This window comes from Staphylococcus sp. AS1337 (assembly GCF_051408735.1).
Lineage (GTDB): Bacteria > Bacillota > Bacilli > Staphylococcales > Staphylococcaceae > Staphylococcus > Staphylococcus xylosus_B.
The window spans coordinates 230,687-288,357 of record NZ_JBOIHZ010000002.1; the positions used below are offsets into that span (position 1 = coordinate 230,687).

The 57,671-nt window shown below is 31.9% G+C and carries 63 protein-coding genes and 1 riboswitch (2 of these 64 running past the window's edge); of the genes, 59 read left to right on the forward strand and 4 right to left on the reverse strand.

Features of this window, described 5'->3' with window-relative positions; genetic code table 11:
* From rpsU to recO, 10 genes are all read left to right on the forward strand, one after another.
* A protein-coding gene (gene rpsU / locus ACSUE0_RS03820) for a 30S ribosomal protein S21 (protein ID WP_002483157.1) crosses the window boundary here: on the forward strand, positions 1-138 show its 3' portion. The gene continues 39 nt to the left of window position 1, outside the view; only the last 138 of its 177 coding nucleotides appear in the window; its start codon lies beyond the left edge, outside the window; its stop codon occupies positions 136-138.
* A gap of 348 nt (positions 139-486) precedes the next feature.
* Positions 487-1,125, forward strand: a complete 639-nt coding sequence (locus tag ACSUE0_RS03825) for an NfeD family protein (RefSeq protein WP_430459433.1) — start codon at positions 487-489, stop codon at positions 1,123-1,125.
* 12 nt (positions 1,126-1,137) lie between these two features.
* Positions 1,138-2,121 (forward strand): flotillin-like protein FloA, encoded by a 984-nt coding sequence (floA, locus tag ACSUE0_RS03830; RefSeq protein ID WP_017724608.1) that lies wholly within the window; start codon positions 1,138-1,140, stop codon positions 2,119-2,121.
* Positions 2,122-2,137: 16 nt separating this feature from the next.
* Positions 2,138-2,806, forward strand: a complete 669-nt coding sequence (locus ACSUE0_RS03835) for a hypothetical protein (protein ID WP_119615261.1) — start codon at positions 2,138-2,140, stop codon at positions 2,804-2,806.
* A gap of 387 nt (positions 2,807-3,193) precedes the next feature.
* Positions 3,194-4,141 (forward strand): PhoH family protein, encoded by a 948-nt coding sequence (locus tag ACSUE0_RS03840; protein WP_119615130.1) that lies wholly within the window; start codon positions 3,194-3,196, stop codon positions 4,139-4,141.
* Positions 4,142-4,603: an rRNA maturation RNase YbeY gene (ybeY, locus tag ACSUE0_RS03845; protein ID WP_436956171.1), complete on the forward strand. Its 462-nt coding sequence runs from the start codon at positions 4,142-4,144 to the stop codon at positions 4,601-4,603.
* A gap of 8 nt (positions 4,604-4,611) precedes the next feature.
* A complete protein-coding gene (locus ACSUE0_RS03850) occupies positions 4,612-4,950 on the forward strand; it encodes a diacylglycerol kinase family protein (protein ID WP_119615133.1) in 339 nt (112 codons plus the stop codon).
* 100 nt (positions 4,951-5,050) lie between these two features.
* Positions 5,051-5,455: a cytidine deaminase gene (cdd, locus tag ACSUE0_RS03855; RefSeq protein ID WP_017724603.1), complete on the forward strand. Its 405-nt coding sequence runs from the start codon at positions 5,051-5,053 to the stop codon at positions 5,453-5,455.
* Positions 5,455-6,354 carry a GTPase Era gene (gene era / locus ACSUE0_RS03860; protein ID WP_017724602.1) on the forward strand — a complete coding sequence of 300 codons (900 nt, stop codon included), beginning with the start codon at positions 5,455-5,457 and terminating at the stop codon, positions 6,352-6,354. Before cdd ends, era begins: the two co-directional genes overlap by 1 nt.
* A 33-nt stretch (positions 6,355-6,387) precedes the next feature.
* Positions 6,388-7,146, forward strand: a complete 759-nt coding sequence (recO, locus tag ACSUE0_RS03865) for a DNA repair protein RecO (protein WP_436956174.1) — start codon at positions 6,388-6,390, stop codon at positions 7,144-7,146.
* Between the two features lie 622 nt (positions 7,147-7,768).
* Here the strand turns inward: recO and ACSUE0_RS03870 are convergent.
* Positions 7,769-9,160, reverse strand: a complete 1,392-nt coding sequence (locus tag ACSUE0_RS03870) for a glycine--tRNA ligase (RefSeq protein ID WP_119614815.1) — start codon at positions 9,158-9,160, stop codon at positions 7,769-7,771.
* 323 nt (positions 9,161-9,483) lie between these two features.
* Between ACSUE0_RS03870 and ACSUE0_RS03875 the strand changes: the two genes are divergently transcribed.
* The 29 genes from ACSUE0_RS03875 to gcvPB all read left to right on the forward strand — a co-directional run bounded on the left by ACSUE0_RS03875 (position 9,484) and on the right by gcvPB (position 37,109).
* Positions 9,484-10,128: a helix-turn-helix transcriptional regulator gene (locus tag ACSUE0_RS03875; protein ID WP_275540005.1), complete on the forward strand. Its 645-nt coding sequence runs from the start codon at positions 9,484-9,486 to the stop codon at positions 10,126-10,128.
* Between the two features lie 14 nt (positions 10,129-10,142).
* Positions 10,143-10,964, forward strand: a complete 822-nt coding sequence (locus tag ACSUE0_RS03880; RefSeq protein ID WP_119614814.1) for a pyruvate, water dikinase regulatory protein — start codon at positions 10,143-10,145, stop codon at positions 10,962-10,964.
* Positions 10,965-11,010: 46 nt separating this feature from the next.
* On the forward strand, positions 11,011-12,795 hold the full coding sequence (gene dnaG / locus ACSUE0_RS03885; protein ID WP_119614813.1) for a DNA primase: 1,785 nt from the start codon (positions 11,011-11,013) through the stop codon (positions 12,793-12,795).
* A gap of 130 nt (positions 12,796-12,925) precedes the next feature.
* The gene (rpoD, locus tag ACSUE0_RS03890; protein WP_119614812.1) at positions 12,926-14,032 is read left to right on the forward strand and encodes an RNA polymerase sigma factor RpoD; all 1,107 of its coding nucleotides are present in this window, start codon (positions 12,926-12,928) and stop codon (positions 14,030-14,032) included.
* A gap of 208 nt (positions 14,033-14,240) precedes the next feature.
* Positions 14,241-14,918, forward strand: a complete 678-nt coding sequence (locus ACSUE0_RS03895; protein WP_119614811.1) for a tRNA (adenine(22)-N(1))-methyltransferase — start codon at positions 14,241-14,243, stop codon at positions 14,916-14,918.
* Positions 14,919-16,022: a Nif3-like dinuclear metal center hexameric protein gene (locus ACSUE0_RS03900; protein ID WP_436956178.1), complete on the forward strand. Its 1,104-nt coding sequence runs from the start codon at positions 14,919-14,921 to the stop codon at positions 16,020-16,022. It abuts the gene before it with no gap.
* Positions 16,023-16,298: 276 nt separating this feature from the next.
* A complete protein-coding gene (locus ACSUE0_RS03905) occupies positions 16,299-17,639 on the forward strand; it encodes a DEAD/DEAH box helicase (protein ID WP_119614809.1) in 1,341 nt (446 codons plus the stop codon).
* Between the two features lie 9 nt (positions 17,640-17,648).
* Positions 17,649-18,539: a deoxyribonuclease IV gene (locus ACSUE0_RS03910; RefSeq protein WP_119614808.1), complete on the forward strand. Its 891-nt coding sequence runs from the start codon at positions 17,649-17,651 to the stop codon at positions 18,537-18,539.
* Positions 18,540-18,763: 224 nt separating this feature from the next.
* The gene (locus tag ACSUE0_RS03915; protein ID WP_119614993.1) at positions 18,764-19,537 is read left to right on the forward strand and encodes a metal ABC transporter ATP-binding protein; all 774 of its coding nucleotides are present in this window, start codon (positions 18,764-18,766) and stop codon (positions 19,535-19,537) included.
* Positions 19,534-20,394: a metal ABC transporter permease gene (locus tag ACSUE0_RS03920; RefSeq protein ID WP_119614992.1), complete on the forward strand. Its 861-nt coding sequence runs from the start codon at positions 19,534-19,536 to the stop codon at positions 20,392-20,394. The genes ACSUE0_RS03915 and ACSUE0_RS03920 overlap by 4 nt, the downstream gene beginning before the upstream one ends.
* Positions 20,384-20,797, forward strand: a complete 414-nt coding sequence (locus tag ACSUE0_RS03925; RefSeq protein ID WP_119614991.1) for a Fur family transcriptional regulator — start codon at positions 20,384-20,386, stop codon at positions 20,795-20,797. Before ACSUE0_RS03920 ends, ACSUE0_RS03925 begins: the two co-directional genes overlap by 11 nt.
* 258 nt (positions 20,798-21,055) lie before the next feature.
* A complete protein-coding gene (locus ACSUE0_RS03930; RefSeq protein WP_017724588.1) occupies positions 21,056-21,655 on the forward strand; it encodes a superoxide dismutase in 600 nt (199 codons plus the stop codon).
* A gap of 122 nt (positions 21,656-21,777) precedes the next feature.
* Positions 21,778-23,829, forward strand: coding sequence for a peptidoglycan D,D-transpeptidase FtsI family protein (locus tag ACSUE0_RS03935; RefSeq protein WP_017724587.1), 2,052 nt, complete (start codon positions 21,778-21,780; stop codon positions 23,827-23,829).
* A gap of 122 nt (positions 23,830-23,951) precedes the next feature.
* The gene (gene rpmG, locus ACSUE0_RS03940; RefSeq protein ID WP_002483181.1) at positions 23,952-24,101 is read left to right on the forward strand and encodes a 50S ribosomal protein L33; all 150 of its coding nucleotides are present in this window, start codon (positions 23,952-23,954) and stop codon (positions 24,099-24,101) included.
* 130 nt (positions 24,102-24,231) lie between these two features.
* Positions 24,232-24,774, forward strand: a complete 543-nt coding sequence (locus tag ACSUE0_RS03945; protein WP_436956182.1) for a 5-formyltetrahydrofolate cyclo-ligase — start codon at positions 24,232-24,234, stop codon at positions 24,772-24,774.
* A gap of 11 nt (positions 24,775-24,785) precedes the next feature.
* Positions 24,786-26,243 carry a rhomboid family intramembrane serine protease gene (locus tag ACSUE0_RS03950; RefSeq protein ID WP_436956184.1) on the forward strand — a complete coding sequence of 486 codons (1,458 nt, stop codon included), beginning with the start codon at positions 24,786-24,788 and terminating at the stop codon, positions 26,241-26,243.
* On the forward strand, positions 26,227-26,424 hold the full coding sequence (locus tag ACSUE0_RS03955; RefSeq protein WP_026113590.1) for a YqgQ family protein: 198 nt from the start codon (positions 26,227-26,229) through the stop codon (positions 26,422-26,424). The genes ACSUE0_RS03950 and ACSUE0_RS03955 overlap by 17 nt, the downstream gene beginning before the upstream one ends.
* Positions 26,425-26,809: 385 nt before the next feature.
* Positions 26,810-27,796 (forward strand): glucokinase, encoded by a 987-nt coding sequence (locus ACSUE0_RS03960; protein WP_017724583.1) that lies wholly within the window; start codon positions 26,810-26,812, stop codon positions 27,794-27,796.
* Positions 27,796-28,119 carry an MTH1187 family thiamine-binding protein gene (locus ACSUE0_RS03965; protein ID WP_029377188.1) on the forward strand — a complete coding sequence of 108 codons (324 nt, stop codon included), beginning with the start codon at positions 27,796-27,798 and terminating at the stop codon, positions 28,117-28,119. The genes ACSUE0_RS03960 and ACSUE0_RS03965 overlap by 1 nt, the downstream gene beginning before the upstream one ends.
* A 1-nt stretch (position 28,120) precedes the next feature.
* Positions 28,121-28,744: an MBL fold metallo-hydrolase gene (locus ACSUE0_RS03970; protein ID WP_436956186.1), complete on the forward strand. Its 624-nt coding sequence runs from the start codon at positions 28,121-28,123 to the stop codon at positions 28,742-28,744.
* Between the two features lie 97 nt (positions 28,745-28,841).
* Positions 28,842-29,816, forward strand: a complete 975-nt coding sequence (comGA, locus tag ACSUE0_RS03975) for a competence type IV pilus ATPase ComGA (protein ID WP_436956188.1) — start codon at positions 28,842-28,844, stop codon at positions 29,814-29,816.
* The gene (gene comGB, locus ACSUE0_RS03980; RefSeq protein WP_436956190.1) at positions 29,788-30,855 is read left to right on the forward strand and encodes a competence type IV pilus assembly protein ComGB; all 1,068 of its coding nucleotides are present in this window, start codon (positions 29,788-29,790) and stop codon (positions 30,853-30,855) included. Before comGA ends, comGB begins: the two co-directional genes overlap by 29 nt.
* A gap of 19 nt (positions 30,856-30,874) precedes the next feature.
* Positions 30,875-31,192, forward strand: coding sequence for a competence type IV pilus major pilin ComGC (comGC, locus tag ACSUE0_RS03985; protein ID WP_119615121.1), 318 nt, complete (start codon positions 30,875-30,877; stop codon positions 31,190-31,192).
* On the forward strand, positions 31,167-31,616 hold the full coding sequence (comGD, locus tag ACSUE0_RS03990; protein WP_436956191.1) for a competence type IV pilus minor pilin ComGD: 450 nt from the start codon (positions 31,167-31,169) through the stop codon (positions 31,614-31,616). Before comGC ends, comGD begins: the two co-directional genes overlap by 26 nt.
* 269 nt (positions 31,617-31,885) lie before the next feature.
* Positions 31,886-32,317, forward strand: coding sequence for a competence type IV pilus minor pilin ComGF (gene comGF / locus ACSUE0_RS03995; RefSeq protein ID WP_259338095.1), 432 nt, complete (start codon positions 31,886-31,888; stop codon positions 32,315-32,317).
* Between the two features lie 164 nt (positions 32,318-32,481).
* Entirely contained in the window at positions 32,482-32,997 is a 516-nt protein-coding gene (locus ACSUE0_RS04000; protein ID WP_182475178.1) for a shikimate kinase, read from the forward strand.
* A riboswitch (glycine riboswitch) is annotated at positions 32,994-33,100 on the forward strand. It overlaps the preceding gene by 4 nt.
* Before the next feature lie 82 nt (positions 33,101-33,182).
* Positions 33,183-34,274: a glycine cleavage system aminomethyltransferase GcvT gene (gene gcvT, locus ACSUE0_RS04005; RefSeq protein ID WP_119614902.1), complete on the forward strand. Its 1,092-nt coding sequence runs from the start codon at positions 33,183-33,185 to the stop codon at positions 34,272-34,274.
* A 17-nt stretch (positions 34,275-34,291) separates the two neighbouring features.
* Positions 34,292-35,644 carry an aminomethyl-transferring glycine dehydrogenase subunit GcvPA gene (gcvPA, locus tag ACSUE0_RS04010; protein WP_436956194.1) on the forward strand — a complete coding sequence of 451 codons (1,353 nt, stop codon included), beginning with the start codon at positions 34,292-34,294 and terminating at the stop codon, positions 35,642-35,644.
* Positions 35,631-37,109 (forward strand): aminomethyl-transferring glycine dehydrogenase subunit GcvPB, encoded by a 1,479-nt coding sequence (gene gcvPB, locus ACSUE0_RS04015; protein WP_119614904.1) that lies wholly within the window; start codon positions 35,631-35,633, stop codon positions 37,107-37,109. Before gcvPA ends, gcvPB begins: the two co-directional genes overlap by 14 nt.
* A gap of 142 nt (positions 37,110-37,251) precedes the next feature.
* Here gcvPB and ACSUE0_RS04020 read toward each other — a convergent pair whose 3' ends face one another.
* Positions 37,252-37,638 (reverse strand): rhodanese-like domain-containing protein, encoded by a 387-nt coding sequence (locus tag ACSUE0_RS04020; protein ID WP_119614905.1) that lies wholly within the window; start codon positions 37,636-37,638, stop codon positions 37,252-37,254.
* A 172-nt stretch (positions 37,639-37,810) separates the two neighbouring features.
* On the opposite strand from ACSUE0_RS04020, the gene ACSUE0_RS04025 reads away from it, so the two are divergent.
* Positions 37,811-38,641 (forward strand): lipoate--protein ligase family protein, encoded by an 831-nt coding sequence (locus ACSUE0_RS04025; protein WP_119614906.1) that lies wholly within the window; start codon positions 37,811-37,813, stop codon positions 38,639-38,641.
* 143 nt (positions 38,642-38,784) lie between these two features.
* Here ACSUE0_RS04025 and ACSUE0_RS04030 read toward each other — a convergent pair whose 3' ends face one another.
* Both ACSUE0_RS04030 and ACSUE0_RS04035 read right to left on the reverse strand, forming a co-directional pair.
* Complete coding sequence (locus ACSUE0_RS04030; protein ID WP_017724567.1) at positions 38,785-39,006, reverse strand: SA1362 family protein; 222 nt, start codon at positions 39,004-39,006, stop codon at positions 38,785-38,787.
* Positions 39,007-39,028: 22 nt separating this feature from the next.
* Positions 39,029-39,616 carry a hypothetical protein gene (locus tag ACSUE0_RS04035; RefSeq protein WP_107551712.1) on the reverse strand — a complete coding sequence of 196 codons (588 nt, stop codon included), beginning with the start codon at positions 39,614-39,616 and terminating at the stop codon, positions 39,029-39,031.
* A 103-nt stretch (positions 39,617-39,719) separates the two neighbouring features.
* Here ACSUE0_RS04035 and ACSUE0_RS04040 point away from each other — a divergent pair, with 103 nt between their 5' ends.
* From ACSUE0_RS04040 to ACSUE0_RS04130, 19 genes are all read left to right on the forward strand, one after another.
* Positions 39,720-40,778: a M24 family metallopeptidase gene (locus tag ACSUE0_RS04040; RefSeq protein ID WP_119614907.1), complete on the forward strand. Its 1,059-nt coding sequence runs from the start codon at positions 39,720-39,722 to the stop codon at positions 40,776-40,778.
* A gap of 28 nt (positions 40,779-40,806) precedes the next feature.
* Positions 40,807-41,364 carry an elongation factor P gene (efp, locus tag ACSUE0_RS04045; protein ID WP_017724564.1) on the forward strand — a complete coding sequence of 186 codons (558 nt, stop codon included), beginning with the start codon at positions 40,807-40,809 and terminating at the stop codon, positions 41,362-41,364.
* A 560-nt stretch (positions 41,365-41,924) separates the two neighbouring features.
* Positions 41,925-42,416, forward strand: a complete 492-nt coding sequence (gene accB, locus ACSUE0_RS04050; protein ID WP_017724563.1) for an acetyl-CoA carboxylase biotin carboxyl carrier protein — start codon at positions 41,925-41,927, stop codon at positions 42,414-42,416.
* On the forward strand, positions 42,416-43,774 hold the full coding sequence (gene accC, locus ACSUE0_RS04055) for an acetyl-CoA carboxylase biotin carboxylase subunit (RefSeq protein WP_119615063.1): 1,359 nt from the start codon (positions 42,416-42,418) through the stop codon (positions 43,772-43,774). Before accB ends, accC begins: the two co-directional genes overlap by 1 nt.
* 12 nt (positions 43,775-43,786) lie before the next feature.
* Positions 43,787-44,149, forward strand: coding sequence for an Asp23/Gls24 family envelope stress response protein (locus ACSUE0_RS04060; RefSeq protein WP_436956199.1), 363 nt, complete (start codon positions 43,787-43,789; stop codon positions 44,147-44,149).
* A 130-nt stretch (positions 44,150-44,279) separates the two neighbouring features.
* A complete protein-coding gene (gene nusB / locus ACSUE0_RS04065; RefSeq protein ID WP_017724560.1) occupies positions 44,280-44,666 on the forward strand; it encodes a transcription antitermination factor NusB in 387 nt (128 codons plus the stop codon).
* A gap of 14 nt (positions 44,667-44,680) precedes the next feature.
* Positions 44,681-46,018 (forward strand): exodeoxyribonuclease VII large subunit, encoded by a 1,338-nt coding sequence (xseA, locus tag ACSUE0_RS04070; protein ID WP_436956200.1) that lies wholly within the window; start codon positions 44,681-44,683, stop codon positions 46,016-46,018.
* Complete coding sequence (locus ACSUE0_RS04075; protein ID WP_119615066.1) at positions 46,011-46,256, forward strand: exodeoxyribonuclease VII small subunit; 246 nt, start codon at positions 46,011-46,013, stop codon at positions 46,254-46,256. Before xseA ends, ACSUE0_RS04075 begins: the two co-directional genes overlap by 8 nt.
* Entirely contained in the window at positions 46,249-47,133 is an 885-nt protein-coding gene (locus ACSUE0_RS04080; RefSeq protein WP_182475186.1) for a polyprenyl synthetase family protein, read from the forward strand. The genes ACSUE0_RS04075 and ACSUE0_RS04080 overlap by 8 nt, the downstream gene beginning before the upstream one ends.
* Before the next feature lie 363 nt (positions 47,134-47,496).
* The gene (gene ahrC / locus ACSUE0_RS04085; RefSeq protein ID WP_017724556.1) at positions 47,497-47,949 is read left to right on the forward strand and encodes a transcriptional regulator AhrC/ArgR; all 453 of its coding nucleotides are present in this window, start codon (positions 47,497-47,499) and stop codon (positions 47,947-47,949) included.
* A 22-nt stretch (positions 47,950-47,971) separates the two neighbouring features.
* Positions 47,972-49,648, forward strand: coding sequence for a DNA repair protein RecN (recN, locus tag ACSUE0_RS04090; RefSeq protein WP_119613876.1), 1,677 nt, complete (start codon positions 47,972-47,974; stop codon positions 49,646-49,648).
* Positions 49,649-49,727: 79 nt separating this feature from the next.
* On the forward strand, positions 49,728-50,624 hold the full coding sequence (locus tag ACSUE0_RS04095; RefSeq protein ID WP_436956203.1) for a phosphate acyltransferase: 897 nt from the start codon (positions 49,728-49,730) through the stop codon (positions 50,622-50,624).
* A 312-nt stretch (positions 50,625-50,936) separates the two neighbouring features.
* Entirely contained in the window at positions 50,937-51,998 is a 1,062-nt protein-coding gene (gene buk / locus ACSUE0_RS04100; RefSeq protein ID WP_436956205.1) for a butyrate kinase, read from the forward strand.
* Between the two features lie 10 nt (positions 51,999-52,008).
* Positions 52,009-53,430: a dihydrolipoyl dehydrogenase gene (lpdA, locus tag ACSUE0_RS04105; RefSeq protein WP_436956207.1), complete on the forward strand. Its 1,422-nt coding sequence runs from the start codon at positions 52,009-52,011 to the stop codon at positions 53,428-53,430.
* A gap of 16 nt (positions 53,431-53,446) precedes the next feature.
* Complete coding sequence (locus ACSUE0_RS04110; protein ID WP_119613880.1) at positions 53,447-54,445, forward strand: thiamine pyrophosphate-dependent dehydrogenase E1 component subunit alpha; 999 nt, start codon at positions 53,447-53,449, stop codon at positions 54,443-54,445.
* Positions 54,438-55,421 carry an alpha-ketoacid dehydrogenase subunit beta gene (locus ACSUE0_RS04115; protein ID WP_119613881.1) on the forward strand — a complete coding sequence of 328 codons (984 nt, stop codon included), beginning with the start codon at positions 54,438-54,440 and terminating at the stop codon, positions 55,419-55,421. The genes ACSUE0_RS04110 and ACSUE0_RS04115 overlap by 8 nt, the downstream gene beginning before the upstream one ends.
* Positions 55,422-55,433: 12 nt before the next feature.
* Positions 55,434-56,729 (forward strand): dihydrolipoamide acetyltransferase family protein, encoded by a 1,296-nt coding sequence (locus ACSUE0_RS04120; protein WP_119613882.1) that lies wholly within the window; start codon positions 55,434-55,436, stop codon positions 56,727-56,729.
* A 290-nt stretch (positions 56,730-57,019) separates the two neighbouring features.
* Positions 57,020-57,457 (forward strand): bacilliredoxin BrxB, encoded by a 438-nt coding sequence (brxB, locus tag ACSUE0_RS04125; protein WP_017724548.1) that lies wholly within the window; start codon positions 57,020-57,022, stop codon positions 57,455-57,457.
* 12 nt (positions 57,458-57,469) lie between these two features.
* Positions 57,470-57,671 carry the beginning of an aromatic acid exporter family protein gene (locus ACSUE0_RS04130; protein ID WP_119613883.1) on the forward strand. 791 nt of this gene lie beyond the right edge of the window, so only the first 202 of its 993 coding nucleotides appear in the window; its start codon is at positions 57,470-57,472; the stop codon falls past the right edge of the window.

Genomic DNA, 57,671 nt, shown 5'->3' on the forward strand with positions numbered 1-57,671 from the left:
GATGCGTTACGTCGTTTCAAACGTACAGTTTCTAAAAGCGGTACAATTCAAGAAGTACGTAAACGTGAGTTTTACGAAAAACCTAGCGTTAAACGTAAAAAGAAATCAGAAGCTGCACGTAAACGTAAATTCAAATAATTAATTGTTTCGTTGACTCCCTCAACACCAACATTAATTATAAACCAAAATAGCCTTTAGTTGATAATCAACTAAAGGCTATTATTTTTATCTAAACTCTTATATAACGTTAATGATTTATAGTAATTGCCAATACAAATTATTAGCGTTTCTTAATATATCCTTCCAATTAAGAAATTTTTAAAAATTAATTTATTGATTAAGAAATTTTATGCTGTAAACGCTATAATCACGTATTAATTTCATGTATAATTAAATTGAGAGCGAGGTGATAGAGTGATTCCTTCAAGTAGTTTACATACAATATTTTCAGCTAATTTTGTTGAAAGTGGGAACTGGATTGATAATATGGCTAATTTCATTGTAAATCCAATAGTTGCGTTAATTTTAACATGTATTATCTTTTTAGGTTTCTTATACCAATTGTATTCAAATAAAATTAACATAATAGGAATTGTTGCCACATTAACTTTATTGATATTCTTTTTAGGATTTTATATAAAAGGAGATGTCAATTTATATTCTGTGATTTTATTTGGCATAGGCGTTATATTTGTAATAATTGAACTTTTTGTAGTCGGCGCAGTTATCGGTATTATCGGTATGGCACTCATAGTTTTTAGTATTATTACTTTAGGAGATAATTTAGTTTATATGATTGCCAATGTCGTCGTTGCATTAATTCTATCAATTATTGAATGGGTGATACTTGTGAAGATATTCAAACGAAAAATTCCATTTTTAGACAAGGTTGTATTAAAAGATTCTACAAATGCAGAAGCAGGCTACACTTCACACGAAGATCGCTCTCATTTAGTTGGGCAAACTGCAACAACTTCAACTGATTTAAGACCTGCAGGAATTATTACTTATAACAATGAGCGTATTGATGCAGTTTCTGATGGTTCTTTTATTTTAAGAAATAAACAAGTTACCATTTTAGAAGTAGAAGGTACGAGAGTTGTTGTAAGAGAAAACGAATCATAAAGGAGAGAAAGTATGATCGGATTAATTATTATTGTCGCTATAGTAGTAATAGCATTATTGTTATTATTTTCATTTGTACCAGTCGGATTGTGGATTTCAGCAATTGCTGCTGGTGTTAAAGTAGGAATAGGTACATTGGTAGGTATGAGATTACGTAGAGTATCCCCAAGAAAAGTTATTTCACCGCTTATTAAAGCACATAAAGCAGGACTTAACTTAACTACGAATCAACTTGAATCTCATTATTTAGCTGGTGGTAACGTTGACCGTGTAGTTGATGCGAATATCGCAGCACAAAGAGCGGATATTAACTTACCATTTGAACGTGGTGCTGCTATCGACTTAGCTGGTCGTGACGTTTTAGAAGCTGTTCAAATGTCAGTAAATCCTAAAGTTATAGAAACACCATTTATCGCTGGTGTTGCTATGAATGGTATCGAAGTAAAAGCCAAAGCTCGTATTACAGTACGTGCCAACATTGCTCGTTTAGTTGGTGGCGCTGGTGAAGAAACAATCATAGCTCGTGTGGGTGAAGGTATTGTTTCTACTATTGGTTCAAGTGAACACCATACAGAGGTATTAGAAAATCCAGACAATATTTCGAAAACTGTTTTAAGTAAAGGTTTAGATTCTGGTACAGCTTTTGAAATCTTATCAATTGATATTGCTGATGTTGATATTAGTAAAAATATCGGTGCAGACTTGCAAACTGAACAGGCACTTGCAGATAAGAATATTGCACAAGCTAAGGCTGAAGAACGTCGTGCTATGGCCGTAGCGCAAGAACAAGAAATGAAAGCGAAAGTACAAGAAATGCGTTCTAAAGTTGTTGAAGCCGAAGCTGAAGTACCATTAGCAATGGCAGAAGCTTTACGTTCTGGAAATTTAGGCGTAAAAGATTATTACAACTTGAAAAATGTTGAGGCAGATACAGGTATGAGAAATTCTATTAATCAACGTACAAATCAACAAGATGATGAATCACCGGATAAATAACTTTAGGGGTGATTAAATGAATATAGGTATTATTATTTTTGTAATATCTGTGATTGTAACAATAATCGGAGCTATTAATGATAATAGCCATAAAGATAGACAAAATCAAAAGCCACCAGTAAATAAACGACCAAATAGTAATGGTGAGCAACCGAAAAAAGGCGGGTTCTTAGACGAAATAGGTAAAACTTTCAAAGAGATTGAAAAACATATTAATGAAGATCCTACGTCACAAAGAAGAGAACCTGAGCAAATGCCTCAACACGAACGTTCACAATCTTCACCAACGGAAACACGTGCAGAAAAAATGGAATCACCAAGTTCTGAGCGTAAAACAAGAAAAGATAATGAAACTGAAGCAGACAAAGCAAAACGAGCTCAACAGCAACAAGATGATAAATTACAAAAAGAGCTTGAAGCTGATTTAATGGGGCAAATTCAAGATGTTCGAACTGAAATTGATCGTGAAAACGAGAAAAGGCTTCAGAGAACTGAGAAGAAAGCGCGTGCAATCATTGCAGATAAATATTTATCTGAAAGGACAAAAAGAATTCGCTTGAAACAATTGATGAATGCACATGCTATTCAAAGTCCTGCTAATAATGATCAGTTTAGGTTTGCTGATGATGAAGTGGTGAATGGTATTATTTGGTCAGAGGTATTGGAAAGACCTAAAAGGTTATAATTTTATATTTTAACGTCTTATAAAAATCAACGTATGTAGGTTTTTATAGGACGTTATTTTTTTGTTGCAAAACACTGTACAAACAAGAATTTTTTAACTATTATTGAATAATTACTCAATTTACGTATTGCTTAATTTATTCAATTAGATAGAATGTAAATCTTCTGTTAAAATTGTGGAAATCACTTACGATTCAATACTCTTTAAAATAATATCAGTCATTTTCGTGATATAATGAAAGTGTAACTTGAATGGTGAGTTTGAATCATAAAAATTCAACTGAATAAATATCTGAAATGATTTATTGTTTATTAAAAACTTTTTGTAACTTAAAATCTAATAGGATAAAATAAGAAGTAACGAATATATTTGTAAAGGAGTACTTATATGCCTGGAATTATTCAAATAGATGACAATAACGAAGCGCAAGCACTCATTGGTAATAATGATGAACATCTTAAATCAATTGAGGAAGGCTTTGATGTCATTGTGCATGCTCGAGGACAAGAAATCTCTGTAAAAGGTGAGAAAGTTGAGCATGTTGAAAAAGCAGAATCTGTGCTTATAAACTTACTGAAAGTCATTCAACAAGGCGTTTCTATATCTATTAAAGATGTAGAAGCTGCTGTGAAAATGGCTCAAAATGGTACGATTCAATACTTATTAGATTTATATGAAGATGAAATTACTAAAGATGCATATGGTAAAACAATCCGTGCTAAAACAATGGGACAACGTATGTATGTCAATGCAATGCACCATAATGATCTAGTTTTTGGTGTAGGACCAGCTGGTACTGGTAAGACCTTCTTGGCAGTTGTTTATGCAGCGAAACAACTACGTAAAGGTAATGTAAAACGTATTGTACTTACTAGACCTGCCGTTGAAGCTGGAGAATCATTAGGTTTCTTACCTGGTGATTTAAAGGAAAAAGTAGATCCATATTTAAGACCATTATATGATGGTTTGAATACAGTTTTAGGAAGAGAACAAACAGCCAGATTTATAGAAAGAGGCATAATTGAAATTGCTCCGTTAGCCTATATGAGAGGTAGAACTTTAGATGATGCTTTTGTCATATTGGATGAAGCACAAAACACCACTCATGCTCAAATGAAAATGTTTTTAACTAGACTAGGTTTCGGTTCTAAAATGGTAGTAACTGGAGATAAAACACAGATAGACTTACCAAAAGGTGTTAAAAGTGGATTAAAAGAAGCGATTAAAAAGCTAGAAAATGTAAAAGGGCTAAGTATTCATAACCTTGACCAAAGTGATGTTGTACGTCATCCATTAGTAAGTAAAATTATTGATCGTTATGAGGGAGAAGAATAAATGTTTACAATAGATTTTAGTGATCATACAGAGTTAGTACAAAATGAATGGTTAACCCAAATAGATGAATTGCTTACTTTTGCTAAAAAACAAGAAAATATAGAAGAAGAAGCCGAATTGTCTGTGACATTTGTTGATAAAGAAGAAATTCAAGAAATTAATAAAATGTATCGCGATAAAGATAAAGTGACAGATGTTATTTCTTTTGCTTTAGAAGAAGATGAACCAGAAATAACTGGGCTTGATATGCCAAGAGTATTAGGGGATATAATAATTTGTACTGATGTTGCGAAAGAACAGGCTGATAATTATGGTCATAGTTTTGAAAGAGAACTCGGTTTTCTTGCATTACATGGTTTTTTACATTTATTAGGCTACGATCATATGAATGAACAAGATGAAAAAGAGATGTTCGGACGGCAAGAACAAATACTTAATGTCTATGGATTAACAAGAGATTAGAGGCGCATATGAAACGATTTAGTTATGCTTTTCATGGTATGTTAGTACTGATAAAAAAGGATCATAAATTTTTATTACATCTTTTATTAGCTTTAATAGTAATTATTGCGGGTTTTACTTTTAAAATTAACGAAGTAGAATGGCTTTTTATTATTATATCAATCGGCCTAGTACTCGCGTTTGAAGCAATTAATACTGCCGTAGAATATGTAGTGGATTTAGTTACTAGTGACTATCATGTTTTGGCAAAAAAAGCTAAAGATGTTGCTGCTTTTAGTGTTGTACTTGCTTCTCTCGTTGCCTTAGTTATAGGGCTCATTATTTTTTTACCTTATGTATTTAAATAGTAGTGCAATTTTGTGAAATTTGTTTATACTAATAAGACATAACAATTTAAAAAATAAATATATTTGAGGATAACTTATTATTAAATAGGGGAGATAAACTATGGCTTACCAATCACATTATTTTACAGAAGTAAGAAATGCTCAAGCAAATGCATATGCACCATACAGTAATTTTAAGGTTGGTGCGTATTTAAAAACTAAAGATGGAAAAACATATTACGGTGCTAATGTAGAAAATGCTGCTTATCCCATGTCTATATGTGCAGAAAGATCTAGTTTAGTGTCAGCAATTGCGGATGGTTATCGACCAGGAGATTTTGAGTCAATTACTGTTACTGTAGATGCAGATGAACCTTCTTCACCATGTGGTGCTTGTCGACAGGTAATGAAAGAACTATGTGATGATGATATGCCAGTGTATATGACAAATCATCAAGGCGATATGATAGAATCGACAGTAAACGAACTACTACCATTAGGATTTTCAGGAAAGGATTTAAATTAATGACAGAACACAAATCAGGATTTATCTCAATTATAGGTAGACCGAATGTTGGTAAATCAACTTTTGTAAACCGAGTAATTGGACATAAAATTGCAATAATGTCTGATAAGGCACAAACTACTAGAAATAAAATACAAGGTGTTATGACGCAAGAAGATGCTCAGATTATCTTTTTGGATACACCGGGCATTCATAAACCAAAACATAAATTAGGCGATTACATGATGCGTGTCGCTACAAATACACTATCTGAAATTGATGCTATTATGTTTATGGTAAATGTTAATGAAGATATCGGTCGTGGTGACGAGTACATTATGGACATGCTCAAAACTATTAAAACACCAGTATTCTTAGTATTGAATAAAATTGATTTAGTACATCCAGACGAACTGATGCCACGAATTGAAAAATACAAGCAATATTTGGATTTCACTGAAATTGTTCCAATTTCAGCATTAGAAGGTCACAACGTTGACCATTTTATCAACGTATTAAAATCTTACTTACCAGAAGGCCCTAAATATTATCCGGACGATCAAATTTCCGACCATCCAGAACAATTTGTAGTTGGTGAACTTATTCGCGAAAAGATTCTACATTTGACTAGTGAGGAAATACCTCATGCCATCGGGGTTAATGTAGATCGCATGGTTAAAGAAGACGAAGATAGAGTGAGAATTGAAGCTACCATATTCGTAGAAAGAGATTCTCAAAAAGGTATTGTGATTGGAAAAGGTGGTAAAAAGTTAAAAGAAGTAGGTAAACGTGCTCGTCTTGATATAGAACGTCTATTAGGCTCTAAAGTTTATTTGGAACTATGGGTAAAAGTTCAAAAAGATTGGCGTAATAAAGTAAACTTCATAAGACAAATGGGCTATTTAGAAGATCAAGATTAAGGCAAAGAATTTTTCGGAAGTCGGTGAGCTATTGTGTTGATCAAACAAAAAGGTATAATCATTAAAACAGTTGATTATGGCGAATCCGATAAAATTATAACTATTTTGAATGAACATGGTGCAAAAGTACCTTTAATGGTAAGGCGAGCTAAAAAGAGTAAGAGTGGTTTACAAGCCAATACCCAATTATTTGTGTATGGCTTGTTTATTTATTCTAAGTGGAAAGGCATGGGGACATTGAGCTCCGTCGATGTGATTGAACAAAATTATAACCTTCGCTTAGATATTTACGAAAGTAGTTTTGCTAGTTTATGTGCTGAAACAATTGATCGTTCACTTGAAGCAGATGAAGTTTCTAAATATAGCTATGACCTTTTACATTTTGTTTTGGACAAAATTAAAAATGGTGTTTCAGCACAACTGATGTCTGTAGTAGTTTTGTTAAAGTGTATGAACCGTTTCGGATTTAATGCTACATTTGATAAGTGCGCTGTTACTGGCAATGACGATCAGTCCAAATTAATAGCATATAGTTTTAAGCATGATGGTGCTATTTCTGAAGCTGTTAAATATCAAGATCCACATGCTCTAGTTTTATCTAATAAAACGCTTTATTTGCTAGATATCCTTCAAAAATTACCAATTAGTCAAATGAGTTCTCTTAGTATTCATGATGATGTTGTCAATGAGATGTCTGAATTAATGATCCTATTATATAAAGAATATGTGGGAATGTATTTTAAAAGTCAAAAACTAATCAATCAATTACATAGATTAGATAATTTATCTTGAATACGTCGTATAGATATTAGCGCTTATCAGCCTCCATATAAAATCAACTGAATAAACACATGATAAGTTCCCCCCTAACAATAGATATAAAAATCTTATTGTTAGGGGGGTTTTTAGAGTATAGTTCATATAAAAAGGCACAAATAAAAACTTTATAAGCTTTTGCTAAATGGTTATATACCACAAAATACAAGAAAAACATTAGTTTTTAATCAACTATAATTATGTTATGTAACCCTGTACTATAAGTTTAAGAGATTAAAAACATATTATAAGGATTGTTGATATACATAGATAGAAAAACTAACTTTCTGATAATCTACTAGAAAATTTTAGATCTTTAATGATAGTAGAGTTCAAAAATTAAAAAAGTTATATTAATGCTATCGAAGATAACTTCTGTTTTCAATAAAAATACTAAAATGCAAAGTAGCGGTATATACTAAGAAATATAATGTTCAACACAAACAGATTAAACATTTTATGCGCATGGTCATCAATTTAGTGAAAGCATTACACTAAAATTCCTTAGTAGGAATCTTTAAGTATTAAATATAAAAAAATAAACCAAACGTTATATTTAACGTTTGGTTTATTTATAAGTAATGTAACTATAACTGAATTAGAATTTAACTTTTTCAGCTAAGAAAGCATTTAGTTCTGTAATTGGCATACGAATCTGTTCCATAGTGTCACGATCACGTACAGTTACTTTTTCATCTTCTAAAGAATCGAAGTCGAAAGTGATACAATATGGTGTACCGATTTCATCTTGACGACGATAACGTTTACCAATTGATTGTGACTCATCGAAGTCTATAGAGAAGTTAGCACTCAATTCTTCAAATACTTTAATTGCATCACCAGATAGTTTTTTGCTCAATGGTAATACTGCTGCTTTATACGGAGCAAGCGCAGGGTGGAAGTGTAATACAGTTCTAGAATCTTTACTACCTTCAACGCCTTCTTCATCATAAGCGTCACATAAGAATGCTAATGTGACACGGTCAGCACCTAATGATGGTTCGATACAATAAGGGATATATTTTTCGCCTGTTTCTTGATCATGGTAATGGAAATCTTCACCTGAGTGTTCGCTGTGTTGCTTCAAGTCGAAATCAGTACGGCTAGCGATGCCCCATAGTTCACCCCAACCAAATGGGAATCGATACTCAATATCAGTAGTTGCATTTGAATAGTGAGAAAGTTCGTCAGCATCATGATCACGTAAGCGTGTAGCTTCTTCGCTTAAGTTTAAATCTTTTAGCCATTGGCTTGCGAATGTTTTCCAATAATTTTGCCATTCTATTTCTTCACCTGGTTTACAGAAGAATTCTAGTTCCATTTGTTCGAATTCACGTGTTCTGAAAATGAAGTTACCTGGTGTGATTTCATTACGAAATGACTTACCTACTTGACCAATACCAAATGGTAATTTTTTACGCATTGTACGTTGAACATTTTTATAGTTTACAAAAATACCTTGTGCAGTTTCAGGGCGTAAGAAAATTTCATTTGTAGAGTCTTCAGTTACACCTTGGAAAGTTTTGAACATTAAATTGAATTGACGGATATCAGTCCAGTTTGCTGTTCCACTTACGGGACAAACGATACCTTCTTCATCAATAATGCGCTTCATTTCATCAAAGCTTAAACCATCGGCAACGAAATTTTCATCGCCTTTTTCATTTGCCATATAATCTTCGATAATTTTATCAGCACGATAGCGGATTTTACTATCTTTGTTATCAATCATAGGGTCGTTAAAGTTACCAAGGTGACCAGACGCTTCCCATGTTTTTGGATTCATTAAAATTGCAGCATCAATACCCACGTTATATGGAGATTGTGTAATGAATTTTTGCCACCAAGCTTTTTTAATATTATTTTTTAATTCTACTCCTAGTGGACCATAATCCCATGTGTTTGATAAACCACCATAAATATCACTACCAGGGAATACAAATCCTCTATGTTTCGCTAATGAAACAATTGTTTCCATATCTTTTGCCATAAAAAATACACTCCTCTTTAACATAAAAACGTCCCAAGACACAGAAAAAAATAAAACTTTATCCGTGTCTTGGGACGAGTTAATCTTTTTTAATCACATATTCAAAATATGTGTTTGTTTGCAGAATTTTTGTTAACCCGCGGTTCCACCCAAGTTAGTGTGAACACTCGCTTTTACAAATCATTTAGTTGTAGCCATTAAACTTTGTTAAGCTTTCACTATCCTTAACTCGCTTTAAATCTAATTTTAATGTATTGATGGTTTATAAGCAAGTAAATATATGTATTTGTAGCAATTTAAAATTCAATGTATAATTGAGTAAATTGATTAAAGGGGTGAGCGTTATAGAACTGAGTAAAAGGCAACAGCAAATTGTTGAAATTGTGAAGAATAATGGCCCAATTACTGGTGAACATATAGCTGAACGGCTGAATTTAACACGCGCGACTTTAAGACCCGATTTAGCTATTTTAACAATGTCTGGTATTTTAGAAGCTAGACCACGTGTTGGTTATTATTATTCTGGGAAACCAAAAAATAAATTAATAGCCGATGAATTAAAACAATATATAGTTAAAGATTACGCATCTCACCCAGTAGTAGTAAAAAGTGAGATGACTGTTTATGATGCGATATGTACTATATTTTTAGAAGATGTTAGTACGCTGTTTGTAATTAACAATAACGGGGATTTTATGGGAGTTTGTTCACGTAAAGATTTATTAAGAGCTTCAATGATGGGGGAAGATATACATACGATACCCGTGAATATTATCATGACACGCATGCCAAATTTAAGTTTCGTTTTAGAAGACGAAAGAGTGATATTTGCAGCGAATCTCATGATTGAAAAAGAAATTGATTCTTTGCCTATTGTGGTTAAAAAAGAAAATGGGAAGTATGAAGTTAAAGGTCGCATTTCTAAAACGACGATAACTAAAATCTTTGTATCATTATTAAATGAATAGGTGGTATTAAATTAATGGAAAATATTAGAATAATAGTCGCATCCGACTCAGTGGGTGAAACCGCAGAACTAGTAGCAAGAGCCTGTATTTCACAATTTAATCCAAATCAATGTGACAGTGAAATAAGCAGATATCCTTACATTGAAGCTTTAGAAAACGTGGACGAAGTGATTTCTGTCGCAAAAGATACTGAAGCAATTGTAGTTTATACATTAGTAAAACCAGAAATAAGAAAATATATGGAAGCGAAAATCAGTGAATTTAATATTAAATCTGTAGATATCATGGGGCCATTGATGAATATTTTATTGGATAAAATTGATGAACAGCCATATTTTGAACCGGGTCTTGTCCATCAACTAGATGAAGCTTATTTCAAAAAAATTGATGCTATTGAATTTGCTGTAAAATATGATGATGGTAAAGATCCAAAGGGTTTATCAAAAGCAGATATTGTCTTATTAGGAATCTCAAGAACTTCAAAAACGCCATTATCTCAATACCTTGCACATAAAAGTTATAAGGTTATGAACATTCCAATTGTACCAGAGGTTACACCACCAGATGATCTATTTAATATTGATTCATCTAAATGTATTGCTTTAAAAATAAGTGAAGAAAAATTAAATAAAATTCGTAAAGAACGCCTGAAACAACTTGGATTAGGAGACAGTGCTAGATATGCTACAGAACAACGTATTGAAGAAGAACTTAATTATTTCCATGACTTAGTTGAAAGGATCGGCTGTCCGGTAATTGACGTATCAGATAAAGCGATTGAAGAAACTGCAAATGACATTATTAGTATTATAGAGCAAAATAGTTTCAAAAAATAAATAAAACATTTATAATAGTGTAACTAATGTCTAATAGGTGATTATTTTGCGAATCGAACAATCTACAATTAACGAAATAAAAGAAAAAACTGATATACTCGATTTGGTTAGTGAGTATGTGAAGTTAGAGAAAAGGGGACGCAATTATATAGGTTTGTGTCCTTTTCATGATGAAAAGACCCCATCTTTTACCGTGTCAGAAGATAAGCAAATTTGTCATTGTTTCGGTTGTAAAAAAGGGGGCAATGTTTTCCAATTTACACAAGAAATTAAAGACATCTCTTTTACTGACGCTGTTAAAGAATTAGGGGAACGAGTTAATATTAAAGTTGAAACAGAATCGTCTGGTTCAAACCAAGAGGGTTCACATCAAGTTGCATCAGACGATTTAAAAATGATTGAAATGCACGAATTAATGCAAGAATATTATCATTATGCTCTGAAAAAAACAGTAGAAGGTGAATCTGCCCTAAATTATTTGAAAGAACGAGGTTTTACTGATGCGTTAATCGACGCGAGAAAAATTGGCTATGCACCAAACAACTCACATTTTTGTCATGATTTTTTAAAGAAAAAAGGATATGATGTTCAACTGGCATATGAAGCTGGGTTGCTATCTCGAAACGAGGAAAATTTTAGTTACTATGACCGTTTTAGAGATCGTATTATGTTTCCGTTAACCAATGCACAAGGACGGACTGTCGGCTATTCTGGTAGAACATATACAAATCAAGAACCAAAGTATTTAAATAGTCCAGAAACACCAATATTTCAAAAGCGTAGATTACTATATAACGTTGATCACGCTAGAAAATCCATCAGAAAAACTGATGAATTAATTTTATTAGAAGGCTTTATGGATGTTATTAAAGCTGATCAAGCTGGTCTCAAACAAGTTGTTGCTAGTATGGGAACGCAAATATCACAAGAACATATAGCATTTATTAAAAAGTTAACGTCTAATGTAACTTTGATGTTTGATGGGGATTACGCTGGTACAGAAGCTACATTAAAAACTGGACAAATTCTGTTACAACAAGGTTTTAATGTGTTTGTAGTGCAATTACCTAAAGATATGGATCCTGATGAGTATATTGGGAAGCATGGGCCTGAAGCGTTCAATTACTTTGTAGAACATGAGAAAAAGTCGTTCATTATTTATAAAGTTCATACTCACCAAGAAGAAATTGAAAATAATGATTTAGCATATGAACGATATTTAAAAGAAATCACTAACGATATTTCTTATATGAGTTCAACTATCTTGCGGAAAAAGATATTGCAAGAAGTTTCGGAATTGTTTAAAGTTAGCTTGGATAGTCTAAATAATATAGTAGGACAACAACAAGATTATTATCAACCTCAAGACTATCATGTACCGTCTGCGCCACAATTTAATAATTTAAACAAAAATGAGAAGGCAGAACGTGCTTTACTTAAGCATTTTATGAACGATAAAGACACTTTTTTAAATTATCATAAATTACTTCAATTAGAAGACTTTACAAATGAATATTTTAAGCGTATATTTAATATTTTACACGAGTTTTACTCTGAAAATGATACGTTCAATATTAGTGATGTATTACAGTACATTGATTCCAATGAAATTAAAGAAGCATTTATATCATTAGATAACTATTTGATAAATGAAGAACCTTTTGAACATGAAATTGATGACTATATAAATACACTGACAACTAATAGAAGTGAAGAAACTATTGAATCGCTTAATCAGAAGCTACGAGAAGCCTCAAGATTGGGTGATTTAGAACTGCAAAAATATTATTTAGAAAAAATTGTAAATCATAATAAAAGTAGAATGAATTGAAAAATATGTATTTGTATGTATTTTTTAATCACTTAATGTGTATACGATACAATGTTTTGAGTAGATTTTACTAATTTTATCTATAAAATATTTGGATATCAAGTTGATATTATATTCGGGAGGCCTTTTCATGTCTGGAAATAAAGTTAAAGTTAAAAAACAAACCATTGATCCATCTCTAACTTTAGAAGATGTAAAAAAACAATTAATTGAAAAAGGTAAAAAAGAAGGGCACCTAAGCCATGAAGAAGTTGCTGAAAAATTACAAAACTTCGATATGGACTCTGACCAAATGGATGAACTATTTGATCAATTAACAGATAACGATATTAGTTTAGTTAATGAAAAAGATAGTTCTGATAAAGATTCTAAATTGAATCTAAACGATTTAAGTGCACCTCCAGGTGTAAAAATAAATGATCCAGTTCGTATGTATCTAAAAGAAATTGGACGAGTAGATTTATTAAACGCTCAAGAAGAAATTGAATTGGCTAAAAAAATTGAGCAAGGCGACGAAGTTGCCAAATCTCGTTTAGCCGAAGCTAACTTACGTCTTGTTGTTAGTATCGCGAAGAGATATGTAGGTCGTGGCATGTTATTCTTAGACCTTATCCAAGAAGGTAATATGGGATTAATAAAAGCTGTTGAAAAATTTGATTTTAATAAAGGATTTAAATTTTCAACTTATGCAACGTGGTGGATTCGTCAAGCGATTACGCGTGCCATTGCTGACCAAGCACGTACAATACGTATTCCTGTTCACATGGTTGAAACAATCAACAAGTTAATCCGTGTTCAGAGACAATTATTACAAGATTTAGGCCGTGATCCTGCTCCTGAAGAAATCGGAGAAGAAATGGACTTACCTCCTGAGAAAGTAAGAGAAATACTGAAAATTGCTCAGGAACCTGTCTCATTAGAAACGCCAATAGGTGAGGAAGATGACAGTCATTTAGGGGATTTCATTGAAGACCAAGAAGCGCAAAGCCCTTCTGATCATGCAGCTTATGAACTATTAAAAGAACAATTAGAAGATGTATTAGACACATTAACTGATCGTGAAGAAAATGTATTGCGTTTACGTTTTGGATTAGATGATGGTAGAACACGTACACTAGAAGAAGTTGGTAAAGTATTTGGTGTTACAAGAGAACGTATTCGTCAGATAGAAGCAAAAGCACTTAGAAAATTAAGACATCCAAGTAGAAGCAAACGTCTAAAAGATTTTATGGACTAATTTTTAGCGCTTGAGGCATCGACTACACATTAAATGGGTATTGATGTGTCTATATATACACATGTATAATAGCTGACGAAGTGTACAATACGCTATTTAATAGCTTTAAAAACAAGTTAGTGGTACAGGGAGCGGGAATACGAGATCAAATTAAAAATTTTGATTTCTCTTCCGCTCCTTTTTTACATATTAAAAGGGGAGCACTTTTATGATTCCATTAAATCAAAGATTAAAAAGAGTAAGTAATTATATTAAAGGTGAATATTTAGCAGATATTGGTTCGGATCATGCTTATCTACCTATTTTTGCTATAGAAAATAAATTAACAAGAAGAGCAATTGCAGGCGAAGTCATTAAAGGGCCTTTTGATGCTTCTAAACGAAACGTATGCGAACATAAACTCAGTCACTATATCGATGTACGATTAGGTGATGGGTTAACTGTTATACAAGATGGAGATGCTATAACTACAATTACTATATGTGGCATGGGTGGTCCTCTTATAGCTAAAATTATAAGTGATGGCGCCAATAAATTGTGTAATAAACCGAGATTGGTGTTACAAAGTAATATACAGTCAAGTGCCATTAGAAATAAGCTTACTGAATTAAATTATGGCATAATAGCCGAAGAAATTATGGAAGAAAAAGGCCATATCTATGAAATTATTGTTGCTGAGTACTTCGAAAAAATACCACCTATGACTCAAATAGAATTAAAATTCGGACCTGAATTGGTTAAAGATAAAAATGATTTATTTAACAAAAAATGGGAACGTGAAAAAGAAGCATTATTAAAGATAAAGAATAATTTAAACCCTAAAACACATGCCCAACGTTTAGATGAAATTAATGGTGAGTTAGATTTAATTAATGAGGTGTTATAAATGATTATAGATGAATTATTAAAAACTATTAATACACATGTACCTTTTGATACAGCAGAATCATGGGATAACGTAGGTTTATTAATTGGTGATAAAGCTAACAAAGTAACAGGTATATTAACAGCACTCGATTGTACTGAAGAGATTGTTGATGAAACGTTAGATAAAGGCTATAATACAATAATTTGTCATCATCCTCTTATTTTTAAAGAGGTAAAAAATATTACTCAACAAGAGGGATATGGGGTAATCATACGTAAATTAATCAAAAACGACGTTAATCTCATTGCATTACACACTAACTTGGATGTTTATCCAAAAGGTGTGAATGCGATGCTTTCTAATAAATTAGGTTTAGAAAAACAACAGATTTTAAACCCTGAAAATATACCTTATTACAAAGTTCAAGTATTTATTCCTAAAGAAAATTTAAGTGATTTTAAAGATGTATTAAGTGAAGCAGATATAGCTCAAGAGGGGGATTATCAATACTGTTTTTACGAAAGCCCTGGCACTGGCCAATTTAAACCAGTAGATAGTGCAAACCCACATATCGGTGAAATAGATCAAATTTCTAAAGTACAAGAATATAAATTAGAATTTATGATTGACCATACGCAAAGAACTTTAACGCAAGACTTAATAATACAACATCATCCATATGAAACTCCGGTTTATGATTTTATAGAACTTACAAAACAAGCGAATTATGGTTTAGGCATGATAGGCAAACTTAATGAAGTTACGACAGTGAAAAAATTTGTGAGCCATGTTAAAGCACAATTAAAAATGCCAAGTGTACGTTTCTCTGGCGATCTTAACGCAAACATAGAAACAGTAGCTATTATAGGTGGATCAGGAATTGGATTTGAGTATGCAGCCAGTCAGAAAGGCGCTGACATCTTTGTGACAGGGGATATAAAACACCATGATGCATTAGACGCTAAAATCGCAGGCGTTAATTTATTAGATATCAACCATTACAGTGAATATGTAATGAGAGAAGGGCTATGCCAACTTTTAGAAGATTGGCTGAATGTTGATGATAAAATATTTAATATTGAAGCATCTGAGATCAATACAGACCCCTTTGAATATTTATAACAACAATTTGTGGCTGAGGCATAATCAATGCTTCAGCCGTTAATATGAAATATTGCGTGACAATTAAAATATAATTGATTTTTGACAATAATAATATAGTATAGTTAACATTCTTAGAGAAAATTATTGGGATATTGCTATAAGTTTATATTAATACTACTAATCAAAAACATTTTATAGCATTCATTACTTATTTAACTTGATATGATAATTTAGTTCAAAATTATACGGTAATGCTTTATAATAGATAAGATGAAGATTTAAGGAGGCCAAGACATGGCAAATCACCCATTTGAGAAATTTAATTTAGAACCAAGTCTGATTGATGCTGTGAAAGATTTGAATTTTGATCAACCGACTGAAATTCAAAGCCGAGTAATACCAAAAATAATAAAACAAGTAAATTTAATCGGCCAATCACAAACAGGGACAGGTAAATCCCATGCATTTTTATTACCGTTAATCAATTCAATAGATACAGAATACAAAGAACCGCAAGCAATTGTTGTAGCTCCCACAAGAGAATTAGCGCAACAACTTTTTGATGTTGCTAGCCATATAACAAAATTTAAAGAAGATGTGTCAGTAAAACTATTCATAGGTGGCACAGATATTGAAAAAGATCGTAGTCGTGCAAAGAATCAACCACAACTTGTTATAGGAACACCTACACGTATTAATGATTTAGCTAAACACGGGGATTTACATGTACACTTAGCATCCTACTTAGTCATTGATGAAGCAGATTTAATGATAGATTTAGGGCTAATAGATGAAGTTGACCATATTGCTACAAGATTAGATGAGAAAGCACATATTGCAGTGTTCAGTGCAACAATACCTAAATCGTTACATCCATTTTTAAATAAATATCTTGAAAATCCGGATTTTGTAGAGATTGAAAATACAGAAAAAAACAAAAAGAATATAGAATTCTATTTAATTCCAACAAAAGGCGAAGCCAAAATAGAAAAGACTCTAAAGTTAATTGATATACTAAACCCATATTTATGTATCATTTTCTGTAATAGTAGAGACAGTGCTGATGAATTAGCTAACCAACTTAATGCAGCTGGTTTGAAATTAGGTATGATTCACGGTGGTCTTTCACCTAGAGAGCGTAAACAACAAATGAAACGTATTAGAAATTTAGAATTCCAATACGTAATAGCTAGTGATTTAGCATCACGAGGTATTGATATTGATGGTGTAAGTCATGTAATTAACTTTGATGTACCAAATGATATTGATTTCTTCACACATCGTGTAGGACGTACTGGTAGGGGGCAATATAAAGGCGTTGCAATTACTTTGTACAGCCCGGATGAAGAAAATAACGTTGCATTAATTGAACAACGTGGCTATCATTTTGAAAACGTTGATATTAAAGACGATGAGTTAAAGCCTATTAAAGCTCATAATTTACGTCAATCACGTAAAAATAAAGATGATCATTTAACAAATCAATTAAAATATAAAGTTAAAAGTAATAAGAAAAAAGTCAAACCTGCTTATAAGAAGAAATTCAAACGTGATTTGGATGATTTAAAACGAAAAGAACGCAAACAATTTAGTAAGCAAAAGAGTAGACAGGAAAGAAAAAATAGAAAAGGATAGGTGAATTTTATGTTATTAGGGTCTCATGTATCGATGAATGGTAAAAAAATGTTAGAAGGCTCAGCTGAAGAAGCCCAAAAATTTGGTGAGTCTACATTTATGATTTATACAGGTGCGCCACAAAACACTAGAAGAAAGCCTATCGAAGAATTAAATATTGAAAAAGGTCATGAAGTAATGAAAGCTCATGGTCTATCAAATATTGTTGTGCATGCACCTTATATTATAAATATCGCTAATACAGTTAAACCACATGTCTTTGAACTTGGTGTGGAGTTCTTACAAAGTGAAATTGAACGTACACAAGCACTAGGTGCAAAAGATATAGTATTACACCCAGGTGCTCATGTTGGCGAAGGTACAGATGCAGGTATCAAAAAGATAATAGAAGGTCTTAACGAAGTTCTAACGAATGATAACGATGTTAGAATTGCATTAGAAACAATGGCTGGTAAGGGATCTGAAATCGGCAGAAACTTTGAAGAGATAGCCAGAATTATTGATGGAGTAGATCATAATGAAAGACTATCTGTCTGTTTTGATACATGTCATACACACGATGCCGGTTATAACGTAAAAGAAGATTTTGATGGTGTTTTAAACGAATTTGATAAAATTATAGGTGTCGATAGAATTAAAGTCGTGCATGTAAACGATAGTAAAAATGATATTGGAGCACATAAAGATAGGCACGAAAATATCGGATTTGGTTATATTGGGTTCGATGCGCTTAACTATATTGTACATCACGATACTTTTAAAGAAATTCCAAAAATATTAGAAACACCTTATGTTGGTGAAGATAAAAAGAACAAGAAACCACCATATAAATTAGAAATTGAAATGTTAAAACAACAACAATTTGATCCAGATTTGAAGAATAAAATTTTAAATCAATAATAATGTTTCTTAAAAATTGACCGGATATTAAAGGATTTAATTAATCACTTTTAAACAATACAATAAGAAATATGTTGGGAATTTGTTCTGCTAGAACGGTAAGAGTAATATGTGAATTCTAATGATCCACTTAGAGTTCGCATGTTACTCTTTTTTGGTAATTCGTAAACATTACTATTTACATAATTAATATCTCATTGTATAGTATAGAACGAGGTGAAAACATGTCTACGCCAGTATTCGAATTAAAAAATATAGATTATTATTTTGACAACAAACAAGTACTTGAAAATATAAATATTAAAATTAATAGAGGAGAGTTTGTTGCAATTGTAGGACCAAATGGTGCCGGGAAATCAACTTTACTAAAAATCATACTTGGATTATTACCAATCCAAAAAGGCCAAATTTATGTTGATGGGAAAGACTATAATGGAAATCAATCTTTACTTAAAATTAGTTACGTTTCCCAAAAAGCACAGGCGTTTAAAGCAGGCTTCCCTGCTAGCGTTAAAGAAGTCGTGATCAGCGGGCTTACCAAGCGCAAGAAATTATTTCAATGGTTCAATAAAAAAGATGAGCAAAGTGTAAAAACTGTTTTATCACGTCTTAATATTGAACATTTAATCGACAAAAACATAGCTGAATTATCCGGTGGACAACAGCAAAGAGTGTTAATTGCACGTGCGTTAATCAGTAAACCATCTGTACTAATTCTTGATGAACCAACTAGTGGCATTGATGCAAAACACGTGAGTGAATTTTATGAGACTTTGGATACATTAAAGAATGAAGGTGTAACCATTATTCTTGTTACACATGATATTGGTGTTGTTGCAGATACAGCAACTGAAGTAGCTTGCTTGAATAAGCATTTACATTTTCATGGTACAACTGAAGACTTTAAATCGCTAGATGAAGTTGAAATATCAAAAATTTATGGTCATCCTATTCAATTTGTTGATCATCAGCATAGTAGGGAGTGTTGTTCGTCATGATTGAAGCCTTACTAAATTTTGATTTCATGAGATATTCACTTATAAGTGGGCTTCTTATTGGCTTAATTGCACCATTAATCGGTGCTTTCATTGTTGTGAGGAGACTATCATTAATTGCTGATGCGTTAAGTCATGTCACGCTTGGTGGTATTTCATTTGGAATGTTTGTTGTTACAATAATCCCGACAGTGGCATTTATAAATCCAATGTGGTTTGGTATTCTATTTGCTGTGATTGGCGCATTACTCATTGAAAAGTTAAGAACTTCTTATAGTAACTATCAAGAAATTGCTATTCCAATTATTATGAGTGCTGGAATCGCCTTAAGTGCAATATTTATTTCACTTGCAGACGGCTTTAATCAAGAAATTGTTGGATTATTGTTTGGTTCTATCAGTGCAGTAACATTAAGTGACTTATTTACAATTATTGTAATTGTCATCGTTGTTCTTATATTTATATTTTCTTTTTACAAAGAATTATTTATATTATCTTTTGATGAAGAATATAGTAAAGTAATAGGAATACCTAAATGGATTCAATTTATATTTATTATTATTGTAGCAATGGTTATATCTGCATCTATGCGTGTTGTAGGTATCTTATTAGTGAGTGCACTAATAACTTTACCTGTAGCAATTTCAATGCGACTCACAAAAGGCTTTAAACAGTTAATCATTTTAAGCGTTGTTATTGGAGAAATTTCAGTTATTGGAGGACTCGTATTAGCGTTTTATATGAATATATCACCAGGTGGTGTAATTGTAGTATTACTTGTACTAATACTCTCTATTGCGATGATGTATCAGAAATTTAAAATAAGAACAATTAAAGGAGATGCTAACGATGAAAACTGAAGAGGCTATTAATATCATTAAAAATCACGGACATAAATATACAAATAAGAGACGCGAAATGCTTGATATATTTGTCTCTGAAGATAAATATATCAACGCGAAATTAATTCAGCAAGAAATGGATAAAAATTTCCCTGGCATATCGTTTGATACAATTTATCGTAATTTACATTTATTTAAAGATTTAGGTATAGTTGAAGGCACAGAATTAGACGGGGAGATGAAATTTAGAATTGCTTGCACAGATCATCATCACCATCATTTTATATGCGAATCATGTGGCGATACAAAAGTAATTGATTTTTGTCCTATTGAACAAATTAAAGCGTTTCTTCCTAAAGTTGACATCCATACACATAAATTAGAAGTTTATGGCGTATGTGAAACTTGTCAACAAGCTTGATTATAAATTGTACAAATGAGAGTAAAAATACAAAATATTTTCCATAAATCATAGGTCTTTCGTATGAATTAAATTGAATTTTTAAAATTGTTGCATAAACATGTTTAAATAAGTCCAATTTGAGATATACTAGTAGAGTAACTAAAGATGACAAATATTATTCAATAACTTTTCAATTAAACTTTAAGCAGATTAATTGTTGTTATCATAATTAGTTGTTATGCTTTATTTAAAGATTAATTAGGAGGATGATTATTTATGGCTTTTGAATTACCAAACTTACCTTATGGTTTTGATGCATTGGAACCACACATTGATCAACAAACAATGGAAATTCACCATGGCAAACACCATAACACTTATGTAACTAAATTAAACGCAGCAGTAGAAGGAACTGATTTAGAATCTAAATCAATTGAAGAAATTGTTGCGAATCTAGACAGTGTTCCAGAAAACATTCAAACAGCTGTTCGCAATAATGGCGGTGGACATTTAAACCACTCATTATTCTGGGAATTATTAACTCCAAACTCAGAAGAAAAAGGTACTGTTGTTGATAAAATTAAAGAACAATGGGGTTCTTTAGACGCATTTAAAGAAGAATTTGCAGACAAAGCAGCAGCACGTTTCGGTTCAGGCTGGGCATGGCTAGTAGTTAATAACGGTAACTTAGAAATCGTTACTACACCTAACCAAGATAATCCAATTACTGAAGGCAAAACACCTATCTTAGGATTAGATGTTTGGGAACATGCTTATTATCTTAAATACCAAAATAAACGTCCAGACTATATTAGTGCATTCTGGAACGTTGTAAATTGGGAAAAAGTTGACGAATTATATAACGCAGCTAAATAATTGAGCTAGCGAATATGACGGCCTTTTACTAGGTCGTCATTTTTTTTAACTAAAATAATAGAAATATTCGCTAATTTCATATATCATTTGTAGTGAGAACTTTTGAATTGAGGTATGCTGTTTTGTTAAAAAGATTAAAAGAAAAGTCAAATGATGAAAAAATTAGAAATACAATGAATAAAAGAATTAGTTTTATATTTGGTGTGATTGTATTTATTTTTGCAGTAGTTGTCTTAAGGTTAGGTTATTTACAAATTGCACAGGGTTCTCATTATAAACAACTGATAAAAAATAGCGAAAATTTAACAGTTAATGAAGCCGTACCGAGAGGGCGTATATTAGATAGAAACGGCAAAGTCCTTGTTGATAACGCTTCTAAAAAAGCGATTACATATGCGCGTGGTAGAAAAACTTCACAAACAGAAGTTTTAAAAATTGCAAAAGATCTATCTGATTTAATTAAAATGGATACTGACAAAATAACAGATCGAGATAAACAAGACTATTGGATTCAATTACATCCAAATAAAGCGAGAGAATTAATGCAAAGCGAACAAGCATTACTTGATGATGGAAGTATTTCTCAAGACGACTATGACGAGTCCTTATATAAAAAAATTGGGAAAAAGCAAATCAACACACTAAGTGACAAAGATTTGCAAGTCTTAGCTATTTATAGAGAAATGATGTCTGGTTCAGCGCTTGATCCACAAATGATTAAAAATGAGGATGTCACTGATGAAGAATACGCAGCGGTATCACAAAAATTATCTGATTTGCCAGGTGTAAATACGACAATGGATTGGGATAGAAAATATCCTAATGGTGATACATTAAGAGGTATCTTTGGAGATGTATCTACGACTGAAGAAGGTATTCCTAAAGAATTAACCGAGCAATACTTGGCTAAAGGATATTCTCGTAATGATCGTGTAGGAAAATCATATTTAGAATATCAATATGATGATATTTTAAAAGGCAAGAAAAAAGAAATGAAATATACTACTGATAAATCAGGCGAAGTCATTGATTCCAAAGTCATTAATCCTGGCTCCCGTGGTGATGATTTAGTGCTTAGTATTGACATCGACTTACAGAAAAAAACCGAAGAATACTTAGAGAAGCAAATATCAAAACTTCGTAGTGAAGGCGCTAAAGATATGGATAATGCACTAATAGTTGTACAAAATCCAAATAACGGCGATATTTTAGCGATGGCTGGTAAACAAATAGATAAGAACGGCGATTTAACAGATTATGATATAGGTACATTTACATCACAATTTGCTGTTGGCTCATCTGTAAAAGGTGGCACTTTATTAGCCGGTTATCAAAATAATGCAATTAACGTTGGTGATCAAATGGTCGATGAACCACTGAAATTTGCTGGTGGTCTGACAAAACGCTCTTACTTTAACCAAGATGGTAGAAAAACGATAAACGATAAGGAAGCACTAATGCACTCATCTAACGTTTATATGTTCAAGACAGCTTTGAAAATGGCTGGATCTCCCTATTCAGCAAATATGACATTACCAAATGATATTTCTGAGGCAGGTCAAAAGCTACGTAAAGGATTGAATCAAGTAGGGCTTGGCGTTAAAACAGGTATTGATTTACCGAATGAAACAAATGGACAAATTGAACCATTAACTGATAATCCAGGTAATTTCCTTGATTTAGCAATAGGACAATATGATACGTATACACCTTTACAATTGGCACAATATGTTTCTACAATTGGTAATAACGGATATAGAGTTCAACCACATATTGGCTTAGAAATTAGACAGGCAACAAATAAAGATACATTGGGCCCTGTTAAAGAGAAGGTTAAGGGGAAAGTGCTAAACAGAGTGAATAACTCAGGAGAGCAAATTAAACAAATTCAAGATGGGTTTGAAATGGCATTTAATGAAAAACCCGGCACAGGGTATCAAAGTTTTAATGATACCGAAGTTCCATCAGCAGGTAAAACGGGTACAGCCGAAGTTTTCCAAAATGGTGAATCAAGAGTAAACTCAACTTATGTTGGTTATGCACCAATTAAGGACCCTAAACTTGCATTTTCAATTGTCTATACAAACCAACCAGTTCCAGAACCGTGGTTAAATGGTGGAGATTTAGGTAGGGATGTTATAAACTACTACTTTAAAGAACGAGCTAAAAAATAAAATAAGCGATTTTGTTATAAATACTGATATAGTCGTCTTTATTGAAAAATAATACTTTTCAATTTTATAACTAAATGGTATGATTAATAGGTCGTATTTTGAAAAGGTAAGGAGGAATTAGCATGCGCGTAAACGTAACTCTAGCTTGTACAGAATGTGGAGAAAGAAACTACATTACTACAAAAAATAAACGTACTAATCCTGAACGTATAGAAATGAAAAAACACTGTGCACGTGATAACAAACACACTATGCACCGCGAAACAAAATAATTAATATTTTAAGCCAGATTCTAATATAGGATCTGGTTATTTTTTCGTTTATTTTAAAAAGCAGTTAAATGACATTACATTTTTTTAACGTTATAATAATATAAGTATGTATTTGGGGAAGGTGTTCAAGATGTCCAAAAAAACTTTGCGTCAAAAAAATATTAATTTAATGAAACAATTTATGAAACAATCGAATAAGCAAGAGGCAGATCGATATTTAAGCGATCATTTTTTTAATACAGATGAATACAGATTTTCACAACGGATTGGCATTGTATTATCGATGCCCCATGAAGTAAATACATATCCAATTATTCAACAAATGATAGAAGACGGAAAAACTGTTTTTGTACCTGAAACAAATTATCAAACGAAGGAAATGACATTTAAACATGTAGATGATTTAAATCACATTGATCCAGATGATAAAGGCATTAATCACGTTAACGCAGATACTGAAATCACTAATAATTTAGATTTAGTAGTGGTTCCTGGCGTCGTATTTAATAATATTGGTTACCGTATTGGTTATGGTGGTGGGTATTTTGATAAATTTTTAAGTAATAATAAACAATCTACTATCAGTCTACTATACGACTTCCAATTAAATTCGTTTGAGACAGAAGTACATGATGAACCGGTTGAAAAATTAATCATAGCAACAACTAAATAATGGAGGCAAATATGATCACTGAGAAACATTATTGGAAGTGCATATATACTTGGATTAAATATCTGAACTATCATGTTGTTTACACAAATAAAGATAATGATGAAATTTGGTTAGCGAATAAGAAATCGGAAAGTATCGTGATATTTAAATATGGCGCTAATTCAACTCAAGATGTTAGGTTTGATAAAACTCGAATACAAGAAAACCAAGATAATATCATTGCATTTTTAGGGTTTAAACCCAATAATTATGAATTATATATTTTTACAGATAAAATATTTACAGATGAGAACTTAAATGAAACTAAACCGGTTAAATTTAAGGTTAAAATCATTAGAGAACCAGAGCATATAGAAAGAATAATGCCAAACTTCTTTGTGAAAAAAATGTATAATCGTACAACTAAGCATACAAAATCATACTATAAACAACGCACTCTCAATAACAATCCTATTGAAAAACATATGCTTAAGTTTGCCCCTGTAACATATACGTTAATAGCAATTAATGTTATTATTTGGTTAGCTATGACATTGTTTTTAAATCGTTTTTCAGATTTAAAATTATTAGATGTAGGTGGGCTTGTTCATTTTAATGTTGTACATGGTGAATGGTATAGATTGATTACCTCTATCTTTTTACATTATAATTTTGAACATATTTTAATGAATATGTTGAGTCTATTTGTATTTGGGAAAATTGTAGAAGCTATCGTGGGTCATTGGAGAATGCTTGTAATATATATTGTCGCTGGTTTATTTGGTAACTTTGCATCCCTTTCATTTAATACAGATACCGTTTCCGTAGGTGCAAGTGGTGCCATATTCGGGTTAATTGGAGCAATTTTTATATTTATGTATGTAGGTAAACAGTTCAACCGCAAATTAATTGGTCAATTATTAATTGTACTTTTAATTATGATCGGTCTATCGTTATTTATGCAAAATGTAAATATTGTTGCGCATATAGGCGGTTTCATTGGTGGGTTATTAATAACATTAATAGGATTCTATTTTAGAACAAATAAAAATCGTTTCTGGTTTCTAATAATATTAATACTAGTCTTATTTATTGCCGCTCAAATCAGAATTTTTACAATTAAAGAAGATAATATATACAATACGATTATTACAAACGAAATGAAACAAGGTAATTATGATGATGCAAAAGATATGGTAAAGCATACTATCAATAAGAATTATGCTGATGACGAAACTTATTATTTAAATGGACTTATTAAAGCAACGTTAGACTCGAAAGCAGAAGGCATTGCAGTGTGGGAAAGAGGATTAAGAGAACACCCTAACTCAGGACTCTTAAACTATCAATTAGCCATTGCAAACAGGTCTCTTGATAACAAAGATAAAGCAAAGAAATACATAAAAGCTGCGTTAAAGTCTGACCCTAGTAACAATGATTATATTAATTTAAATAAAGAATTGAGCGATGATAGTGATTCAGAAAATTAATACATTTTATGACGTGCAGCAACTCCTCAAAAAATTTGGGTTTATCGTTTACTTTAAAGATAAAGAAGATATGTATGAAATGATGGAACAAGAAATAAAATCGCTATTCAACATAGGACTTATTTCAAAGGACGACTTTTTAAAATGTCGATTAATTATTAATCAAAGAAAAAATGAATAAACGAAGTTGTAGAAGAGGTCGAGGCAGTGTTTTGCCTCGACCTAAAATATTATATTATGACTATTTATCGTAAGTTATTATAAACGCTATATTGACAATTTAAATTCAATGCTTTTTAACTTTCAAATGCTATAAATTACAAGTATCTTGCACTGTTAGATAAGTTGTTTCATAATTATTGCAATTGAGAATTGATTAAGATTAAAATGTAAATAAGGAAATATAAATCTATATTAAATGGTTTATAAAGGCTAAACTCAAAAAGTCTTATTATCTGGAATACTTATTGGTGTAAAATATCCAAATCCCTTGATATATAAGTTTTTTTGAACTACAGTTAGAGGATGTGCACCCTTTTAATAAATCAGAGAAGGATGAAAATTAAATGAACAAAATTATATTAGCCGCAGATATTGGTGGAACAACATGTAAACTAGGAATTTTTGATGAAAATCTTAACCGTTTATCAAAATGGTCAATCGATACAGATACTTCAGATACTACTGGATATTTACTATTAAAAAATATATATGATTCTTTCATACAGCATATAGATAAATCAGACAACACTTTTTCAGATGTTTTAGGTATTGGAATTGGTGTGCCTGGACCTGTGAATTTTGAAACGGGAGAAGTAAACGGAGCAGTTAACTTATATTGGAAAGACACAGTAAATGTAAGAAATATTTTCAAACAATTTGTAGATTGTCCAGTTTATGTTGATAATGATGCAAATGTTGCTGCTTTAGGTGAAAAGCACAAAGGTGCGGGTAATGGTGCAGAAGATGTAGTTGCTATTACACTCGGTACTGGATTAGGTGGTGGCATTATTTCAAATGGTGAAATCGTGCATGGTCATAATGGTTCTGGTGCTGAGATAGGACATTTTAGAGTAGACCATGACCAACGCTTTAAATGTAATTGTGGGAAATCAGGTTGTATAGAAACAGTGGCGTCTGCAACGGGTGTCGTAAACTTGGTTAATTTCTATTATCCTAAATTAACATTTAAATCTTCAATTTTACAATTAATTAAAGATAATAAAGTAAGCGCCAAAGCAGTTTTTGATGCTGCAAAAGCTGGGGATCAATTCTGTATCTTTATAACAGAACGTGTAGCTAATTATATCGCCTATTTATGTAGTATAGTCAGCGTTACGAGTAATCCGAAATACATCGTTTTAGGTGGAGGTATGTCCACTGCAGGATTGATACTAATTGAGAATATTAAAACAGAATATCATAATTTAACATTTACGCCTGCTCAACAAAACACTGAAATTGTACAAGCTCAGCTTGGAAATGATGCAGGTATTACAGGCGCTGCAGGATTAATTTATACTTATATTATTGAAAAGGATGGTGTTAAATAATGGCTATCGTAGACGTAGTTGTTATACCGGTCGGGACAGAAGGACCGAGCGTGAGTAAATATATTGCCGAAATTCAAACTAAATTAAAAGAATATAAAGCACAGGGTAAAATTGATTATCAATTAACGCCAATGAACACATTAATTGAAGGAGATTTAAAAGATTTATTCGAAGTTGTACAAGCAATTCATGAATTACCATTTGATAAAGGGCTAAGTCGTGTATGTACAAATATTAGAATTGATGATCGACGAGATAAATCACGCAATATGAACGAGAAAGTAAAGGCAGTAGAAAAATATTTGAACGACGGAGGTAACTAGAATGAAAATTTCGAGTCTATCTTTAGGTCTAGTCGAAACAAATGTTTATTTTATAGAGAATGGTACAAGTGTCATTTTAGTAGATCCTGCTAATGATAGTGATTTAATTATTAAAAAGTTAAATCAAATTAATAAAAAATTAGTCGCTGTATTACTTACTCATGGCCATTTTGATCACATTGGTGCTTTAGATGACATTATTGAAAAATATGATGTACCAGTATTTATGCATAAATCGGAATTTGATTTCTTAACAAATACAACTAAAAATGGTTCAGAAAAATTCAAACAGTATGGATTACCTAATGTTATTAGCCACGCAGCACCACAACCGCTAGAAGAAGGCGATGCAAGTGTAGAAGGTTTTAATTTCAAGGTATTACATACTCCTGGTCATTCCCCAGGAAGTTTGACGTTTGTCTTTAATGAATTTGCTGTTGTGGGTGATACATTATTTAAACAGGGTATAGGTCGAACTGATTTATATAAAGGTGATTACGAAACATTAGTTAATTCAATATTAGACAAATTATTTGAATTAGATGATGATCTACCTTTATTCCCAGGACATGGACCATATACCACAGTGGAAGATGAACAAATGAATCCTTATTTACATGGATAAATTTAGTAGAGTTGAATTTCTATAGTAATATCACTGATACAAAACAAAAGTAATTTTCACACCTCTTACGTGTATATATGTAGGAGGTGTTTTTTTATTGAAGTTATTGTTTAATAGTATGATTGAAAAGGCAATTAATAAAGATGCATCAGATATACATTTTATTCCTGTAGATAAAGAAGTTATGATTAAATTTAGAATCCGTGATGATTTGAAATCAATAGAAACATTACAATTAAATACGTATTTGAAATTACTAACTTATATGAAATACCAAGCTGGATTAGATGTCTCTAAACACAACGCTGCTCAGAGTGGTAGGTATATTTATAAATTAAAACAAATTTACTTCCTTAGAATATCAACGCTTCCTTTATCTCTAGGAAATGAAAGCTGCGTTATTAGGATTATCCCGCAACATTTTCAAAAGCACAAAAATAACCAGAACATAACACATTTATATAATCTAATGAACAAAAAGCAAGGATTAATTTTATTGAGTGGACCTACAGGTTCTGGAAAAAGTACGTTAATGTATCACATGTTGTCTTATGCTAAAGAGCACTTAAATTTAAATATAATTACAATTGAAGATCCTGTTGAACAATTGATAAATGGTATAACTCAAATATCATTGAATGAAAAGGCAGGGATAAATTATGAAACTTCTTTTAAAGCAATATTGCGATGCGATCCAGATATTATTTTAATTGGTGAAATAAGAGATGCAAATGTAGCTAAACATGTCATACAAGCCAGTTTAAGTGGCCATTTAGTACTTTCTACAATTCATGCTAGTAATTGCAAAGGTGTGATATTAAGGCTGTTAGAAATGGGGATAACAGTACAACAGCTTCTACAATCAATCATTAGTATATTAAATCAAAGGCTTATTACTACTAAAGAAGGTGTTAGAGAACTTGTATATGAACAGGTAACAAAAGAAGATATTTATCATTTCTTTAAAAATAGTTATACATTACCCAAAGATTTCCATAACTTATCTTATAAGTTAAACAAAATGTCAAAAGAGGGAATGATATGTGAAACATCGATGGAACGTTATCTCTAAATTTTATCCTTTTACAATATTAAGTGAAAAGGACAAAATTAATTTGCTATCAAAGTTAAAAGACTTACTGGAACATGGCTTTACTTTAAGTGATTCATTTGATTTTTTACTACAGCATACCAAGATTAGGTCGCTAGAAATCAAATCATTAATTAAAACGGAATTAAGACATGGTGCTGATTGCTCTGAAATTCTTAAAATACTAAAGTATCCTAAATCAATTATTATGCTAATTTATTTTGCTGAGATGTTTGGTAATTTAACAGAAACATTACCATATGCTCAAGAATATTTAATACGTAATTATAAGATTAAGAAACGTTTACTTAAAACAATACAATATCCTTTACTTTTACTTTCAATATTCATCATTATGCTCATTATTCTTAATCATACTATTATTCCAGAGTTTCAAAATTTATATCATAATATGGGAGTAGAAATTACTTCAGTACAGCGAAACCTAACTTTTATAATAGTAAATTTGCCTTCATTCATATGGTATTTGATTATTGTTGTTCTAATAACCCTGGTACTATTTTGGTTGTTATATATAAAGCTCTCTGTACATTATAAATTAAAGTTAATGTTGTCAATGCCCATTGTTTCAAAATTCTTTAAGCTTTATAAAACTTTTCGCTTATCTTCAGAGTTTTCGCTATTTTATAAAAATGGAATTAGTCTACATAAAATTGTTGACATTTATTCAGAGCAAAAAGATGACAGTTATTTAAATTATTTAGCTTACGCGCTCTCGAGTGGTACACAGAGAGGTTTGAAATTGAGTGAAATTCTAACAAAATTATCATGCTTTGAGGAGGAGCTAGTTATTTTTATAGAAGAAGGTGAGAAAAAAGGGCGCCTTGAAGTGGAATTAAAATTATATAGTGAAATCATTATTGATAAAATTCAACAATCAATGCAATTCATAATCAAATTTATACAGCCATGTATATTTTTAGTAATAGCTATTATGATTGTATCATTATATTTAGTCATCATGTTACCAATGTTTGATTTAATGCAAACAATAAAATGAAATGAGGGTTTAATAATATATGAAAAATTTTAAATATAAGTTTAACAAAAAGGCATTCACACTCATTGAAATGCTATTGGTTTTACTAATAATAAGTTTGTTATTAATATTAATTATACCTAATATAGCTAAACAATCCTCACACATACAAACTACTAGTTGTGAAGCACAGCTTAAAATGGTAGATAGTCAAATTGAAGCTTATAGCTTGAAGTTCAATAAGAAGCCAAATACTATGGAAGAACTCGTTAACGAAGGTTATATAAAAGAGAATCAAAAACGATGTAAATCAGGCGCATTAATATCTATTAATGATGGTGAAGCAGTTGCAAGCTAGTAGATCATTTACTTATGTTGAAATGTTATTTGTATTGAGCATTGTCAGTTTGCTAGTTTTTATACAAATGCAACGACTATCTTTTAACAAAGATGACTTAACTTCACCACATTCAAAGATTAGTAACTTAATAATGCAATTTAATTACTTAAAGTCAAAAGCAATTAAAGACCAACAATCTATCACATTAATATTCAATGATTTTTCAACTCAAATCCGTGTAAAAGAACAACATATGCGGAATTCTACTATTGATTTACCTCAAAATACCTATATACATCCTCGTACAAATTTAGCTTATATAAACTTCGACAAAAATGGTGATGTAAACAAATTTGGTTCTTTATATCTAAGTATTGATAAATCTTTATATAAAATAATATTTCATATAGAAAAAGGCCGCTTAATATATGAGAAAATATAATTTAAATGGTTCATTATTTATAGATGCACTTTTGTCTTTTTCAACAATAACCTTGATATGTATTTTGTTTATCCCTTTAATGTTGCAACTTTCCAAAGAAGTCCAAAATAAAATAATCGATATGGAGATGAAAAGGGTTATAATTAGCTCTTTATACCAATATGACAAATCAGTTCTGAAAAACGGAGTGAATTTAAATGTTTATCATCTAAAACTAAGTAATCAAAAACTTTGTATAACAAGACAAGGAACTAAATATGAAAAATGCTATGTCAAAAAAACTTAAATCATTTACGTATGTCGAATTATTGTTTGCATTATTCATTACTATATTGATATTTACAATATTACCTTCGTTATTTAAAACAACGCACTTTATCGAAGCGCGCTTAGCAAATCAAACCAATTTAGATTTAGAATTTTTTGCTGCTGATTTAACCCGTGATTTGTTAGAAAAAAATTCTCAAATTATAGTAAATGACATATGTAAAAATAAAATAGTCATAAAAAATAAAGATAAAGATATTATTTATGAATTTAAAAATAACAAGATAATCAAAAGTATTAACGGTAAAGGGAATATAACGTTATTAAACAATGTGAAATCAGTAGAATTTAGTGTTGTAAATTATAAGACGTTGAAAGTTAATTTAAACATAATTGAAAAAGGAAATTCTTATGAAAAACAACTATATATTTAATAGTAATGCATACATCTATCCTTTTGTATTGGTAGTATTTATGCTATATTTATCTTTAATTACAATTTATGTATTTCAAATTGGCATACAATTAAAAACTTTAGACAATATAGATAAATATTATGAAAACCAAATTAATTTATTTATGAAGAAGGAAGATATTTTTGAATAACATTAAAATAGAACCATTGATATTAATTGGATTTATGGGAACTGGTAAGACAACATTAGGTAAATATCTTTCAAAGAATAATCAACTATCCTACGTTGACTTAGATGCGTACATAGTAGAACAAGAAGATCAATCTATACCATATTTATTTAAACAAATAGGTGAAGCTGGTTTTAGAGAATTAGAATATAAGTACCTAAAAGAATGCATAAACCATTACAATATTATTTCGACCGGCGGAGGTATTATTGAAAGTGATCAAACATTCGACTTTTTAAAATTACAAAAGCGAGTAATATGGTTAGATTGTGACTTGAATATTGTTTACAACAGAATCAAAAATGATAGCAATAGACCTAATGCAAACAATAAATCTCTTTTTGAATTAAAAAGCTTGTATTCCTCAAGGGTTTCAAGATATAATGAAATCGCATTCATAAAATTAAATAGCAGTAAATCTCTACACTTATTACAAAGTGAGATTATGGAAGAGATTGTTTGCGAATGATCAGTATTGGAGAGAATGGTTAGTTATATTATTTATAACTTTAGTCCATCGCCGAAGGTGCAAGTTTAACGAAACTCTCAGGCAAAAGGATAATACTGTGACGCATTCCTGGAGAATTTAAACAGGGTAGCTTAGTCTACTCTGTTTTTTTAATATATTTTACTTAAACAATAGGAGGTTTCTTCATGTCCAATGAACTAAAAAAAACACCACTTTATCAAACTTTTGTAGATAGTGGTGCTAAAATCATAGAATTTGGTGGATGGGCTATGCCAGTCCAATTTTCAAGTATTAAAGAAGAACATAATGCTGTTAGAACAGAAATCGGTTTATTTGATGTAAGTCATATGGGTGAAATTCTGATAAAAGGTAGTGAAGCTTCACAGCTAGTACAATATCTGCTTTCTAACGATACTGAAAATTTGACTACAAATAAAGCTCAATATACTGCACTATGTAATGAAAATGGTGGTATTATTGATGATTTAATCACATATAAATTAGACGAAAATCAATATTTATTAGTAGTAAATGCTGGTAATACAGATAAAGACTTTGTTTGGATGAAAGAGAATGCCGAAAAATTCGATGCAGAAGTAATTAATGTTTCGAATGACTATGGTCAATTAGCAATTCAAGGCCCAAATGCGCGTAACTTAGTTCAACAACATGTTGATGTAGATGTATCTTCAATGAAACCTTTCGAATTTAAACAAAATGTAGCGTTTTTTGGGAAAAACGTAATTTTATCGCAATCGGGATATACTGGAGAAGATGGTTTTGAAATTTACTGCGACGCGGATGATGCTCCTTATTTATGGAAGAAACTATTAGAACATAACGTTGTGCCATGTGGCTTAGGAGCAAGAGATACATTAAGATTAGAAGCTGGTTTACCATTACATGGTCAAGATTTAAGTGAAGAAATCACGCCATATGAAGCTGGAATCGCTTTTGCAGTCAAACCATTAATTGAAGCAGACTTCATTGGTAAAAGTGTCCTTAAAGAACAAAAAGAACATGGTTCAAAACGTAGAACAGTCGGCTTAGAAATGATTGATAAAGGTATTCCTAGAACTGGTTATAAAGTATTGGATTTAGATGGTAACCAAATTGGAGAGGTTACTTCAGGCACCCAATCACCGTTAACGGGTAAATCAATTGGTTTAGCTCTAATTAATCGTGATGCTTTTGAAATGGGAAAAGAAGTGTTAGTTCAAGTAAGAAAGAGACAAGTTAAAGCAAAAATTGTTAAGAAAAATCAAATAAGCAAATAATATAAAGGGGTGTTACTGTGAGTCATCGTTATATTCCATTAACAGAGCAAGATAAGAATGAAATGTTAGATACTATTGGTGCAGAATCAATTGCAGAATTATTTGGAGATGTACCAAATGACATATTATTAAATAGAGAGCTAGCTATTCCAGATGCAGAAGCTGAAACTACATTAACAAAACGCTTAAGTAGAGTTGCAAGTAAAAATATCACTAAAGAAACCCACACTTCATTTTTAGGCGCAGGCGTATACGACCATTATGCACCAGCAGTAGTAGATGCGATGATTTCTCGTTCGGAATTCTATACTGCATACACACCTTATCAGCCAGAAATTTCACAAGGTGAACTACAAGCAATTTTTGAATTCCAAACTTTAATTTGTGAATTAACGGACATGGATATTGCAAATTCATCTATGTATGATGGTATTACAAGTTTTGCTGAAGCATGTATTTTAGCTTTTAATCAAACACGTAAAAATAAAATTGTAGTTTCTAAAGGATTACATTATCAAGCATTACAAGTTCTCAACACTTATGTGAAAACACGTGAAGAATTTGAAGTTGTAGAAGTTGATTTAGATGGTACTATTACAGATTTAGAAAAGTTAGAAGCAGCTATAGACGATGATACAGCTGCAGTAGCTGTTCAGTATCCTAACTTCTATGGTTCAATTGAGGATTTAGAGAAAATTCAATCGTTTATTGAAGGTAAAAAAGCTTTGTTTATTGTTTATACCAATCCACTAGCATTAGGTTTACTTACACCTCCAGGTAGTTTTGGTGCCGATATTGTAGTAGGAGATACACAACCATTTGGTATACCTGCGCAATTTGGTGGTCCTCACTGTGGTTTCTTTGCTACAACTAAAAAATTAATGCGCAAAACACCTGGTCGTTTAGTAGGTCAAACCGAAGATGCAGATGGGCATCGTGGCTTTGTTTTAACATTACAAGCTCGCGAACAACATATACGTCGCGATAAAGCTACTTCAAATATTTGTTCAAACCAAGCATTGAATGCATTAGCTTCCTCAATTTGTATGTCAGCTTTAGGGAAAGAAGGTATTTATGATATTTCAGTACAAAATTTTGAAAATGCAAACTATGCAAAGGAACAATTTAAACAAGTTGGTTTAGAAGTGTCAACTGGAACTTCATTTAATGAATTTGTAGTGAAATTCGATAAACCTGTTAAAGATATTAATGATGCACTTATACAAGAAGGAATTATAGGTGGTTTCGATTTAAGTGAAGTAACAGAATCATTTAAAAATCATATGTTAGTTGCTGTAACAGAATTGAGAACAAAAGATGAAATTGACACATTTGTTAAGAAAGCAGGTGAATTAAATGGTAGTAAGTAAATCAAGTCCATTAATTTTTGAACGTTCTAAAAAAGGTCGTTATGCGTATTCGTTACCAAAAAAAGAAATAGATAATGGTGCTGTTGAAAAATTACTAGACGAAAAATATATTAGAAAAAATAAAGCAGAACTACCAGAAGTTGCTGAATTAGATTTAGTGAGGCATTACACAGAGCTTTCAAATAAAAACTTTGGTGTAGATTCAGGATTTTATCCATTAGGTTCTTGTACTATGAAATATAATCCAAAAATAAATGAAAAAATTGCTAGAATTCCTGGATTTGCAGAATCACATCCATTACAAGATGAATCGCAAGTTCAAGGGTCTTTAGAGATTGTTCATAGTTTACAAGAAGAGTTGAAAGAAATCACTGGTATGGATGAAGTAACGTTACAACCTGCTGCTGGTGCGCATGGTGAGTGGACAGCATTAATGATTTTTAAAGCATACCATCAAAAAAACGGAGAAGGTCATCGTGATGAAGTTATCGTTCCTGACTCTGCACACGGCACCAATCCAGCTTCAGCTGCGTTTGCAGGCTTTAAGTCTGTAACAGTTAAATCAAATGAACGGGGAGAAGTAGATATTGATGATCTGAAACGTTTAGTTAATGATAAAACAGCTGCAATCATGTTAACTAATCCTAATACTTTAGGTATTTTTGAAAAAAACATTATGGATATTCGGAATATCGTTCATGAAGCCGGAGGATTATTATATTATGATGGTGCAAATTTAAATGCCATTATGGACAAAGTTAGACCAGGTGACATGGGATTTGATGCAGTTCACTTAAACTTACACAAAACATTTACAGGGCCACATGGTGGCGGCGGTCCAGGTTCTGGACCAGTAGGCGTAAAAAAAGAACTTGCGAGCTTTTTACCTAAACCAATGGTTGTCAAAGAAAATGATATTTATAAATATGATAATGATATAGCAAATTCTATAGGACGCGTTAAACCATTCTATGGTAATTTTGGCATCTATTTAAGAGCTTATACTTATATTCGTAGTATGGGGAACAAAGGACTTGAAGAAGTATCTGAAGCTGCTGTATTAAATGCCAATTATATTAAAGCAAGACTGAAACAACATTTTGAGATTCCTTACAGTCAATATTGTAAACACGAGTTTGTCTTGAGTGGATCTAAACAAAAAGAACAGGGCGTTCGTACACTAGATATGGCTAAACGACTATTAGATTTCGGAGTACATCCACCGACAATTTATTTCCCACTTAATGTCGAAGAAGGCATGATGATTGAGCCAACTGAAACTGAGTCAAAAGAAACTCTAGACCACTTCTGTGATACGATGATTCAAATTGCAAATGAAGCTAAAGAGAATCCGGATATTGTATTAGAAGCGCCACATACAACTATCATTGATAGATTAGATGAAACCAAAGCAGCAAGAAATCCAGTGTTAAAATTTGAAAACTTACGTTCAGAAAAAGAATAGTTAGTTTACACTTTTTACACGGTTATATTGAATTTACCTTTGATATATAAATACTTAAAAATAAAAGCGTGGTCAACTTTAAATGTTGACCACGCTTTTATTTTAAACATTCACTTTATGTCTTTAATTTTAAGATATAAAGTTATTTTTTAGATTTAATTTTACCAGTCCATTTTTTATATCCACCTTTTAACATGTAGATATCTGTGTAGCCGTTTTTCTTTAATGTTTTTGCTGCACGATAACTGGCAATGCCATTCGCATCACAAAGATAGATAGGTTGGTCTGTACGTAAACCTTGGTATCTTTGTTTAAACATTGTAATTGGAATATTACGTGCACCATTGATGTGTCCGTAATCATAATCCACTTTTTCTCTTACATCAATAACTTGAGCTTTGCGCAAACCATCATGGAACTCATTTTGGTTTAATTCTGTGACTGCTCTTTTATTAAGAAGATAATTGATTAGCATGTAAGCGATGATAATTATTAATACTGCTAAAGGTATAAACCAAAAGTTACTCATCTTGCATCCTCCCTAATTAACCGATATTATATATTATAAGACTGTTAGCGCAATTTATCAAAATATTTTTCTCAGGATAAATAGTTATTGCTGACAAACTTGAACAATTATTGAAAACGATAACACAAAATTGCTGTTATCACAATTTAATTTAGCGATAGGAGTTTTGAAAGTGACAGAAACATGGAATTTTATAAATACTGGTAGCAAAGACCCATATTATAATATGGCAATGGATGAAGCTTTACTTAATTTTGTATCCAGAGGAGAGATAGATCCAGTAATTAGGTTTTATACATGGGACCCTGCGACTTTATCAGTTGGTTATTTTCAAAGGCTAACTAAAGAAATAGATATTGAAAAGGTGAATGCTAAAGGTTATGGCCTTGTACGTCGTCAAACTGGTGGCAGAGGTGTGTTACATGATAAAGAACTAACGTACAGTGTCATTGTTCCAGAATCACACCCTGAGATGCCTTCAACAGTTACTGAAGCCTATCGAGTTATTTCAGAAGGATTACTAGAAGGTTTTAAATATTTAGGTTTTGATGCTTCATTTGCTATTCCAAAATCAAAAGAGGAAAGAGCAAATTTAAAGCAACCAAGAAGTGCAGTTTGTTTTGATGCACCTAGCTGGTATGAATTAGTTGTAGAAGGGCGTAAAATTGCTGGAAGTGCTCAAGTTCGTCAAAAAGGAGTTATCTTACAACATGGCTCTTTGCTACAAGATGTAGACATAGATGATTTGTTTGACATGTTTGTTTTTAAAAATGATCGCCTCAAAGATAAAATGAAGCAAGCATTTGTAGAAAAAGCTGTGGCAATTAATGATATTTCAGATCGTCATATTAGTTTAGAAGAGATGGAAAAAGCATTTGAAATAGGCTTTAAAAAAGGATTGAATATTGATTTTAAGCCACTAGAACTCAATGAAAAACAGCAAAATGAAATAAATGAGTTAATTGATAAATACAAATCTGATGAGTGGAACTATCGTAAATAGTTTAGTTTTAAATTGCTGACTCGACATTTAAAACAACAACACATATTAAGATATTTTAATATGTATAAATTATAAAATAAAACCCCGAAAAGATTATCTTAAAATAGATATCTTTTGGGGGTTTTTATAAATCCAAGTATACGTTACTTTTTCTTTCTGTTTTGTCTTTTATACTTACGTTGCGCACGTTTGTATTTACGCTGATCCTCAGTTAAGAAGAAGAAATAGTAAATTGCGTATATAATACCTCCAAAAATGGCTAAGCTAATGACCATTCTTACAAAACTGAAGATAAAGGCATCAAGATTGAGTACTAATCCTACAATTGCAATTGCGATAATGATATAAAATATTGCTTGTTTCACCTAAAACACTCCTATGTGGTTGTTAACTTTGACTATCTTTAATACTGATGATTGATAAAGCTTTTTGACCTTTTTGAATCTTCTTCTTATCTTTAGCATCGTAACCATCTTTAATATCACTAAATGCTGAATTTAAGTCTTTGTCCAATTTAGTTATATTTTTATTTTTGGTTTTATCTTCGCTATCCATTTTTTCTTTATTGACATCATTTTTATATGTCGTAAATGCGGTATCTATTTTATTTTTAAGTTCTGCAAGTTTATCTTGCACTTTCTTATCACCTTTGTTTTTAGATACATCACTTTCGATTTCGTTATATTGGTCAATTAATTTAGCGATATCTTGATAATATGTAGATGATGCTTTTAAATTAGTTGCTTTCTTTTTATTACTTTTCGCTTTGCCAATGTCTTTCTTATCTTTCTCTAGAGCCGCAACTTTATTTTGCTCTTTACTAATTTCTTGTTTTAATTCTTGAATGTTCCCCTTTAACTTATGGTTTTCATCGCGAAGTTTAGTCGTCTTTTCTTCTAAAGGACCAAGGTTTTGACTTCCGCAACCAGCAAGTACACATGAAGCACATAAAATAGCCACTATTTTTTTCTTCATAACTCTCTCCTAATTCAAAAACTATAAATTTATACAATAATTATGCTATCATTTTAATGTATAAAAAGAAAATGTACAAACTTATTGTATAGGAGGATGACAAATGACAAGAATTGATAAATTAAATACCGCTATAGAAGCCAAACATTTAGAAGCAGTGGTAGTATTATCTGACTTTAACAGACGTTATTTATCTGGTTTTACTGGTACAAGTGGTGCGTTAATTATTACGAAAGATCACAACTTATTGCTAACTGATTTTAGGTACATTGAACAAGCATCTGCACAAGCCCCAGAATTTGAAATCATCAAACAAGAAGGTAGCTTAATTGATGAAGTCAAAAATCAACTTGAAAAATTAGACGTACAAAATGTTGGATTTGAAGGAAACTTAGTCAGCTATGATACATATCTTCAGTTGAGTAAATCGTATATTAGTTTAATTAGCATTTCAGGTATGATAGAAAAGATACGTGAAGTTAAAGATGAAGCAGAGATTGAGTTGATTCAAAAAGCAGCAGATATCGTTGATGAGGCATACGAATATATTTTAACTGTCGCAAAAGCTGGTATGACTGAACAGCAACTAAAAGCAAAGTTAGAAAGTAAAATGTTAGAACTTGGCGCTGAAGGAACTTCATTCGAAACAATTGTAGCTTCTGGTGAACGTGGTGCGCTACCTCATGGAGTTGCTAGTGATAAAGTTATAAATTCAGGGGAATTAATTACATTAGATTTTGGTGCATATTACAAAGGATATTCATCAGATATTACTCGTACATTTGCAATAGGTGAACCTGATCCAAAACTTAAAGAAATATATAATATTGTGTTAGAGGCGAATCAAAAAGGCATTGACGCCGCTAAAAAAGGTATTACTGGAAAAGCATTAGATGCTATTGCTAGAGATTATATCACTGAAAAAGGTTATGGTGAGGCGTTTGGACATTCACTTGGTCATGGTATTGGATTAGACGTTCATGAAGGCCCTAACCTTTCTAGAAAATCGGAAACGCCATTAGATATTAATAATTGTGTTACAATTGAACCTGGTATATATTTAGACGGGTTAGGTGGCGTTCGTATTGAAGATGACATTTTAATTAAAGAAAATGGCTGTGAACGCTTTACTAAATCTTCCAAAAACCTTATTATTTTATAGAAGACCTTATAATTGAGGAGGAAACTGGATGATTTCGGTTAATGATTTTAAAACAGGCTTAACAATATCAGTAGATAATGGCATTTGGAAAGTTTTAGATTTCCAACATGTTAAACCAGGAAAAGGTTCTGCATTTGTACGTTCTAAGCTACGTAATTTAAGAACTGGTTCGATTCAAGAGAAAACATTCAGAGGTGGCGAAAAAGTAGAAACTGCTATGATTGAGAATCGTCGTATGCAATATCTATATGCCGATGGAGATACACATGTTTTCATGGATAATCAAACATTTGATCAAACAGAGCTACAAGGAGATTATTTACAACACGAATTAAATTTCTTAAAAGCAAATATGGAAGTCCAAATTCAAACATATGGTAATGAAACACTTGGTGTTGAATTACCAAAAACAGTCGAACTTGTAGTAACAGAAACTGAACCAGGTATTAAAGGTGACACAGCAAATGGTGCTACTAAATCTGCTACAGTTGAAACTGGATATACATTGAATGTACCTTTATTTGTTAATGAAGGAGACACACTTGTAATTAATACAGGTGACGGTAGCTATATTTCTAGAGCCTAACATTTTATTGTTTAAAAATGATATGTAATTAAAGTGATGAGCAAAAACCTTTCCAATTTATAAATTGGAAAGGTTTTTTATGGTTATTATGAATATAAAAGGTTATATTAGATAATATAATGTTTATGAATACTATAAATTCTATAATTAAAATGTTAAATTATAAATGTTTAACTTTATATTTAATGCTTAACCTAAGAATTATTAAGTGTATTACACTATGATACATAGTGATTTGTATCTGAACATAAAGAAGTGGATTGAACTATCATCAAATTATAAAACTTGATGATATCTAAATTATAGTGATGTAATTTATTTATAAATACGAGAAGTTAAATTATGCGATTTATTGTATAATATATTTCACTTTCTTTTTGTTAAATCAGAAATCACATCATCTTACTCAAAAAATTTAGATTTCAGCACGCTTATAGGTATATAGAACACGATAAAAGTTAATCAGTTTATTATAGAAAGTATGTATATGCTTGAATTGAACATATCACTAAAGTAAAATAAACAAGGTAAATGAAAACAATCTGAAGGAGTCAGTATTTATGAATTTTAAAGAAATTAAAGAATTGATAGAAATTCTTGACCAATCTAGCTTGACTGAAATTAATATTGAGGATAAAGGCAATATTGTAAATTTAAAAAAAGAAAAAGAAACTGAAATTATAACACCTCAAATTTCACAACAACCGATGCAACAAATAGCACCACAACAAGGCGTGGCATCAACTCCTGCAGGAACACAAGGTGCTGATGAAATTAGCATGAATAGTAATACAAATACTAATACTGCAGAAGATAACTTGCAAACAATTAATGCGCCAATGGTTGGGACGTTTTACAAATCACCGTCTCCAGAAGAAAGTGCCTATGTGCAAGTTGGAGATTCTGTAACAAACGATTCAACAGTATGTATATTAGAAGCTATGAAATTATTCAATGAAATACAAGCCGAAGTCAGTGGTGAAATTGCTGAAATCTTAGTAGAAGACGGGCAAATGGTAGAGTATGGCCAACCGTTATTTAAGGTAAAATAATGAATAAAATTTTAATAGCAAATAGAGGGGAAATCGCAGTAAGAATTATTCGTGCATGTCATGATTTAGGTTTACAAACGGTGGCAATATACTCAGAAGGAGATAAAGACGCTTTACATACTCAAATTGCTGATGAAGCATATTGCGTCGGGCCAACACAATCTAAAGATTCTTATTTGAATATCCCAAACATTTTATCTATTGCAACATCTACAGGGTGTGACGGCATTCACCCTGGATATGGTTTCTTAGCAGAAAATGGTGATTTTGCTGAATTATGCGATGCGTGCCAACTTAAATTCATTGGACCAAGTTTTGAATCTATTCAAAAAATGGGTATTAAAGACGTAGCTAAAGAAGAAATGAAACGCGCTGAAGTACCAGTTGTCCCTGGTAGCGAAGGACTTGTTTTAAATATCGAAGACGCGAAAAAGATTGCAAATCAAATAGGCTATCCAGTTATCATCAAAGCTACTGCTGGTGGTGGTGGTAAAGGTATCAGAGTTGCTCGTGATGAAAAAGAATTAGAAACTGGTTTCAAAATGACACAACAAGAAGCGGAAACTGCTTTTGGTAACAGTGGTCTATATTTGGAAAAATTCATCGAGAATTTCAGACATATTGAAATACAAATTATGGGAGATAGTTACGGTAACGTGGTTCATTTAGGCGAACGTGATTGTACCATTCAACGTAGAATGCAAAAACTTGTAGAAGAAGCCCCTTCTCCAATATTAACTGAAGAAAAGAGACAAGAAATGGGTAACGCTGCAGTAAGAGCTGCAAAAGCAGTTAATTACGAAAATGCAGGTACTATTGAATTTATATATGACTTAGACTCTAATGAATTTTACTTCATGGAAATGAATACACGAATACAAGTTGAACATCCTGTTACTGAAATGGTTACAGGCGTAGACTTAGTTAAACTACAATTAAAAGTTGCAATGGGAGAAAAATTACCATTCAAACAGAAAGATATTAAAATTGAAGGGCATGCAATGGAATTTAGAATTAATGCTGAAAATCCATATAAAAACTTTATGCCTTCGCCAGGGCAAATCACCCAATACTTGGCTCCAGGTGGATTTGGCGTAAGAATTGAATCTGCATGTTATACTAATTATACAATTCCTCCATATTATGACTCTATGGTTGCAAAACTTATTGTTCATGAACCAACTAGAGACGAAGCAATCATGACAGGTTTACGTGCATTAGGTGAATACCTTGTATTAGGTATAGACACAACGATACCATTCCATGTCCGTCTATTGAACAATGATATTTTCAGAAGTGGGGAATTTAACACTAATTTCTTAGAAAAATATAATATTATGGATGATGAATCTAATTAGGGGGTAAGTGAAATGGTCAAAGTATCAGAGTCCACACATTCCAATTTAGGGAAAATTGAGATTGCGCCCGAAGTTTTAACAGTTATAGCAAGTATAGCAACATCTGAAATCAAAGGCATTCAAGGTCATTTTAAAGAGTTAAAACATACAAGTATTGAAAATATCAGCAAGAAACAATTAAGTAGAGGTATAAAAGTAGATACAAGAGAAGATGGCATTTATATAGATGTATATTGCATTTTGTCCTATGGAATTAATATTTCAGAAGCAGCTAAAAAAATACAACAGGCTATATATAATTCATTAACTACAATGACCACGATTGAACCAAGTCAAATTAATGTCCATATCACGCATATTGAACCAATAAATTAAAATTAAATAAAGCAAATTTACTTTATAAATACATTTTGTGTACAACTGAAATAATCGTTTGTTTTTAAAACGTATCATATTTCTATGCACAAATGATTTACAAATAACACTATGCTTAAGGGAGTTTATAATGAGTCGTAAAGAATCGAGAACACAAGCTTTTCAAACTCTATTTCAGCTTGAAATGAAAAATAATGAATTAACTATTGATGAAGCGATAAGTTTTATTAAAGATGATAACCCTGATTTAGAATTTGATTTTATCAACTGGCTAGTAACTGGTGTAAAAGATCATGAATCAGTCTTAGATGAGAAAATTCAACCACACTTAAAAGATTGGACTTTAGATAGATTACTAAAATCTGATCGCATTATTTTAAGAATGTCTACTTATGAATTGTTAAATAGTTCAACACCACAAAAAGTAATCATCAATGAAGCTGTGGAATTAGCAAAACAATTCAGTGATGATGATCATTATAAATTTATAAATGGTGTATTGAGCAATATTGAATAAAAGAGTGATATAACATGGCAGAATATTTAAGTGTTTCTACACTTACAAAATATATAAAATATAAATTTGATCAAGACCCACATTTACAATCTGTGTTGATTAAAGGAGAACTTTCTAATTTTAAAAAACATAGTAGTGGGCATCTCTATTTTAACGTCAAAGACAACAATAGTGTTATTAGCGCCATGATGTTTAAAGGCAATGCTTCGAAAATTGATTTTGACCCTAAAGAAGGTGACGAGGTACTTTTAGAAGCACGTGTGTCGGTATATGAACGCCGTGGGAACTATCAAATTTATGTCAATAAAATGCATTTAGATGGTGTTGGTAATCTATATCAAAGATTAGAACAGCTGAAGAAGAAACTTACTAAAGATGGTTATTTTGATCAAAGCAACAAGAAACCTATACCTAAGTTTCCCAAGAAGATTGCAGTGTTAACAGCAGGCACAGGTGCAGCCATTAGAGATATTCACACTACAATCAACAGTAGATATCCTTTAGCAGAACAAATACAAATCAATACGCTAGTACAAGGTGAACAAGCGAAAAACGATATTATAAAAAATATACAACATGCTGATGTCATGGGTGTAGATACTATAATTATTGGACGAGGCGGAGGTTCTATTGAGGACTTATGGAACTTTAATGAAGAGGATGTAGTTAAAGCAATATACACATGTACTACACCTATTATTTCAGCAGTTGGTCATGAAACGGATTTTACGCTTAGTGATTTTGTTGCAGATGTTCGTGCAGCTACACCTACACAAGCAGCGGTTATGGCTACACCAGATCAATTTGAATTACGTCAATACTTACAACAAACCAATTTGTCGCTTACCCGTTTTATAAAACAACATTTACAGCAACAAAGAAAGCATTTAGAACATGTATCATCGTATTATAAATTTCAAACGCCAACATTATTGTATGATCAACAGATTCAAAAACGAGATGATTTAGAAAAGCAACTTAACCTGTCGATGAATTTAGCAATCAAAAATCATCAACAACAATTACAATTATTGTTGAATAAGTTTAACCTTAAAGGTTTTAAACAAAATATAAATAGAGAACAACTAACAAATGCTCAAAAGCGTGATGATTTAAATAAAGTTATGAATAATTTTATTCAAAATCAAAAAAATAATCTAGCTAGAAAATTAGAAAGTCTTAATAATTTGAGTCCGACAAATACGATGTTGCGTGGTTATACAATCGTTAACAAGGATGACAATGTTATTACAAGTACTAGTGATTTAGCTGAGAACGACAACATAGTATTAACAATGAAAGATGGCGTTGTTGATGCTCAAGTTAAGAAGGTAAGGTGTAATGATGAGTAATAGTAATACACAAAGTTTCGAGGAAATGATGAAAGAGTTAGAAAATATAGTGCAAAAACTTGATAACGAAAATGTATCATTAGAAGAATCTCTGAACTTATATCAACGTGGTATGAAATTATCAGCAACTTGCGATGAAACGTTAAAAGACGCTGAAAAGAAAGTCAACGAATTAATGGCAGATGAGCATACTGATAATAATGACGATGTCGTGAAGGAAGATACTGAAAATGAATAAAAAGATGGAAAACTTGACAGCGGAAGTTAACCAACTATTATCCGAGACGATCCCGAATTCAGATTTAAACACAAATTTAGAAGAAAGTATGCGTTACTCATTAGAAGCTGGTGGTAAGCGAATTAGACCAGTGTTATTACTATTAACTTTAGAGATGTTATCTAGTGATTATAAAGCTGGACTTTCTTCGGCACTTGGTTTAGAAATGATCCATACCTATTCTTTAATACACGATGATTTACCACCAATGGATAATGATGATTATCGCAGAGGCAAGCTTACAAATCATAAAGTGTTTGGTGAGTGGAAAGCAATCTTAGCTGGCGACGCACTTCTAACCAAAGCATTTGATATGATTGTTAATGATGAAGCAGTTGATGATACTGCTAAAATCAAGTTAATTAAACGTTTAGCTTTTGCTAGTGGTCATTTGGGTATGGTTGGAGGACAAACTCTTGATATGCAAAGTGAAGGCGAAGGTGCCGAAGTGAATATCGACACACTCGAACAAATTCACAACGCTAAAACAGGTGCGTTACTTAAATTTGCAGTGATGGCTGCAGTAGATATTGCTAAACCAGAACAAAGTGTTGCCAATTCATTAGAATCATTTAGCGAGCATTTAGGATTAATGTTTCAAATCAAAGATGATTTGTTAGATGTATATGGTGACGAAGCGAAATTAGGTAAAGCTGTAGGCAGCGATATTGATAATGATAAAAGTACATATGTATCACTATTAGGACAACAAGGTGCCGAAGATAAAATGACATATCATACACAAGAAGCCTACGAATGTCTAAATCAATTACCAGATCAGTACAATACAGAAAATTTGACTTATATTATTGAGTTATTTAACAATCGCGAATCTTAATGCATTCTTGTAGAGGGCGAGAATACGAAATCACTTATCTAATTTTGATTTCTGTTCCCGCTCTCTTTTTATTATGAAAAATGTACAATATATACTTCGTAGATTAGGTTATTAAACTTTATTTTGAAAACAAGGACGATTTTTATTTATTAGAAATCACATACTATTCAATAATTATTCATCGCATTCATAATATTCACCATGATTTAGCAACCATTCAAATATACTTTAAGTTGTGATTTTACCTTTGATATGCAGAGTTATCGTTTTCACATAAGTAAAATTCCAACTATCTTTAGTAGTAGTATTTATATGCATGTGTTAAAATAAATGTATAAATATTCGTTTATAGAGGTGCTATACATGGCTAAAAAATCAGTAAGACATATTAAAATTAGAGAAATAATTTCAAACGAAAAAATCGAAACACAAGATGAATTAGTAAAAAGATTAAATGAGTATGAATTAAACGTCACTCAAGCTACAGTTTCTAGAGATATCAAAGAATTACAATTAATTAAAGTCCCCACGCCAACAGGACAGTATGTTTATAGTTTGCCTAATGATAGAAAATATCATCCTCTTGAAAAACTAGGCCGTTATTTAATGGATTCATTTGTAAATATAGATGGCACAGGTAACTTATTAGTTCTAAAGACATTACCAGGAAATGCTCAATCAATCGGTGCAATCTTAGATCAAATTGATTGGGAGGAAGTTTTAGGTACTATTTGTGGTGATGATACTTGCTTAATTATCTGTAGAGATGAGTTAGCAAGTGAAAAAATCAAAACGCGCATCTTTAATTTATTATAAGTATAAGGAAGTGTTTAAAAGGATGCTACAGACTTTATCTATTAAACAATTTGCTATCATTGATGAACTAGAAGTTCACTTTGGTGATGGATTAACAGTGTTAAGTGGTGAAACTGGCGCAGGTAAATCAATTATTATCGATGCCATTGGACAACTGATTGGTATGCGCGCATCATCAAATTATGTGAGACATGGTGAGAAAAAAGCTATTATTGAAGGTATATTTGATATTGATGAAAGTAAGGAAGCCATTTCGATACTTGAAGCTTTAGACATCGACATAGATGAAGATTTTTTATTAGTTAAAAGAGAAATTTTCAGCACAGGTAAAAGTATTTGTAGGGTTAATAATCAAATAGTCACATTGCAAGATTTACGTAAAATTATGCAAGAGTTGTTAGATATCCACGGGCAACATGAAACACAAACTTTATTAAAGCAAAAATATCATCTACAATTACTCGACAACTATGCTGAAAATCAATACAAAAATTTACTTGAACAATACGTTACCACTTATGATCAATATAAAGCTAAAAAGAAAGAACTTGAAGATTTAGAATCTGCCGATCAAGCCTTATTACAACGTCTAGATTTACTTAAATTCCAGTTTGAAGAAATACAAGAAGCAAACTTGGTTGACGGTGAAGTTTCACAACTCGAATCAGACATAAAGCGTATACAAAATTCAGAAAATCTAAGTTTAGCTCTAAATAATGCTCATCTTACTTTAACAGATGAGCATGCTATTACAGATCGCTTATATGAATTGAGCAATCAATTGCAATCAATAAGTGAAATATTACCGGAAAAATATGACGCGCTTAAAGAAGAGGTCGATCAATTTTATTATACTTTAGAAGATGCTAAACATCAGTTGTATGATGAATTGACCAATACTGAATTTGATGAGCACTACTTAAATGAACTTGAAGCTAGAATGAATGTACTGAATGATTTGAAAAGAAAATATGGTAAAGATATTACTGAATTAATTAAATATCAAGATAAATTAGAAAATGAAATTAATAAAATTGAAAACTACGAAGAAAGCACTTCACAGTTAAGACAAGAAATTGAAAGATTATATGAAGATGTAATCAAACTAGGTACAGAATTATCCCGTGAACGTAGAATTGTGGCACAAACTCTGCGTGATCATATCGTGGATGAAATTCAAAATTTACAAATGAAAGATGCTAATTTAGAAATTTCATTTAAACCTTTAGATGTTCCAAGTCGAGAAGGCATTGAATTTGTAGAATTTTTAATCAGCCCTAATAAGGGAGAACCGCTTAAAAGTTTAAATAAAATTGCATCTGGTGGGGAATTATCACGTATAATGCTTGCCCTTAAAACTATTTTCGTTAAAACACGAGGACAAACTGCAATATTATTCGATGAGGTGGATTCTGGAGTTTCAGGACAAGCTGCACAAAAAATGGCTGAAAAAATGAAAGGATTAGCTAAGCATATTCAAGTAATTTGTATCTCCCATTTGCCACAAGTAGCATCAATGAGCGATCATCATCTGTTTATCAGTAAAGATTCAGTAGATGACCGTACTACAACACACGTCCAAGAGCTTTCAGGCTCAGAACGTATAGATGAAATAGCAAGGATGATTTCAGGAGCTAGTGTAACTGATATCACACGTCAAAATGCTAAAGAAATGATAGAACAAAATCAACATGCCTAACGATGTACATTTTCAATAATTATTTTTAGTGTTATCAAATATAGTCACTTCATAAAATTGAGAAAGGTGTTGATTTTTTATGCAATATCAACATTTAATTGATTCTTCATATAATTTAAAAGGTAATGTTGCTATTTTATATGCAAATAATGAGAAAATGTTATCCGTTATCATGAAAGCACTCGTTTTGACAGAGATTGATGTATATTTATATGACACACAAGATCCAACAGAGATAATTCGCTCATTCGATATGGATCCACAACTACTCAATAGAATTCATATTCTTAATTTTAGTAACAACAATGAACTCTTTAAACAATGTGCTGATGATTTGTCTTCTGGTAAAGTATCAGTTTTAGTTAAAGGTAATTTGATGTCATCAACCTTATTATCCTTTGTACTGAGTAATAAAAATTTTATTGCTAAGCATGGTTTCTTAAATCATGTTGCATGTTTTAACGTGTCAAATTATCATAAAACATTAATGTTAAGTGATGTAGCATTAAACATTAATCCTTCTGTTGAAGAAAAGAAACAAATTATTAATAATTTAACTGAATTTTCTAAAGCACTTGGCTATAATCAGTTTAAAGTTGGTATTCTTTCATCCGTTGAAAAGCCTACTAAGAAAATCTTGTCATCTACAGATGCTGAAAAGCTCAAGAACATATTTAGTAGAACGACGTCTGATTATTTATATGTTGATGGTCCATTAGCTTTCGATAACGCAATTAATATGGAAAGTGTTATTAAAAAAAATATCAAGTCACACGTAGCAGGCGATGTAGATGCATTATTGGTGCCACATATAGATGTTGGCAATGCACTATACAAATCTTTCACTTATTTTGCAGGTGCACGTGTAGCTAGTTTAGTCTTAGGAGCAAAATTCCCGATTGTATTGACTTCAAGGACAGACACGAAACAAAATAAACTAGATTCATTATTATTAGCATTGAAAATATTAAATTAATAAATTAGTTGCGGAATGTAATAAGTTACTCAAAACATTTAATTATAAGGGCTGTAACTATCTCGAATATCTTAATAAAATAAATTTTATTAAGCAAATTTCTTTACATTCCCATTTATAAAATCAATTTCAGAAATAGGTTATTAATTTTATAATGTAAGAAATTGATGTAATATATAAGTAGATAATATAATTTATAAATACAATTAATCAGCTAGTGGTACATAGTATCCAACTATTTGTCATAATTGATTTTAAGTAATAAGGCTTAACATACAAAAGTTATGTTATTTTCAAGAAGAAGGTGCAACAATGACTAGAATTCTAGTTTTAAATTTAGGTAGTACATCATCAAAAATTGCAGTATATGAAGCACATCAGTGTATGTGGTATGACACGATTCGACATGATATACAACTTACTAATATATCATTATTGGAACAAAAGCCATTAAGACTTAAAGAGATTATATATTCATTAAACCTTACATCAGATTACACAATTAAAAATTTTGAGGCGATCGCATGTAGAGGTGGATTGTTAAAGCCAATGCAAGGTGGCGTTTATCATATAAATAATGAAATGTATGAGGACCTTAAAGCATTTAAATATGGTGTACACGCATCTAACCTGAGTGGTATGATTGGTTATGAATTAGGAATAGAGATGAACATTCCAGCTTTTATAATCGATCCAGTCGTTGTTGACGAATTATTCGATATTGCAAAAGTTACAGGTTTAAAGAATATTAAACGTCGTAGTATATTTCATGCATTAAATCAAAAGGCTGTTGCTAGATTATATGCATCCTCTATTCAACAAGCATACGAAGATGTAAATGTTATCGTTGCGCATATGGGTGGTGGTATAACGATTGGCGCACATAAAAACGGGCAAGTAGTAGATGTGAACGATGGATTGTTAGGAGAAGGTCCTTTTAGTCCAGAGCGTGCCGGTTCTTTACCCAATGACCAACTCTATGAATTTGGATACAAACATAATTTCACACCTGAGGAGATGAATCACTTTTTAAGTAAAAGAGGTGGTTTCATTAGTATGTTCAAAACAAATGATTTAAAATTATTATCGGATAAATATGATTCAAACTCCGAAGTCAAATTAGCGTTTGATGCATTAGCATATCAAGTTTCTAATGCTATTGGAGCTCGGTCAATTATTTTTCGCGGACAGGTAGATCAAATTATTTTAACGGGCGGTTTAAGCTACAATAAGTTATTAGTACAAAAAATAATATCATTCGTTGATTGGATTGCGCCTGTAACAATTTATCCAGGAGAAAAAGAAATGGATACATTGGCATTACGTACATCAAACGTACTAGACGGAAAAGAAAAGGTTAAAGCTTATAGTTAGGAGTATTAATATGTCAGAAGAAAAATATGATTTAGTCATTCTTGGAGGAGGTACTGCGGGTTATGTATCTGCAATAAGAGCTTCACAATTAGGAAAGAAAGTTGCGCTAGTAGAAAAATCGTTACTAGGTGGAACTTGTTTACATAAAGGATGCATTCCGACAAAAGCATTGTTAAAATCTGCAGAAGTTATGCGTACAATTACAAACGCAACTAATTTTGGTGTGGACGTTGATGGATTTAAATTAAATTTTGCGCGAATACAAGAAAGAAAAAACGAAGTAGTAAGCCAAATGTTTAGTGGTGTTAACCATTTAATGGAGCATAACAGTATCGATGTATTTAATGGGACAGGCAGGATATTAGGTCCTTCTATATTCTCGCCACAAAGTGGTACGATTTCTGTAGAATACGAAGATGGTGAATCTGAATTAATCCCTAATAATAATGTTCTTATAACTACAGGATCACAACCTATGTCATTACCTTTTTTACCGTTTGACCATAAAGTTGTGCTGTCCAGTGATGATATCTTGCAAATGGAACAATTGCCAAATAACCTAGCTATTATTGGTGGTGGTGTTATCGGTTTAGAGTTTGCTTCACTGATGACTGATTTTGGCGTCGATGTAACTGTAATTGAAGCCGGCTCACGTATTTTACCTACTGAAAGTAAAATGATTGCCAAGACTTTAAGAAATGAATTAACTGATAGAGGCGTCACATTTTATGAAAATACACAATTATCTGAGTCTGATATAACAGTCGACGAAGATCATATTAATATCACATTAAATGACGAAATAATAAAATTTGAAAAATCATTGATTTCTATTGGCAGACTGCCTAATACCGAAGATATTGGATTAAATAATACAAAGATACAATTAACAGATAAAAAGCATATCAGTGTTAATGAATATCAGCAAACTGATGATAAACATATCTATGCAGCGGGTGATTGCATCGGTAATTTACAATTGGCACATGTTGGCTCTAAAGAAGGCATTATTGCAATTGAACATATGTTTGATCAGTCACCACTTCCAATTGATTACAATAAAATGCCGAAATGCGTTTATACTCAACCTGAAGTGGCAAGTATTGGACTGAATATGGACCAAGCTAAATCTGAAAACATTAAAGCAAAAGCAGTTAAAGTACCTTTCAAAGCGATTGGTAAAGCAGTTATTGAAAACACCACTAATCAAAGTGGCTTTTGTGAAGTTATAATCGATCAAGAACAAGATACTGTGTTAGGACTTAATATAATTGGTCCTCATGTCACAGAATTAATTAACGAAGTGTCACTATTCCAATTTATGAATGGTTCAACTTTAGAACTCGGCCTAACAACACATGCACACCCATCACTATCTGAAGTGTTGATGGAATTAGGGTTGAAGGTTGAGAACAGATCGATTCACGTTTAATTTAGGAGGAAATAAGATGTTTGATTATAAATCAGTTGGACTAGAAGAGTCTGATTTAAAAGCAATGTATAAATGGATGGATTTAGGGCGTAAAATAGATGAACGTATGTGGCTATTAAACCGTGCAGGTAAAATCCCGTTTGTTATAAGTTGTCAAGGACAGGAGGCTACTCAAATAGGTATGGCGTATGCTATGCAAGAAGGAGATATTTCTTCACCTTATTATAGAGATTTAGCGTTTGTTACCTATATGGGCATGACAGCTTTAGACTCAATGTTAGCAGCATTTGGTAAACGTGATGATATTAGTTCAGGTGGAAAGCAAATGCCATCTCATTTTAGTAAACGTGAAAAAGGAATTTTATCTCAAAGTTCACCAGTTGGTACACAAATCGTACATGGTGTTGGGGCAGCATTAGCGTTGAAAATGGATAATAAACCAAATATTGCTATGGCTACAGTTGGTGAAGGTAGTTCTAACCAAGGTGATTTTCACGAAGGATTAAACTTTGCAGGTGTACATAAACTACCATTTGTTTGTGTAATTGAAAATAATAAATATGCTATTTCTGTTCCAGATTCGCTACAATATGGTGCTGAAAAATTGTCAGACCGTGCTATTGGTTACGGTATGCATGGTGAACATGTAGACGGCAACGATCCAATTGCAATGTATAAAGTTATGAAAGAGGCTAGAGATCGTGCATTAAATGGTGGAGGTTCTACATTGATTGAAGCTATGTGTACAAGATTGACAGCCCATTCTTCAGATGATGATGATAAATATCGTACGAAAGAAGAACGTGAAGAATTGAAATCATTAGACTGTAATCTTAAATTTAAAACATTTCTTCTTGACGAAGGCATTATAAATGAACAATGGTTAGAAAAAGTTGAAAGTGAACATAAAGAAATTATAAACCAAGCAACTAAAGAAGCCGAAAAAGCACCTTATCCGTCTCCAGAAGAAACATATACACATGTTTATGAAGAAGGGAGTTTAGACAATGCCTAAATTAAGTTACTTAGAAGCAATCCAACAAGGACTCGACCAAGCAATGGAAAAGGACGACGACGTATTTGTATTAGGTGAAGACGTCGGTAAAAAAGGTGGCGTATTTGGTGTCACTTTAGGTTTACAACAAAAATATGGTGAAGCACGTGTTTTAGATACTCCACTAGCAGAGTCTAACATCGTAGGCACAAGTATTGGCGCAGCAATGTTAGGTAAACGTCCTGTAGCAGAAATACAATTTGCCGAATATATTCTACCTGCAACAAATCAAATCATGAGCGAAGCAGCTAAAATGAGATATCGTTCAAATAATGATTTTCATTGTCCAATTACGATCCGCTCTCCATTTGGAGGCGGCATTCACGGTGCACTTTATCACTCTCAAAGCGTGGAATCTGTATTTGCAAATACACCAGGACTCACAATTGTTATTCCATCCACGCCATATGATGCGAAAGGCTTATTATTAGCTTCAATCGAATCAAATGACCCAGTATTATATTTCGAACATAAAAAAGCTTATCGCTTACTTAAAGAAGAAGTGCCGGAATCGTATTATACAGTGCCAATTGGTAAAGCTGATGTTAAGCGTGAAGGCGACGATATTACTGTATTTACTTATGGACTATGTGTAAATTATTGTATTCAAGCAGCCGATATGCTCTCAGAAGATGGCATTAATGTAGAAGTTGTTGATTTACGTACAGTATACCCATTAGATAAACAAACAATTATTGAAAGAGCAAAACTAACAGGTAAAGTTTTATTAGTTACCGAAGATAATTTAGAAGGTAGTGTTATGTCTGAAGTAGCTGCTATAATTGCAGAAAACTGTCTGTTCGACTTAGATGCCCCAATAATGAGACTCGCAGGTCCTGATGTTCCAGCGATGCCATTTGCACCGACACTCGAAGACGAGTTTATGATTAATCCAGATAAAATAAAAATTAAAATGCGTGAACTCGCAGAATTCTAAGGAGGCACAAACATGGAAATAAAAATGCCTAAACTCGGTGAAAGTGTTCATGAAGGAACTATAGAACAGTGGCTTGTCTCAGTAGGGGATAAAGTTGAAGAATATGATCCATTATGTGAAGTAATTACAGATAAAGTCACTGCAGAAGTACCTTCTTCTTATGCAGGTACAATTACTGAGATAAAAGTTGAAGAAGGCGATACTATAGCTGTAGATGAAATTATTTGTCTATTAGATACTGGTGACGAACAAAATGAAACTGAACAAGAACAATCGACTAATAATCAATCTGAAGATGTCAAAAAAGAGTTACAAAACAAGCAGTCAACAGGTGATAATAACATCCAAAATGATTCAGTTTCAACTGCTGCTAATACTAATGCACATGGGCCTAAAAACAATGGCCGTTATTCACCAGTCGTCTTCAAATTAGCATCTGAAAACCAAATTGATTTAGATCAAGTTGTAGGCACAGGCTTTGAAGGTCGTGTAACAAAGAAAGATATAGAGAAAGTTATTAAAGAAGGTATAAGCAAAGCACCTTCTACAATTGTAGCGCCAAAAGATTCTCCTAAAGTCTCACAACAATCAGCGTATAATGATCCATCACCAGGTTCATCAATACCAGTTAATGGCGTACGTAAACAAATAGCTCAAAATATGGTGAACAGTGTTAACGAAATTCCCCACGCTTGGATGATGGTAGAAGCAGATGCAACTAACTTAGTTAAAACACGTAATTATCATAAGAATAGCTTTAAAGAAAGTGAAGGCTATAACCTCACGTTCTTTGCATTTTTCGTTAAAGCAGTTGCTGAAGGATTAAAAGCTTATCCATTATTAAATAGTAGTTGGCAAGATTCTGAGATAGTAATGCATAAAGATGTTAATATCTCTATAGCAGTTGCAGACGAAGATAAATTATACGTGCCTGTAATTAAAAATGCTGATGAAAAGTCAATTAAAGGTATCGCTCGAGAAATTAACGAATTAGCGCAAAAAGCACGTAACAAGAAATTACGCTCAGAAGATATGCAAGGTGGTACGTTTACCGTAAATAATACAGGTACGTTTGGCTCAGTATCTTCTATGGGTATAATTAATCATCCTCAAGCAGCAATACTGCAGATTGAATCTGTGATTAAAAAACCAGTAGTTATTGATGATATGATTGCAATACGAAACATGGTTAACTTATGTATATCTATCGATCATCGTATTTTAGATGGCTTACAAGCAGGTAGATTTATGAACTTCGTAAAAACACGTATCGAACAATATTCAATTGAGCATACAAGTATCTACTAATTAACTTACAACTCAATAAAGTTGATAATATTTTAGGCTGAGACACAAAATATATGTTTCAGCCTAAAATATTATATTATAAATGTAGTGTTTTGACTTTCAATAATAAGCTACAAATTAATTTTATTAGAAATTTTAATAACGCAAAAATTGAAAATAAGTTTCATTATAACTTATGTCTAAAAAGCAAATATTCTTGAAAGTTTATTGAATAGTGTGTACACATGTTGAACAATTGAATATATATTAGTAAAATGAAGGTATCAACTTGAAATGAAAGGTGAATTATTATGGACTTAAACTTTGATTTATATATGACAGATGTAGTTAATCAAGCACGTAATGAAATAGAAGAAGCAGGTTACGAGCAATTAACATCTGCAGAAGAAGTAGATAATGTTTTAAAACAAGAGGGAACAACATTAGTAATGGTCAATTCTGTTTGTGGATGTGCAGGTGGTATTGCAAGACCAGCAGCCGCACATGCATTGCACTATGATAAATTACCAAATCGTCTTGTTACTGTGTTTGCTGGTCAAGATAAAGAAGCTACACAACAAGCTAGAGACTATTTTGAAGGTTTTGCTCCATCAAGTCCATCGTTCGCCTTAGTCAAAGATGGTAAAGTCACAGAAATGATTGAAAGGCACCAAATCGAAGGTCATGATGTGATGGATGTGATTAATCAATTACAAAACTTATTCGACACTTATTGTGACGAAAAATAGAGGTCTTATTAGATGATGAGTTTAAATCCATATCGAATCGGATTTAGAACAATTAAGACTGCGGTTGGAATGGCGCTAGGAATCATAATTGCTAAATTAATGGGTTTAGATAATTTTGCTTCCAGTGCCATTTTAGTTGTTTTGTGCATCAAACATACTAAAGTGCATTCACTACAAGCAATTGTTTCTCGTTTTGTATCATGTCTTATGGTTC

Excerpts from the sequence above, each read along its gene's own strand:
- ACSUE0_RS03825 (WP_430459433.1), top strand. The coding sequence starts at position 487 with ATGGCTAATTTCATTGTAAATCCAATAGTTGCGTTAATTTTAACATGT.
- floA (WP_017724608.1), top strand. The coding sequence starts at position 1,138 with ATGATCGGATTAATTATTATTGTCGCTATAGTAGTAATAGCATTATTG.
- ACSUE0_RS03835 (WP_119615261.1), top strand. The coding sequence starts at position 2,138 with ATGAATATAGGTATTATTATTTTTGTAATATCTGTGATTGTAACAATA.
- ACSUE0_RS03840 (WP_119615130.1), top strand. The coding sequence starts at position 3,194 with ATGCCTGGAATTATTCAAATAGATGACAATAACGAAGCGCAAGCACTC.
- ybeY (WP_436956171.1), top strand. The coding sequence starts at position 4,142 with ATGTTTACAATAGATTTTAGTGATCATACAGAGTTAGTACAAAATGAA.
- ACSUE0_RS03850 (WP_119615133.1), top strand. The coding sequence starts at position 4,612 with ATGAAACGATTTAGTTATGCTTTTCATGGTATGTTAGTACTGATAAAA.
- cdd (WP_017724603.1), top strand. The coding sequence starts at position 5,051 with ATGGCTTACCAATCACATTATTTTACAGAAGTAAGAAATGCTCAAGCA.
- era (WP_017724602.1), top strand. The coding sequence starts at position 5,455 with ATGACAGAACACAAATCAGGATTTATCTCAATTATAGGTAGACCGAAT.
- ACSUE0_RS03870 (WP_119614815.1), bottom strand. The coding sequence starts at position 9,160 with ATGGCAAAAGATATGGAAACAATTGTTTCATTAGCGAAACATAGAGGA.
- ACSUE0_RS03880 (WP_119614814.1), top strand. The coding sequence starts at position 10,143 with ATGGAAAATATTAGAATAATAGTCGCATCCGACTCAGTGGGTGAAACC.
- rpoD (WP_119614812.1), top strand. The coding sequence starts at position 12,926 with ATGTCTGGAAATAAAGTTAAAGTTAAAAAACAAACCATTGATCCATCT.
- ACSUE0_RS03895 (WP_119614811.1), top strand. The coding sequence starts at position 14,241 with ATGATTCCATTAAATCAAAGATTAAAAAGAGTAAGTAATTATATTAAA.
- ACSUE0_RS03900 (WP_436956178.1), top strand. The coding sequence starts at position 14,919 with ATGATTATAGATGAATTATTAAAAACTATTAATACACATGTACCTTTT.
- ACSUE0_RS03905 (WP_119614809.1), top strand. The coding sequence starts at position 16,299 with ATGGCAAATCACCCATTTGAGAAATTTAATTTAGAACCAAGTCTGATT.
- ACSUE0_RS03910 (WP_119614808.1), top strand. The coding sequence starts at position 17,649 with ATGTTATTAGGGTCTCATGTATCGATGAATGGTAAAAAAATGTTAGAA.
- ACSUE0_RS03915 (WP_119614993.1), top strand. The coding sequence starts at position 18,764 with ATGTCTACGCCAGTATTCGAATTAAAAAATATAGATTATTATTTTGAC.
- ACSUE0_RS03920 (WP_119614992.1), top strand. The coding sequence starts at position 19,534 with ATGATTGAAGCCTTACTAAATTTTGATTTCATGAGATATTCACTTATA.
- ACSUE0_RS03925 (WP_119614991.1), top strand. The coding sequence starts at position 20,384 with ATGAAAACTGAAGAGGCTATTAATATCATTAAAAATCACGGACATAAA.
- ACSUE0_RS03930 (WP_017724588.1), top strand. The coding sequence starts at position 21,056 with ATGGCTTTTGAATTACCAAACTTACCTTATGGTTTTGATGCATTGGAA.
- rpmG (WP_002483181.1), top strand. The coding sequence starts at position 23,952 with ATGCGCGTAAACGTAACTCTAGCTTGTACAGAATGTGGAGAAAGAAAC.
- ACSUE0_RS03945 (WP_436956182.1), top strand. The coding sequence starts at position 24,232 with ATGTCCAAAAAAACTTTGCGTCAAAAAAATATTAATTTAATGAAACAA.
- ACSUE0_RS03950 (WP_436956184.1), top strand. The coding sequence starts at position 24,786 with ATGATCACTGAGAAACATTATTGGAAGTGCATATATACTTGGATTAAA.
- ACSUE0_RS03960 (WP_017724583.1), top strand. The coding sequence starts at position 26,810 with ATGAACAAAATTATATTAGCCGCAGATATTGGTGGAACAACATGTAAA.
- ACSUE0_RS03965 (WP_029377188.1), top strand. The coding sequence starts at position 27,796 with ATGGCTATCGTAGACGTAGTTGTTATACCGGTCGGGACAGAAGGACCG.
- ACSUE0_RS03970 (WP_436956186.1), top strand. The coding sequence starts at position 28,121 with ATGAAAATTTCGAGTCTATCTTTAGGTCTAGTCGAAACAAATGTTTAT.
- comGC (WP_119615121.1), top strand. The coding sequence starts at position 30,875 with ATGAAAAATTTTAAATATAAGTTTAACAAAAAGGCATTCACACTCATT.
- comGD (WP_436956191.1), top strand. The coding sequence starts at position 31,167 with ATGATGGTGAAGCAGTTGCAAGCTAGTAGATCATTTACTTATGTTGAA.
- comGF (WP_259338095.1), top strand. The coding sequence starts at position 31,886 with ATGTCAAAAAAACTTAAATCATTTACGTATGTCGAATTATTGTTTGCA.
- gcvT (WP_119614902.1), top strand. The coding sequence starts at position 33,183 with ATGTCCAATGAACTAAAAAAAACACCACTTTATCAAACTTTTGTAGAT.
- gcvPB (WP_119614904.1), top strand. The coding sequence starts at position 35,631 with ATGGTAGTAAGTAAATCAAGTCCATTAATTTTTGAACGTTCTAAAAAA.
- ACSUE0_RS04020 (WP_119614905.1), bottom strand. The coding sequence starts at position 37,638 with ATGAGTAACTTTTGGTTTATACCTTTAGCAGTATTAATAATTATCATC.
- ACSUE0_RS04035 (WP_107551712.1), bottom strand. The coding sequence starts at position 39,616 with ATGAAGAAAAAAATAGTGGCTATTTTATGTGCTTCATGTGTACTTGCT.
- ACSUE0_RS04040 (WP_119614907.1), top strand. The coding sequence starts at position 39,720 with ATGACAAGAATTGATAAATTAAATACCGCTATAGAAGCCAAACATTTA.
- efp (WP_017724564.1), top strand. The coding sequence starts at position 40,807 with ATGATTTCGGTTAATGATTTTAAAACAGGCTTAACAATATCAGTAGAT.
- accB (WP_017724563.1), top strand. The coding sequence starts at position 41,925 with ATGAATTTTAAAGAAATTAAAGAATTGATAGAAATTCTTGACCAATCT.
- accC (WP_119615063.1), top strand. The coding sequence starts at position 42,416 with ATGAATAAAATTTTAATAGCAAATAGAGGGGAAATCGCAGTAAGAATT.
- ACSUE0_RS04060 (WP_436956199.1), top strand. The coding sequence starts at position 43,787 with ATGGTCAAAGTATCAGAGTCCACACATTCCAATTTAGGGAAAATTGAG.
- nusB (WP_017724560.1), top strand. The coding sequence starts at position 44,280 with ATGAGTCGTAAAGAATCGAGAACACAAGCTTTTCAAACTCTATTTCAG.
- xseA (WP_436956200.1), top strand. The coding sequence starts at position 44,681 with ATGGCAGAATATTTAAGTGTTTCTACACTTACAAAATATATAAAATAT.
- ACSUE0_RS04075 (WP_119615066.1), top strand. The coding sequence starts at position 46,011 with ATGAGTAATAGTAATACACAAAGTTTCGAGGAAATGATGAAAGAGTTA.
- ACSUE0_RS04080 (WP_182475186.1), top strand. The coding sequence starts at position 46,249 with ATGAATAAAAAGATGGAAAACTTGACAGCGGAAGTTAACCAACTATTA.
- ahrC (WP_017724556.1), top strand. The coding sequence starts at position 47,497 with ATGGCTAAAAAATCAGTAAGACATATTAAAATTAGAGAAATAATTTCA.
- recN (WP_119613876.1), top strand. The coding sequence starts at position 47,972 with ATGCTACAGACTTTATCTATTAAACAATTTGCTATCATTGATGAACTA.
- ACSUE0_RS04095 (WP_436956203.1), top strand. The coding sequence starts at position 49,728 with ATGCAATATCAACATTTAATTGATTCTTCATATAATTTAAAAGGTAAT.
- buk (WP_436956205.1), top strand. The coding sequence starts at position 50,937 with ATGACTAGAATTCTAGTTTTAAATTTAGGTAGTACATCATCAAAAATT.
- lpdA (WP_436956207.1), top strand. The coding sequence starts at position 52,009 with ATGTCAGAAGAAAAATATGATTTAGTCATTCTTGGAGGAGGTACTGCG.
- ACSUE0_RS04110 (WP_119613880.1), top strand. The coding sequence starts at position 53,447 with ATGTTTGATTATAAATCAGTTGGACTAGAAGAGTCTGATTTAAAAGCA.
- ACSUE0_RS04115 (WP_119613881.1), top strand. The coding sequence starts at position 54,438 with ATGCCTAAATTAAGTTACTTAGAAGCAATCCAACAAGGACTCGACCAA.
- ACSUE0_RS04120 (WP_119613882.1), top strand. The coding sequence starts at position 55,434 with ATGGAAATAAAAATGCCTAAACTCGGTGAAAGTGTTCATGAAGGAACT.
- brxB (WP_017724548.1), top strand. The coding sequence starts at position 57,020 with ATGGACTTAAACTTTGATTTATATATGACAGATGTAGTTAATCAAGCA.